We start from the raw sequence: 57200 nt of genomic DNA, 5'->3' as shown, positions 1-57200 counted from the left end.
ATTGTTATTAATGGTGTTGCTTACTTTACATCATTCACTCCTCCAGAGTTTAGTGGTGAATTAATCGATTGTAAGCCGCCAACAGGTAAAGGCTGGCTATATGCAATCGATTTGGCATTAGGCACTAAAATTTATGATTGGAAGTCGGAAGATGCCGATAATAGAGATGATAGAATTGCCTATATCAGTGAACAGTTTTTAGGTGCTCCAACCTTGATTGTTGTGCCGGAGGATGATGGTGGTGAAACTCCCGGTGATGCGGTTGGTAATATCATTGTTGGTCGTAAAATAATCCCGGTTGGCTTTCAGCTAAGAACGATGAGAACTTATCAATATGTTAAAGAGGAACAATAATGGTTCGTAGTGTTAGCGTTAAATCTTTGTCAGGCGTTACTTTAATCGAATTAATGATTGTGGTTGCCATTATTGGCATTTTAGGTGCGGTCGCGTATCCATCTTATTTAGATCATATTTTGCGTTCTAACCGTTCCGAAGGGCAAAGAGAATTAGTACGGTTTGCTAATTTACAAGAGCAGTTATTTGTTGATACTCGTGCCTACACTAATGACATGTCAAAGTTAGGTGGTTCAGGTAGCACTCATGAAACAGAGCATGGGTATTACAAAATTAAGTCAGCCTTGACAGCTAGTGGTTTTACGTTAACTGCTACTGCGCAAGGCAGCCAGTTAAAAGACACTGGGTGTTTAACTATGACGATATCAGAAACTGGCGCGAAAACACCTAGTAGCGGGTGTTGGGAGTAGTAAAATGAAAATATATGTAAAAAATTTGATTGGTACTTTTTGTTGTCTGCTTAGTTTTTACGGTATCAGTGCGGATGAAAAAAGTCGGCCAAGTAAGCATGTTGATGTTAAATGCTATGTTGAATTAGTCGGTGGTGGAGAAACCGTTGCCTTTTGGAATGTTAGGGAAAAGCAAGTAGCTAAGTTAGCACAACGGATTCATGGGCAAAAAGTACACAGTGCCGGATATGGTAAAAAACAAAACATTTATAAAGTGCACGAATGCGTGTTATTAAAAGATGAATTTTCAACTGAACAAGCCAGACGAGTTGATAATAATACCGCAAGATAAAAGAATGAATATTAACTAGTAATATAAGTTGTAGTTCATTATTACTAGCTACAACTTATTTCATTACCATCTCTGTCTTCATCCTTACCATCATTGTCAGTATCTTGCGTGGTGTATATTCGGCCTGATAATGAAATACTCACGCCGCGCGATAATTCTGCGTAGTTAGATGGGCAGAAACTAAACAAGCTATTAGCTCCGCTGACAAGTCGCCCTGTAGGGGTATAGGTAATTCGTGCTTGATTGAATTTTAATGTATCCCCTGACTCAACTTTTCCTTTAACTTTCACGATATCTTCATCGGCAGCGTCATATTTAGTATCGTCATCTTCATTAGTAAATACTGATAGTTCTGCTTTCCAGTTACCTGTGCAACTGCCTTCGGATAATGGACAAATGGTGACATTTTTTCCACTATTTATAGCTGTGTTTCTTGCGGTTAATACCAATCGGTGGAGTTCTGCAATTTGTGAATCAACTCGGGTTTGCACCATATACTCACTTAAGCTAGGAACGCCGATGGCGAGTAAAACCCCTAAGATAGAAATTGAAATTAATAACTCGATTAAGGTAAAACCCTGAGGTTTGATAATTCTACGACTACATCTACTGCTTAACATGAGTAATATCATCAAATAAAGGCCATACCTTATTTATAACACTGAAAAGCGTATTGTTCTAGCTTAACTCGGGATTGGCGGTAATTATCCGTGCTTTACCTTAAATTAAGAGCTACATGTGATATAAGTGTTACTCCGGTTAACGTCTTGCTTGTTATTACCTTTATTAAATGATTGATAAAGTCTACCTGAGATAGCAACAATAATACCGCGTGCTTTGTTGGCATGATTGTTAGGGCAATACTTAAAGGTACCATTTTGCCCCCAACCTGATAAATGGCCACTTGCTTTATAAGTAATTCCCGTTCGCCCTTTGGCGTATTGTAATTTATCATCATTTTCAATGGCAGGCTTCATCGCAATAATAGCGTCATTGTTATTTAATTGTTTATCGTTATTAGCGTCAGTAAAAACGTATAAAGCTTTTGACCAGTCTTCAACACAAGTATTATCGACTAGAGGGCATAAGGTGGTGTCTTGCCCAGAGTTTATTGCAGAGTTTCTCGCTGTGAGTAAAAGGCGATATAGTGTCGATATTTCATTATCTACGCGAAGTTTGACGATGAAATCCGTAAAGTTGGGAACGGCAATAGCCGTCAGTGAAATTAATATTGAAATTGTGACTAGTAGTTCAATTAAGGTAAATCCATGGTTATTACGCATGTTACTTCATCCTTGAAGTCTATTAACACGTAATTTTAGGTATAGCCGTTTATTTTGGAGTTTTCCAACAGAATTTTAGCTATAAAGATACGTTAGTCATAGATTGTTGGAATAGCTGCACGCTTATGCTGGGTTTTTTGATAGATGGATAAAATTGTAGTTAATACTTCTTGCTCTACCGGCTTGCCTTCAAGAAAATCATCTAATTGCTCGTAGCTGATACCAAGCGCATCTTCATCTTTTTTACCTGGAGTGATACATTCTAAATCGGCGGTAGGAGCCTTGTTAACAAGGCGTTCAGGAGCACCTAAATGTGCTGCTAGTTGTTTTACTTGTCGCTTCGACAGACCAAAAAGTGGCGCTAAATCACAGGCACCGTCACCCCATTTAGTAAAAAAGCCGGTAATATTTTCTGCACTATGATCGGTACCTATCACTAACCCCTGGGTCAACCCCGCTATTTCATATTGTACTATCATGCGGGTTCTGGCTTTAACATTGCCTTTGACAAAATCGATAGAGCTATCTGTGTGGCCGATAAGGTGTTCGTGTTGCATCGCGCCTATTACTTCTTGGTGGATACCTTCAACACCGAGTTTAACGTTAACGTCTAGGCTTTGGCTTGGTTGGATGAATTCTATTGCCTGTTGAGCATCTTCTTCATCAGCTTGTACACCATAGGGAAGTCGAACCGCAATAAACTGATAGTTGCCTTGACCCTCTAGGTTTAGTTCGTTAACCGCTTGTTGAGCGAGTTTGCCACAAGTTGATGAATCTATACCGCCACTAATGCCTAAAACTAGCGTCTTTAAACCTGAGTTAAGTAAGGTATTTTTAATAAAACTGACACGTCGATTAATTTCAAATTCTACATCTATTTCAGGTAGCACTTTCATTTCTTCGATAATAGCTTGCGGATCCATTGATTTTCCTCGCGGTTGACCTAAAAAGCGCCAGTAGTTTAGCAAACTTTATTATTTTTTGTGAGCAAATTTAAATTTATCAACAGAGCATGTGGCCTTTTGTTTCACCTATAGATTTGTGTACAATGCAGTTATAATTTACTGGAAGTAACAATGCGACAGGGCACTTTATGAAAAAGATTGAGGCGATTATTAAGCCATTCAAACTCGATGATGTACGTGAAGCACTGGGTGAAATTGGCGTCACTGGGATGACTGTTTCAGAGGTTAAAGGGTTTGGTCGACAAAAAGGTCATACTGAATTGTATCGCGGTGCGGAATACATGGTGGATTTTCTACCTAAAGTGAAGTTGGAAATTGTTATCCAAACGGAAGATGTTGAACGTTGTATTAAAACAATTATGGACACAGCACAAACTGGAAAAATAGGTGATGGGAAGATTTTTGTCACTGAGGTTGAGCGTGTTATTCGTATCCGTACTGGTGAAGAAGATGCGGAAGCTATTTAATTAGTTGCTATTCTTAGAAAAAGCGTTTTATTATCCTTTCTGTTACCGCTTTTGCTACTCGCTTTTATAACGCGCTTCGGTATAATCGAAGCGCACTTATGTTATAGGTCTTAATTTAGTGAAATTATTATATTCCTTTTTGTTGGTTGCTATGTATTTGTTGATGCAAGGGTGTGCTTCAACAAATCAAAATACTGACTCTGTTATTAACCAATTGGTTATCGCTGAACCATTAGTGGTAAATTATAAACGTGAAGTAGCGTTAGCTCGATTAACTGATGTGCTACACCGGGCAGAAGTAACCGATGAGCAGCGAGCACAATTATATTATGATCGCGGCGTGATCTACGATAGCGTTGGCCTACGTTCATTGGCTCGATTAGATTTTAATCGGGCATTGCGTTTAAAGCCTGATCTGGTAGATGCGTATAACTTTTTAGGCATTCACTATACTCAATTGCAAGAATTTGATCAGGCCTATGAAGCATTTGATTCAGCTTTAGAGTTAGCCCCTGAGCATGAATATGCTTATTTAAATAGAGGCATTGCATTGTATTATGGTGAACGTGCTCATTTAGCGCTGGAAGATTTACAATTATTTTATCAAAAGCAAAAGGATGATCCCTATCGTTTACTTTGGCTCTATTTAGTCGAACAAGAAGTTGACAGCCAAGCGGCATTAATTCATTTAAAACAACATGCTGCGGATATCAATGAAAATGTTTGGGCAAAGCAAATTATTCGTTTGTATGGTGGTGAAATAACTCAGCAGGCATTTATTCGCGATATCACTAATAATGTGAACTCCAATAAGGAGTTCAGCGAGCGATTATGCGAAGCGTATTTTTACCTAGGAAAATTAAATGCCATGCAAGGGGATAAAAGAGCGGCTGCTAACTTTTATAAGTTAGCGTTAAGTACAAATGTTTATGAGTTTGTTGAGCATAGATATGCTCGCTTAGAGTTAGACATTATGCGTCGAAATGTTGTTAATGGTATACCGTCGCAATAATCATTCGGTGCTTGATGAATAAGCGCATACTATTTACTGTTTTTATCTTAATGAGCGTAATGACCTGTTGGTGGTTACGCTCATTTTTTCTGCCTGAAAACTTATCTCAGCGTATTGTTAATGGCAATGCGAGTGAGTATGTGCTTAGTTATGCCAAGTACCTTAAGCTGCCAGCTTATTACATATACCAACGTAAAGGCCAAGCCGTTGGCTCTAATGCTTGGTTGCAGGCAACCAGAGAACTTGCTAATACAAAAGCTAACTATGCGGTAGAGTTAGCGCAATATTTTTTACAACAAGATGATAAACACCAGGGAGAGCTCTGGTTAGCTCATGCAATGACGTTAAAGAATGAGCAGGCGATTTGGATACTGGCTAACCTTCGAGTAAAAGAGGAAAATTATCAGGCGGCAGTTACTTTACTCAGTAAACTAATCGATGATCACGCTAGTGCAGCATGGAGTGAAAAGTCATTGCGTTTGCTAATCGACATTGCGCTCATTCAAGGAGATTTAACCCGTTTAGCAAAATACACTGCAAAGTTGAAGATGATTGAGCCTGAGCATCCATTGTTGAATGAATTATTTCATTATTCGGTATCAGCAGTTAAACCGGATGAACAAAAGCTGAAGGAAACTTGTGTTGCCAGTGTGCAAATGTATGCGACTGAGCTTAGTCATTTACGTCGAGTGTCGCAGTTCATTACTCAATTTAATGAAACATCACTAAATCCTTATGTCTGTTTTACTCAGCCACGTTATATTTCGCTCGCTCAGTTAGGTTGCTGGCATCAAAGGAGTGATACCATTCGATGTGACGAAGGGCACTGGCAGCAGCTAGCAGCGACGATAGACACCCGCTATATTGGTGTGATGTTGCCACAAGGTGGTGCGAACGTTAATCATGGCATCTTATATGTAGACAGCAGCGATAGCTTTACCGTATTTACTCATGAAATAGAGCACTTGCTTGGCTTTATTGATGAATATCCGCTGCCGAAAAACCACGCAAAATGTGCAGCTGTTCAAACCTCACCATTTGCTTTTAATATCGCGGTATTGCCTAAACGCTTATCAGGAAATAGACAAGCAATAAGAAAGCGTATTATCGAACAATTAGCCTGGGGGAAAATGATCAAAGCGCAAACGCCGATATTAACTGAGTCTAATGGTCAGTGGCTTTTAGGCACGCCAGAGGAATATAATAATGAAATAGGCTTATTTAACAGCGATACCTGTTTAAACAACCAATTAGCGCAAAAAAATCAACCGAATGCTATTCAGGCGTTTAAACCTTTAGCGTCGTTGACTAGTATGGCTTACCATGAACTTAGCTTTCCTGACACATACTCGCGTCTGCTAGCAGCAACACCACGGCAGTTTTTAATGCCTGATTTCCAGCGTAATATCGCTATTGCGCAATCAACGGGTCGTTGACTGGCACTATGCTAACTTTCTTTTTCTTTTAATGATGTACTTTTGATTGTTGAGTTTTTATCTTGCAGTGAATTGGTGAATTCTTGTTGTTTTACGATGGCGTTTCGTCGAACCTTGGCTGTCGGCCACATAGTATTTAGGCTGAAAGTTGCTTCTTTTACGTCGAGTTGAGAATTTTTATTTGCGATATCTTTGGCATTTTGGGTGCCAATAAACCATGAAAATAAGGCCATACTACTCACCTATTTAGTACCATCTATAAGTTATAGACGATTATTGTTGATAACACCTAATAGTAAAGACAAGATTCTTGCAATATTTTTAACTAAATTTAGGTATAATTTAGCCTTATTATTGCCGTACTAATGCCAACTTACTGATATGAAAACATTTGATGTTGAAGCGTTTCGTAAACACTTTCCTATTCTAACACAACAAATAGAGCAACATAACTTAGTCTATTTTGATAATGCGGCAACCATGCAAAAACCATTGTCGGTAATTGAAGCAGAGCGGCAGTTTTATTTAACTACAAATGCAAATGTGCATCGTGGGGCGCATACGTTAAGCAGCATGGCTACCAGCTTATTTGAACTGGCGCGCGTTAAAGTGCAAAAGTTCATTAATGCATCTTCTGCTAAGGAAATTATTTGGACTAAAGGCACGACTGAAAGTATTAATTTGATCGCTCAGGCCTGGGGGAGTGAATTCCTTTCTCCAGGAGATGAGATAGTGTTGAGTTATGCTGAACATCACGCCAATATTGTGCCCTGGCAGGCGATAGCTAAGCAAAAAGGGGCAAAAATAAAGTGGTTAGTCTTGGATGAAGCAGGGCGAATTGACAGAGCTAAGTTAACGCAAGTAATTGGCAACAAGACAAAAATCGTCTGCTGTAGCCATTTATCTAATGTCGTGGGAAAGTTTAACCCTGTTGAATACTTGATTAAATGTGCCAAAGAAGTTGGCGCTTTGACCTTAGTTGATGGCGCTCAGGCTGTTGCTCATACGCAAGTAGATGTACAGAAGTTAGGCTGTGATTTTTATGTTTTTTCTGCTCATAAATTATATGGACCGACTGGGGTTGGCGTGCTTTATGGCAGGCAGTCATTATTAGAGCAGGTATCACCTTATCAATTCGGCGGTGAAATGATTAAAACCGTTAGTGTTAATGAAACGACTTATAATGAATTACCGTTTAAATTTGAAGCTGGCACACCAAATATTGCGGGCTGTATTGCTTTTGCTCAGGCGATAGAGTTTGTTTCACAACATCAGCAAAAGTCACTTTATCAATATAAACAGCAGTTAACTCGCTATTGCTATCAGCAACTAGCTGCCATTAGTGCCGTTCGTTTTGTGGTCAAAGAAATTCCTGATATCCCGTTGATTTCGTTCTATCTTGATAATGCACATCAACAAGATGTTGCTGCAGCATTAGACGCTAAAGGCATTGCCATCCGGGCAGGGCACCATTGCGCCATGCCGTTAATGTCATATTTAGATTTATCAGGCTGTTTGCGTATTTCGTTATCAGCGTATAACACTATTGCAGAAATTGATTACTTGATTGATTGTTTAAAAATGTTAATGACTGAGCCGGCCGAGCAGTCAAATATAGCGTCTAATAGTGCACCAGAGGAACAAGTATCTGAGATACTCGCTTTATTTGCCAAGCAGCAAAGTTGGGATAATAAACACCGGCAGATCATGCTATTAGGCAAAACGCTTAAACGTATGGAAAAAGCCTTACGCACAGAAGAGCGTTTGATCACAGGTTGTGAAAGCGCGGCATGGCTTGATATTAGTCAAATAGCTGGTGGTCGCTATCTGTTGCGGGGAGATAGCGATGCTAAGATCATTCGTGGCTTAATGGTGATAGTGTTTAGCGCTTTCAATAACAAAACTGCCGAGCAAATTTTGGCATTTGATATTCATGACTATTTTCTGCAACTCGGTTTACTGAAACATTTAAGTCCATCACGCGGCAACGGTTTATTGGCCATTGTTGAAAAAATTAAAACGTCGGTTAGTTAATTCTACTCATAAGCGAAGGTGTTAGAGTGTTTTGTTTTTTAACTTATGGCGATGTAGTAATTTATTAATGGCTTTACCTACGGCAAAAAAAGCAAAACTGGCAGTAACATGGGTGGCCGCACCAAAGCCACCACTGCAATCTAATCGCATTGCGCCATCCTGTGTTTGTTTGGCATGACACACTTCGCCATCGCTGTCTGGATACATTAGTTGCTCGGTGGAAAATACTGCGTCGATACCGAATTTTCGTTTAGTATTTCGAGAAAAATTGTAATCGCGGCGCAGCTGGTTTCTGACTTTAGATAATAATGGGTCTTGATAGGTCTGGCTAAGATCAGCAAGTTGGATTTGGCTAGGGTCTGTTTGACCGCCAGCGCCACCCACGGTGATTATCGGTAATTTGTTTCGTTTGCAATGAGCGATAGTTGCGGATTTTATTTTAACTGAATCTATGGCATCGATAACATAATCGTATCCCATTGACAGTAGTTCAACTAGATTTTCTTCGGTGACAAAGTCTTCTATGATGTGGACAATACATTCTGGGTTTATTTGTTTAATACGCTCAGCCATAACATCGACTTTGCTTTCACCAACCGTTGTTGTCAGTGCGTGGATTTGCCGGTTAATATTAGTCGTACAAATATCATCTAAATCGATTAATGTAATGGTGCCAACACCTGAGCGTGCCAACGCTTCTGCCACCCAAGAACCGACGCCACCTATGCCAATAACGCAAAAGTGTGATGCTTGAATGACCTTTGCGCCTGTCTGGCCATATAAACGACTAATGCCGCCAAAACGTAACTGATATTCAGACATGAATTAAATTTTTAAACCGGAATCTAGTAAAGCGCGCATTATATACTGCGACAGGTAAAAAATGTATTGCCCGGCAATTTTATTTTCGCTAACTGGCTCGTTTTTCTATGGAGTAAAGCGCAATTGTATTGTATGAGGAGAAACGCTTGAAATTGGTTTGTATCCAATATTCAAAATGAATAAGTATTTGAGTAATTAGTTAAAACTAGTGTTTGAAAAATCAGTGAAGGCTAGTAACTTTTTGCGAAATTTTTATGTTTACAGCTATAAAAAAGGCAGCTTAATCGCTGCCTTTTTTCGATAAAATTAAATGAACTTATCTGTCTTTTAATGGCACAAATTCGCGGTTGATTTCACCAACATAGTTCTGACGAGGACGGCCAATTTTTTGACCTGGCTGACCTAACATTTCATCCCAGTGAGATATCCAACCTACGGTACGTGACATCGCAAAAATCACCGTGAACATATTGGTTGGAATACCAATAGCTTTCAAGATGATACCTGAGTAGAAGTCTACGTTCGGGTATAATTTTTTCTCAATGAAATATGGGTCTTCAAGTGCTACTTTTTCCAGTGCCATAGCAACATCTAATAGTGGATCTTTAATGCCAAGCTCTTTTAATACTTCATGGCAAGTTTCACGCATGACAGTAGCGCGAGGATCGAAGTTTTTGTAAACACGATGTCCGAAGCCCATTAAGCGGAATGGATCATTTTTATCTTTCGCTTTGGCAACAAATTCATCAACACGTTCTAATGAACCAATTTCTTCTAACATAGTTAAACATGCTTCGTTAGCACCACCATGTGCAGGTCCCCATAATGATGCGACACCTGCTGCGATACAAGCATATGGGTTAGCGCCAGAAGAACCAGCTAAACGTACTGTGGACGTTGAAGCATTTTGTTCGTGGTCCGCATGTAATGTAAAGATACGGTCCATTGCGCGCGCTAATGTTGGACTAACTTTGTATTCTTCAGCCGGTACTGAAAACATCATATGCAAGAAGTTTTCTGCATAGCTTAATTCATTGCGCGGATAAATAAACGGTTGTCCAATGCTGTATTTATATGCCATTGCTGCAATGGTAGGCATTTTCGCGATTAAACGATGAGCACTGCGCATTCGTTGTTCTGGGTCATTAATATCTAAATCACTGTGATAAAAAGATGATAATGCACCTACAACACCACAAACCATCGCCATTGGATGAGCATCTGGCAAGAAGCCCTGAAAGAAATGCACTAGCTTCTCATGCACCATAGTGTGGTTAGTAATGATGTCTTTAAATTCATCATATTGTGATTTTGTCGGCGCTTCTCCATTTAAAAGGATATAACAAACTTCTAAATAATCGGCTTCTTTTGCCAAACTGTCGATTGGATAACCACGGTGCTGAAGTACACCTTTAGCTCCGTCGATATATGTAATAGCTGATTCACATGAAGCGGTGGCTAAAAAGCCTGGATCATATGTGAAGTAGCCTGCACCACCTAATGTACGAATATCAATTACGTCATTGCCAGCTGTACCAGAAAGAACTGGTAACTCGGCAATTACCTTGCCATCAATACTAAGAGAGGCTTTTGAATCAGCCATATGTTTTACCCCTATCTAATTCGTTTTTCTGAGTAACCTTGATTTATATAATTATAGCAAATTGCAAAGTTAATCAGTTTTTATGAATATAAAACTGCGCGCTATTCTACTGCAAAACACCCCCTATAAGTCAATTCAAATGTTATATGTTTAGACTAAAGTCATATGAATAATTGTTATAGGTCAAAAAATAGACGCAAGCCTTTAAAATTGCGATGAATTTGTCGGTTAAGAAATTGTAATTAAAAACTTAGGGCTATATAATCACGGTGATCTAAGTTTTGTTTGCTGATCACTTTAAGTTTTGCAAATATCTACTAAGATCCTTGGGGGGTTGCTCATACAAATTATTCTTGGGTAACAATAAAAAAAAGTTGAAGGCTCTTTGAGCTCTTAGGCACAATCGTGAAAAAACAACGTCCTGTAAACCTAGACCTAACTACAATAAAAATGCATCCAGCAGCAAATGTCTCTATTTTGCACCGTATTTCTGGTGTCATTATGGTGTTTGCTATTGGTATTTTATTGTGGACACTTTCATTATCATTATCTTCTGCTGAAGGATTCGCACAAATAAAATCATTACTTGATGGCGTATTCTTTAAATTGATTATTATCGGTATTACTTCTGCTCTTATTTACCACGTACTTGGTGGTATTCGTCATTTGTTGATGGATATGGGGCATTTTGAAGAGTTAAGTTCTGGCAATGCTACTGCTAAATTAGTGCTTGCTCTTTGGCTGATCCTAACTGTCGTTGTAGGAGTTAATTTATGGTAAATAATGCAGCAACTGTAGGCCGTAGTGGCGTACATGATTTTATTCTTATTAGAACGAGTGCAGTGGTACTGGCGCTTTATACTTTTTATATCTTAGGTTTCTTTGTTACCACACCTGAAGTGACGTTTGAGTTATGGCAAGGTTTCTTTGCCAATATGTGCACTAAAGTGTTCACTCTTGTGGCATTGTTCGCCTTATTGATTCATGCTTGGATCGGTATTTGGCAGGTATTATCAGACTATATCAAACCAGCGTTTTTACGTGGTGTGTTACAATTTTTCTTTGCTGTTACTTTACTTGCGTATTTAGTAACTGGCTTTTTGACAGTGTGGGGTGTGTAAATGAGCGTACCTGTTCGTGAATTTGACGCCATAGTAATTGGCGCCGGTGGCGCCGGTATGCGCGCCGCATTAGCTATTTCTGAATCAGGCCAATCTTGTGCTTTGATTTCAAAAGTGTTTCCAACCCGTTCTCATACCGTATCTGCACAAGGTGGTATTACCGTCGCATTAGGTAATGCCCATGAAGATCACTGGGAACAACATATGTACGATACAGTGAAAGGTTCTGATTATATCGGTGACCAAGATGCGATCGAATACATGTGTAAAACGGGTCCGGAATCAATTATCGAATTAGAAAAAATGGGCTTACCATTTTCTCGCTTTGATAACGGTAAAGTATATCAACGCCCATTTGGTGGTCAGTCTAAAAATTTCGGTGGTGAGCAAGCGGCTCGTACCGCTGCTGCAGCTGACCGTACTGGTCATGCATTACTTCACTGTTTATACCAACAAAACGTTAAAAACAAAACTAATGTTTTTTCTGAGTGGTACGCACTAGATTTAGTCAAAAATGATGATGGTCATGTGGTTGGTACTACCGCTATTTGTATTGAAACCGGTGAAGTGTGTTACTTTAAAGCGCGTGCTACCGTATTAGCAACGGGCGGCGCTGGACGTATTTTTGCTTCGACGACTAATGCTCACATCAACACAGGTGATGGTGTCGGTATGTCGCTTCGTGCTGGCGTGCAAATGCAAGACATGGAAATGTGGCAGTTCCACCCAACAGGTATCGCTGGTGCAGGTGTATTGGTGACTGAAGGTTGTCGTGGTGAAGGTGGTTACCTGTTAAATAAAGACGGTGAGCGCTTTATGGAACGTTATGCGCCAAATGCTAAAGATTTAGCGGGTCGCGATGTTGTTGCGCGTTCAATGATGACGGAAATCCGTGAAGGTCGTGGTTGTGACGGTCCTTGGGGTCCTCATATTAAATTGAAACTAGATCACTTAGGTCGTGAAACCTTGAATCAACGTCTACCAGGCGTATGTGATTTATCTAAGACCTTTGCCCATGTCGATCCAGCTGAAGAGCCAATTCCAGTCATTCCTACTTGTCACTACCAAATGGGTGGTGTGCCTTGTAATGTAAATGGTCAAGCGATTAGCTTTAATCCTGAAACAGGAGAAGACACCATTATTGAAGGTTTATTTGCCGTCGGTGAAATTGCTAACGTATCGGTACATGGTGCTAACCGTTTAGGTGGTAACTCATTACTTGATTTAGTGGTCTTTGGTCGCGCTGCGGGTAATTTCTTAGGAACTTACCTTAATGATACGCAAAGTGGACGTGATGCTTCTGAGTCAGACGTTGACGCGGCATTAGCACGTTTCAATCGTTGGGAGTCATCTACAACGGGTGAAGATCCGGTGCAAATTCGTAAAGATTTACAACAGTGCATGCAAATGAACTTCTCGGTATTCCGTGAAGGTGATGCGATGGCTCAAGGCATGAAAGAATTGACGGAAATTCGTGAGCGTTTACAACATGCTAAATTAGACGATAAGTCTTCAGAATTTAACACGCAACGTATCGAGTGTTTAGAGTTAGATAACTTAATGGAAACTGCATTTTGTTCTGCTAAGGCAGCTAATTTTAGAACTGAATCTCGTGGTGCGCATGCACGTCAAGATTTTACTGAGCGTGATGATGAGAACTGGTTATGCCACTCAATTTACTCGCCAGATACTGAAGAGATGTCTAAGCGCTCAGTAAATATGAGCCCTGTTCACCGCGAAGCTTTCCCACCGAAAGCACGTACATACTAAGGAGCATTAACGATGAAACAAGTTTTTTCGATTTACCGTTACAACCCTGATGTTGATAATGCGCCTTATATGAAGGATTACGAATTAGAGATCCCTGAAGGCTCTGACATGATGGTACTTGATGCGTTAATCTTGTTAAAAGAGCAAGATCCAACGTTATCATTCCGCCGTTCTTGTCGTGAAGGTGTTTGTGGTTCAGATGGTTTAAACATGAATGGTAAAAATGGCTTAGCCTGTATTACGCCATTATCTGAGCTTAAGGCAAGTAAAATCGTTTTACGTCCATTACCAGGTTTGCCCGTTGTGCGTGATTTAATTATTGATATGACTCAGTTCTACAATCAATATGAAAAAATCAAGCCTTACTTGATTAACGATGGTAAAGAACAGCCAGCACGAGAGTTCTTACAATCGCCTGAAGAGCGTGAACATCTAGACGGTCTTTATGAGTGTATCTTATGTGCTTGTTGTTCAACATCTTGCCCGTCTTTCTGGTGGAATCCGGATAAATTTATCGGTCCGGCAGGTTTATTACATGCTTATCGTTTCTTAATCGATAGCCGTGATACTGCAACAGAAGAGCGTTTAGATGATTTACAAGATGCCTATAGTGTATTCCGCTGTCACGGTATCATGAACTGTGTGGATGTTTGTCCGAAAGGATTGAACCCGACGAAAGCCATTGGCCATATTAAGTCAATGTTACTTTCTCGCGCAGTGTAATATTTAACAGCAGAGTGCATTTATGTGCATTCTGCTGTTTTATTAGCCGGTGTAGTCGTCGTTTGTTTTGTCTGTATTAGCCGTTAGTCTAATTGACCAGCAAATGATAATTATTTAATTTTTTATTGCTTTTATCCCATAAAGGAACAGGCAATGCCAGAAGGTGTAATGAAGGCTTGGTTAGAGTCTTCCCATTTAAGCGGTGGTAATACTGCTTATATTGAAGAATTGTACGAATCTTACCTAGATAACTCGCAATCTGTTTCAGCAGAATGGCGTGAAGTATTTCAACAGCTGCCAAAAATTGAAGGTGCCGATGTTGAATATCATCACTCAGCAGTCCGCGAAGAGTTTAGAGAGCTGGCCAAGCAAGGTCACAAAACTGTCGTGGTTTCATCAGGCGGTGATGCTAAGCAGGTTAAAGTACTTCAATTAATTAACGCATTCCGTTTTCGTGGTCATCAAAACGCTAATTTAGATCCATTAGGTATTTGGCAACGAGAAAAAGTGCGTGATTTGCAGTTATCCCATCACGACTTATCTGAAAACGATTTTGATAAAGAGTTTAACGTTGGTTCTTTTGCCGTAGGCCAAGACACCATGAAGTTAGGCGATTTATACAAAGCGTTGCAAAAAACCTACGTTGGTTCGATTGGTGCAGAGTATATGCACATTACATCGACCGGAGAAAAACGTTGGCTTCAGAGTCGCTTAGAGTCAGTACAATCACAGGCAAAATTAACTGTTGATGAGAAAGAAGAAGTACTGAAAGGGCTGATCGCGGCAGACGGCTTGGAAAAATACTTAGGGGCTAAGTTCCCCGGCGCTAAACGCTTCTCTCTTGAAGGTGGTGATGCGTTAATTCCTATGCTTAAAGAGATTATTACCCGTGCTGGCAGCCATGGAACGAAAGAAGTCGTTGTCGGTATGGCACACCGTGGCCGTTTAAATGTTCTTGTTAATGTTATGGGCAAAAACCCGAATAAATTATTCGATGAGTTTGCCGGTAAAACTGACGAAGCATTAGGTTCAGGTGATGTTAAATATCACCAAGGTTATTCGTCAGATTTTGTTACACCAGGCGGTAATGTGCATTTAGCATTAGCGTTTAACCCGTCGCATCTTGAAATTGTTAACCCTGTCGTGATGGGCTCGGTAAGAGCAAGACAAGATCGCCGAGGTTGTGATCAGGGTGATTTAGTGTTACCTGTGACCATTCATGGTGATTCAGCGATAGCTGGTCAAGGGGTAGTGCAAGAAACTTTTAATATGTCACAGGCAAGGGCATTTAAAGTTGGCGGTACTATTCGTATTGTTGTTAATAATCAGGTTGGTTTTACGACGTCAAAACAAGAAGATACTCGTAGTGGTGAGTACTGTACTGATATTGCGAAAATGGTACAGGCACCAATTCTTCATGTGAATGGTGATGATCCTGAAGCGGTGATTTTAGCAACCCAAGTGGCGCTTGATTATCGTAACACCTTTAAACGCGATGTTGTTATTGATCTTGTTTGTTATCGTCGCCATGGTCATAACGAGGCAGATGAGCCAAATGCGACTCAGCCGATAATGTATCAAAAGGTGAAGAAGCACCCTACACCTCGTCAGTTATACGCCGATAAGCTTAATGCTGAAGGCTCTATTTCTGCGGCAAAATCTAAAGAGTTAACCGAATATTACCGTAAATTGCTTGATGAAGGTCAATGCACGGTTGAACAGTGGCGCCCGATGACAGAGCATTCTGTGGATTGGACGCCATATTTAGGTCATGACTGGGATGATGCTTATGAAGCATCTTTGTCAATGGAAAAGATTAAAGCGTTAGCTGAAAGCATTTCCAGCTATCCTGAATCACATCCGGTGCAATCTCGGGTCAAGAAAATTTATGATGACCGCGTGAAAATGGCCAAAGGTGAGAAGTTACTCGATTGGGGCTTTGCTGAAAATCTCGCCTATGCCTCAATAGTTGATGACGGGCAGCGTGTTCGTATTACTGGCCAAGATTCAGGTCGTGGTACTTTCTTCCACCGTCATGCGGTGTTGCATAATCAAGAAGATGCATCACAATATGTGCCATTACAAAATATCCGCGAAGGTCAGGGGCCATTTGATGTTCATGACTCAGTGTTATCTGAAGTGTCGGTATTGGCATTTGAATATGGCTATACTACCGCTGAACCTGCCGGCTTAACTATTTGGGAAGCACAATTTGGTGACTTTGCTAACTGTGCGCAAGTGGTATTTGATCAGTTTATTTCATCGGGTGAGCAAAAGTGGGGCCGTTTATGTGGTTTAACCATGTTATTGCCACACGGCTATGAAGGACAAGGACCTGAGCACTCATCCGCACGTTTAGAACGTTATTTACAACTTTGTGCCGATCACAATATGCAGGTTTGTATTCCATCAACACCTGCGCAAGTATTTAATATGTTGCGTCGTCAGGTAGTACGTCCTATGCGTCGTCCACTTGTGGTAATGTCACCTAAATCATTATTGCGTCACCCGTTAGCGGTTTCTTCATTGGAAGAGTTAGCGTCTGGTGTATTCCATAATGTCATCGGTGAAGTTGACAAAGATATTAAAGCGGAAAAAGTTGAACGCGTTGTTTTCTGTAGCGGTAAGGTCTACTACGAGCTGTTAGAACAACGTCGTAAAAACGAACAGAAAAACGTGGCGATTATCCGCGTTGAGCAGTTATACCCATTCCCGGAAGCCGAGTTTGCGAAAGAGTTGGAACAGTATCAACATGTAAAACAGTTTGTCTGGTGTCAGGAAGAACCGCAAAACCAAGGTGCATGGTATTGTTCTCAGCATCATTTTAGAGCGATGCTTCCTGAAGGTACGTATTTGACATATGCTGGCCGTAAGCCGTCTGCAGCGCCTGCTGTTGGTTATATGTCTGTTCATGTTAAAGAGCAACAAGCGTTGGTTAACGAAGCGCTAACTGTTGAATAGCACATTTTGTGTGGCGAAAAGATTGTAAGGAATAAATGAATGACAACCGAAATTAAGGTTCCTGTTTTACCAGAATCAGTTGCAGACGCAACGGTAGCTACTTGGCATGTACAGGTAGGCGATAGCGTAACCCGTGATCAAGTGTTAGTAGATATTGAAACGGATAAAGTGGTATTAGAAGTACCTGCAACTGTTGATGGTGTGATCACCGAAATTTCTCAACAAGAAGGTGCAACGGTATTAGGCGAGCAAGTGATTGCTATCTTAACTGAAGGAGCAGCTGAAGCAACTGCTGCTCCTGCGGCGAGTGAAGCGCCTGCTGCTACAACTGGTGGCGAAGCGTTAGATATTTTAGTACCTGTATTACCTGAGTCTGTAGCAGATGCAACGGTAGCAACCTGGCATGTTGCTGAAGGTGATGCGGTATCACGTGATCAAGTGTTAGTTGATATTGAAACAGATAAAGTTGTGTTAGAAGTGCCTGCGACTGCTGATGGTGTGATGGGTAAGATTTTACACGCAGAAGGTGATACTGTTTTAGGTCAGCAAAAAATAGCTGAAATGAGCGCTGGCGCTACGGCATCAGCAGCACCTGCCGCTTCTGCAGAAGATGCAATTAGTTCAGATGAATTGGCCAGTCCGTCAGTTCGCCGATTAATGACAGAGAAAGGTTTAACAGCAGCTGATGTTACCGGTTCTGGCAAAGGTGGTCGTATCACTAAAGAAGATGTTGAAGCAGCAGCGAATAAGCCAAAAACAGCGCCACAAGCTTCAGCTCCTGCACCAGCTGCACAAGCGTCTGCGGCATTAGGTGAGCGTACACAAAAACGTGTTCCTATGACGCGTTTACGTAAAACCATTGCCAACCGCTTATTAGAAGCGAAAAACTCTACGGCAATGTTAACGACATTTAACGAAGTGAACATGAAGCCAATCATGGATCTTCGTAAGCAATACAAAGATGTATTTGAGAAAACACATGATACACGTTTAGGTTTTATGTCGTTTTATGTGAAAGCAGTAACAGAAGCATTAAAACGTTTCCCAGCAGTTAATGCCTCAATTGACGGTGATGATATCGTTTATCACAACTTCTTTGATATTTCGATTGCGGTTTCTACACCACGTGGTTTGGTTACTCCTGTATTACGTGATGCAGATCAATTAAGCATGGCAGGTATTGAGAAAGGCATTAAAGACCTAGCGATCAAAGGTCGTGATGGTAAGTTAAGCATGGATGACATGCAAGGTGGTAATTTTACTATCACTAATGGTGGGGTATTTGGTTCGTTATTATCAACGCCAATCATCAATTTACCGCAAACTGCGATTTTAGGCATGCATAAAATCCAAGATCGTCCAATGGCGGTTGATGGTAAAGTAGAAATCTTACCTATGATGTATTTAGCGCTATCTTATGATCACCGCTTAATTGATGGTAAAGAATCTGTTGGCTTCTTAGTGACAATTAAAGAATTGCTAGAAGACCCAACACGCTTACTATTAGACGTTTAATCAAACCTTGATTGTGTTAAAAAGCCGCTTAATAGCGGCTTTTTTTGTGTCCGTAATTCTGAGTATTAGCCTTTTACTATACCTTCTGTACAACATTCATCTTGCAGAAAACTGATCACTTGCTTGAGTCTGTCATATTCTACCACACAGTATAAAGTACGGCTTTCTCGTCGTTGTTTAATGAGTTTGGCGGACACTAAACTTGAGATATGGTGTGATAATGTTGAACCAGGGATGCTCAATTCTTCTTGGATCACCCCCACAGGTAAGCCGTTTAAGCCTGATTTTACCAATCGTTGAAAGATAGCTAATCGTGTTGGATGGCCTAGTTCTTTCAATGCTTTAGCGGTGCTATCAATGTCCATAATTTATTTCACAATAGTTATTTATATTTCGATATTACTAGAAATAACTTGCAATTAGCAAATATAAAATTATAATTCGAAAAAACTAGAAATATGAAAATATAGAGGTAAGGGCATTATGAATGAATCGATTGAAAGTACATTAAATATGTTTGTCTTTCTCGCGCTAGAGTTAACTACGCTGTTCTTGGTGATAAGTTATTTGGTTGGCGTTATACAGTATTATATTCCGCCAAGTAAAATTGAAGCCTTACTGAGTAGTAAAAAAGGCAAAGGACATATTATTGCTGCTTTTCTTGGCGCAATAACACCATTTTGTTCTTGTTCGACGATTCCTTTTTTAAAGGGATTATTGCGAGCAAGAGCGGGGTTTGGACCCATGTTAGTGTTCTTATTTGCCAGTCCTTTGCTTAATCCTATTGTCTTAGGTTTATTTACTGTGACTTTTGGTTGGCAAGTGGCGTTGTTTTATTTTTCGGTGGCGATTATTGTTTCGGTATCTGCGGGCGTTATTTTAGAAAAGCTTGGTTTTGAGCAATACGTAAAAGAGGAGGACTACATTGAAACTCCGTCTTCAGGTTGTGCGAGTAAATGTTCTACTAAAGAAAGGCCGGTCTCTAAATGGTTAAAAATCTGGCAAAGCACCTGGAAAGACTTTAAAGCGGTACTGCCATATTTAGCAATCAGTATTACCGTTGGTGCAGTGATTCATGGTTTTGTGCCGGCAGAGTTTATTGCCAGCGTCGCCAATAAAGATAACTTACTTGCTATTCCAATTGCCGCCGTCATTGGTATTCCTCTGTATATTAGGGCCGCAGCTATGATCCCGCTCAGTTCTGTTTTGGTTTCCATGGGCATGGGCTTAGGCGCAGTTATGGCATTAATTATCGGTAGTGCAGGTGCAAGTTTAACGGAAGTTATTTTGCTTAAATCTTTGTTTAAAAATCAGATGATTATCGCTTTTTTAGTGGTGGTGCTTTCTATGGCTGTCGGAGCAGGAACCTTGTATTCACTCTTATTCTAAATACAGGTTACTTAATGGATAAGCCTTATTGCTTAAATTGACCAGGGGTTGTGCCGGTATGTTTTTTAAAGGATTTATAAAAGGAAGATTTCGCGTTAAAGCCTGACGCCATTGCAATGTCTAGGATTGATAACTTGCCTTCTATCAGCAGCTCCTTTGCGTATTCAGCGCGCCAGCGATTAATATAATCAAAAAACGATTCGCCTAAGTGTTCGTTTAAGGTTTGAGATAAATAGTTTGCTGGCACAACCAATTGCTGAGCTAACTCAGGCAATGAAAGGTTTGCGTGTAAGTAGTATTGATGTTCTTTCATGGCATGATCTAATTTATCAGCAATACTTTTTGACTGCTCAATGCCAAGCGCTGAACGTTGATACTTGTTTTTTCCTGACGACACCACCTGCTCAAGGTTATCGTCCGCTTTATTGGCCTTTTGTTCGCTTAGATACCTTTGGTGATAACCAGGTTTTTGCCTTAAACCCCAGACACAAAGCGTCCAAATCATTACAAAATAACATCCAGCAATAACCTCTGTGCTGACTATAGCGAAATGGCTGAAGATAGTTGAAATTAAGTGTAACAACACGGATAGCCAAGTGAGCACAAAAATGAATACCAACCAAATAACCCAACGTAATTCCCGTTGCTCATTTGATGAAAATAGCATGTGTAATTGCTTGTGATAACGGGTCAGCTTATTGGCAATTGATATCAAGTAGCTGCTTGTCTGGATCAAAAATATGATAAATAGCAAAAAAAATGAAATGACTATCGACATGCCTTGAACATCATCCGGTTGTTTACCGATGATAAATATTTCAGAGACGAGATCAAAAGGCTGTGTTGCCATGTAAAGTGACAGTAAAACACCTAAAATGGCCGGAATAAAATGCGGCCAATAACGCTGACTTAACTGCCAAGGTGTTGGTGAAGTTAAGCCACTAATATACAACCATAACGACAAGGGCTGAACGGCAATAATCGGTGGAATGATAAATAAGGAATAATAGCTCAGTTCAGGCCATATGGTATTTAATGCGGGCAGGGTAAATGTTAAACCACTAGAAATAAAAAATAGCGTTAAAGGAAAATAAATAGGCGCATTTGGTAATCGAGGTAATATCATGGATACGGCGAGAATGATCTGTCCAAACGCTGCAATCAATAAAATGATAGAAATAATATTTTCTTGTATCAAATGCTGACCTCTTTACCCTGAAATAATCATTTTATAATGATTGGTGAATACTTTAACCCCGTTATTAATATACACAAAGCTATGAATAAAAAGCAGAAAATTTAGTCTTAGACTATAGGCGTGGACGACAATATCTCTGGTGATCATACAGTATTCCTTTAACTGCGTTAAAGCGTAGGAACATTTAAACATTACAGTGAGAAAGGGAACTTATGAACATACTATCTCCACTTCGCCCTTGGCGAAACTGCATTTTATTACTGTTGCTGGGCATGATTTCAATTGCCTTAGGTGTAGTGCAACTAAACTCCATTAGCCGTGGTGAAGCAGGCAATACCTATTTAAATACACCGTTACCTGTCGTTATTCATATTGTATTTGGCATCGTCTTTAATCTTGTCGCGCCTTTTCAGTTTGTCAAAGCTATTCGTCAAAAATGGCCCAAGGTTCACCGTTTAATCGGACGTATATTAACACTAGTTGCAATTCCTGTTGTTTATACTGCTTTATGGATGAATGAGTTTTTCCCGAGCTATGGCGGTACATTAAAATACACCGGGATTATTGCTTACAATATCGTGTTGATAGGAGCTCTTGCTCTAGCAATATATTATGTTCGCCGTAAAAAAATTGCCCAGCATAAGCTATGGATGATGAGAGCGTTGGCCGCAGCGTTAGGACCGGCAACACAACGATTGATCATTATTCCCGTTTTTTTGATGTTTGGTCAAGAGGTGTTAACTGATCAGCTGATAGGAATATTGATTTGGGCTGGTTTGATCATTAATTTAGTTTTTGTTGAAATAATACATTTACGTAACAAGCACGAAATCAGAGCCAAACAACTGAAAAATATCGCATTAACGACGGTTAAATCATCATGAAACGCAATGCTTATTCCATTGTTTATTAGGCTAAATCGAAAAAGTCATAAACTAGACTATAGTATAAGCGCTAAAGGGTTTGTTCTTTAGAGCTTTTGTACTATAATCGGTCAACTTTTTTCGATGACGGTGATTTGTTAAAAATTAGTGTCATTTTCATCTACAGATAAATGGATAAAACACCATGAATTTGCATGAGTATCAAGCGAAACAATTATTCGCTGAATATGGTTTACCAGTTTCTGAAGGTTTCGCTTGCGATACCCCTCAAGAAGCTGCCGAAGCTGCTGATAAAATTGGCGGCGATATGTGGGTTGTTAAGGCACAGGTTCACGCCGGTGGCCGTGGTAAAGCTGGCGGTGTTAAGCTAGTTAAAACCAAAGACGAAATCAAAGAATTCGCACAAAACTGGTTAGGTAAGAACTTAGTTACTTACCAAACAGATGCAAATGGTCAGCCGGTAGCTAAAATTTTAGTAGAAAGCTGTACTGACATTGCAAACGAACTATATTTAGGTGCGGTTGTTGACCGTGGTACTCGTCGTGTTGTTTTCATGGCATCAACTGAAGGCGGTGTTGACATCGAAACAGTTGCTGAAGAAACGCCTCACTTAATTCACAAAGCGGCGATTGATCCATTAGTAGGTCCTCAAGCGTACCAAGCGCGTGAATTAGGTTTCAAATTGGGCTTAAACCCAACGCAAATGAAGCAGTTCGTTAAGATCTTTATGGGTCTTGGTAACATGTTTATCGATCACGATTTCGCGTTATTAGAAATCAACCCATTAGTTATCACAGAAGCAGGTAACTTACACTGTTTGGACGGTAAAATCGGTGTTGACTCAAACGCTTTATACCGTCAAGCAAAAATCCGTGAAATGCACGATCCGTCACAAGAAGACGAGCGTGAAGCACATGCAGCGCAGTGGGAACTTAACTATGTTGCTTTAGACGGAAACGTAGGTTGTATGGTTAACGGTGCTGGCCTTGCAATGGGTACTATGGATATCGTTAACTTACACGGCGGTAAGCCAGCTAACTTCCTTGATGTAGGTGGTGGCGCAACGAAAGAACGTGTATCAGAAGCATTCAAAATCATCCTTTCTGATGACAATGTAAAAGCAGTATTGGTTAACATTTTCGGTGGTATCGTACGTTGTGACATGATCGCTGAAGGTATTATCGGTGCGGTTAAAGAAGTAGGTGTTGAAGTACCAGTTGTTGTTCGTTTAGAAGGTACCAACGCTGAAGCAGGTCGTGAAGTATTAGCTAACTCAGGTTTAGCAATCATCGCGGCTGAATCATTAACTGATGCAGCACAAAAAGTTGTTGCTGCTGCGGAGGGCAAATAATGTCTGTATTAATTAACAAAGATACTAAAGTTATCTGTCAAGGTTTCACTGGTGGTCAAGGTACTTTCCACTCAGAACAAGCGATCGAATACGGTACGCAAATGGTTGGTGGTGTATCACCAGGTAAAGGCGGCCAAACTCACTTAGGTCTTCCAGTATTTAACACAGTACGTGAAGCGGTAGAAGCTACTGGCGCAACGGCAACAGTTATCTACGTACCTGCACCATTTTGTAAAGATGCTATCTTAGAAGCTATCGATGCAGGTATCGAATTGATCGTAACGATCACTGAAGGTATCCCAACGTTAGACATGCTTGACGTTAAAGTGAAGCTTGAAGAAACTGGCGTTCGCATGATCGGTCCTAACTGTCCAGGTGTTATCACGCCAGGCGAATGTAAAATTGGTATCATGCCAGGTCACATCCACTTACCAGGTAAAGTAGGTATCGTATCTCGTTCAGGTACCTTAACTTATGAAGCCGTTAAGCAAACAACTGACGCAGGTTTTGGTCAATCGTCTTGTGTTGGTATCGGTGGTGATCCAATCCCAGGTACTAACTTTATCGACGTATTGGAAATGTTCCAAAACGATCCACAGACTGAAGCGATTGTAATGATCGGTGAAATCGGTGGTACAGCAGAAGAAGAAGCAGCTGAGTACATTAAAAACAATGTAACTAAACCAGTAGTTTCTTACATCGCTGGTGTTACTGCTCCTCCAGGTAAGCGTATGGGCCATGCTGGTGCTATTATCGCTGGTGGTAAAGGTACAGCTGACGAGAAATTTGCTGCATTAGAAGCGGCTGGTGTTAAGACTGTTCGTTCTTTAGCGGATATCGGTGTAGCACTTAAAGAGAAAGCGGGTTGGTAAGCAACTAGCTTCTTTTTGAAGATTTGAAAAACCCGCCATCAGGCGGGTTTTTTATTTATTGAAGTAGCTTTCTTTTATTTCCTCACATGCGCCATCTATTCCTGGAAACATAGAACCAGCGGTAATTCCCATGTATTTTAAATCTGTCATAGCCTTTTCTCTTTCATTGGCTGGTATGTCAATTGCGTCAATAAATTCAATGCCAAACTCATCTCCTTTTCTCAATAGGTAGTGTTCTATATCACTAATATTCGTTACTGTTGTTATCGCTTGCTGCGGTACTAACCGTGGGTTATTGATAGAGATAAAATCCATTACTGACAAATGAGGGAAGGGAGGATTAAGTACTTGAGATTGAGTTAACCTATCTTGCCATTCTTTACTATTAAAAATATAGATGCGTATTTTTTCACCTTCGCTGTATCCAATAGGCCAATCCCTAAAAGCAAAAAATGCAGAAACGTAGGGAGAGTAAGACCAATCAAGTAAAGGCGTTGGGTAGCCATGATGTTGTAATAAATTTAAAAATGCACCATTTTGTTCTGGCCTGTTTAAATCAAAAAAATGACTTGTAAGTGCGCTTAATCTTTTATGTAATTTTTGTACATCTTTATTTAGAAAGCTATCAAGGCAATACCTGTTTCTCCTGTGAAAAGAGCTTTGGAGCTTCCATGGTTTCATTTGTCCTCTAAAAAGGTATGTATCTTTATTCAAGCTTGAAACATGATCTTTAAAGTCATTCCAAGACATTTCAGACCCCGTGATTCTTGATGTTTCCGTGTGATTAGGTTGTAAAAGCTCCGTGTCTAATTCAATACCTTCTTTTGTGGAAGCTGTAATCTTTAATATATTATTTTTATAAATAAAGTTGGCGTCTATTTGCTCTGAAAAGAACGTGCCTTCAGGGTAAATTTTTTCTAATTCGTTCCAGCTAGTTTCTATTGACGTAAACGGGTTTATTGGTTTTGCTTTTATTATTACTGATTGATTAAAGCTTTTGTCAGCTGTTTCAAAATAGCCAATGGCTATAGGTAAGTTTTTAATGTCATGAGGGATAATGTTTACTATTCCTCTATATTTAGAATCTAGCTCGTCAATATTTAGTGTGATTTGTCCATTAGAATGAATTGATGGATTCTTGCTTTCATAATTACCCAGCCATTGTCCTTTCATTAATATATTTCCTTAGTAAGGTTAAATTTATATAAGATACTAATTTATCAAGTAAATATAATTAAACCTAGATTTTATTAGGGTAACTATACATAAATGAAATAAATGGGGGCAGGTACAAATTAAAATACTTTCCAGTTGGTGTGTTAGTTGTTGTCATATTGTCGCGGTGGCGACAGCACCCAGAGGGAGACTGCCTCCGGCCTCCCTTTGGAAACCCTCGGAGCTGCTGAAAAATGTAGTACTTCATAAATTAAAGCTGCGACAAGCTAACGCTTAGATGGCACATCAATGATAGCGATAGCAGTGCAGCTTCAATTTATTCAGCACTTTTCAAAGCAGAATTTATGCTTCTTTCAAATTCAATGATTTTCTTAACTTAGGTTATTATTTTTAGATTGAGTGGGGCTGTATTGTTATTTCATCTTTAATTAAAAGGTGAAATGAACCATGTTTTTGAATAATGAATCAATGGGGTCAGATCGTTTGAAAATCCTTAGTTAAATACTTTCTGATTTTGTATGCTTATGCTGTCGTATTGTCGCGGCGGCGACTACGCCCAAAGGGAGACTGCCTCCGGCCTCCCTTTGGACAAAAATATAGGGAATATTTTTGAACAGCTTTAGCTGACCTGCGAAGCAGGTGAGTATCAAGGATGATACGAATAATCCCTCGGAGCTGCTAACAAACGTAGTTCTGAAATTTAATAAAAGTGTGTTTCGACGTAACAGCGCTGATGGCGCGTCCTTGCGCCGACAGCGCTTTGTTCATCATCCCTGATGAACATACGTGAACACTTTCATTTATTTCAGCGTTTGTTAAAGCAGAGTTTATGCTTCGTTCTAATTCATTTAATTTTTCTTGTTTGGTTCTTCGCATTTGGTTTGATAGAAAGAGAGTGGGGCGGGTGACACCATTTCCTATCTCAGTGATGAATCGAGATTTTGTAAAGTGGGCAGTCAAGCTTCGCCATGGATGGCGAAGACTGCCGCTTTTCATAGACGACTTTTTGTTACGGGCATAGCGGCAGGCATTGGCTGCTCACACAAAATGTTGATTTATGCTTTCACTGAGTTGGGCACCACGGGGAGTCCAGAGGGGCATTTGGCGTGTAACGCCCCTCTGGGGGCTGCGGCCACCGCCGCAATGGTGTTAATAAGTTAACTAAATTAGAAAGCATTTATTATGCATCACCATTATCGGTTAGATGTACTAAAAATTATGGCTCTCAAAAGGAGCCATAATTTAAGACAGCGATGATAAACAATAATTAATAAAAATATCGCTATAACATCAGTTCTTATTCGCCCGTCGTAATGCTTTCACTTGCTAAAAGCTTAGCAACTCTTTTTTTGTTTTTTTCAAAAATTACTTTATTCGTGTTATTTTGGGCTGCCATCTTCAATGCTTTTGAATAATTTCTATAAGCCTCATTTAGCTGACCAACTCTCTCTTGCGCATCGGCTAAACTGTCATATACGTTTGCTGAATTCGGGTACATTTTTACGTTATAAGTAAATATTTCTAGCGCATCCTCTAATTTTTCATTGCCTAAAGCGTTGTATCCCAAATTGTTAATCATTGCTTCAGGTATTTTTACATCAAAGCCAAATTTAGAAGAAATCCCGTTGTAGTGAGCTTGAACAGCACTTAAACCTTGGGTGAAAGTTTCACGTGGCATCAGCCAGCCATCCCATACTTGTTTAAGTCCATAATACTGGCTACGCAATACTGTTGAACCATGATCCTCATCGTCAAATTCTTTATTGGCAAATATTAAGCCGTCAACGTTGTTTTCTTTGGCTACTTTAACGAAATTGTTGTAAGGGGTGATCATTCTGTCACCCTCTGCAGCCATGGTGACAAAAAGAGTGCGTTCAAGTGATTTTGTATGATTAAAAAATGTCTTAGCATCACCTATTAAACGTTGTTCGTCCCACCATAAACTTGGGCTGACCGAAATATAAGCATTAAACAATTGTGGTTTTGTTAAGAATGCGTTTATAGCAAATAACCCGCCGAATGAGTGACCACTGAAAACACGATAAGGCTGAGTACGATAGTTTTCTTCGATATAGGGGATTAATTCCTGTTCAAAAAATTTTAAAAAATTATCGGCACCACCGCCATTTTGAAATCGCTCATCTTTTGATACTAATATTTTTGGGGTTAAATCACGCGTTCTGTCTGTATTGGCAATAGCCACAATGATCATTTTTGGAATACGACCATTATCGGCGAGAAAGTTCATCGTACCTACGGTATGGCTGAAATGACCCGGTCCGTCGGTAAGATAGAGTACAGGAAATCGATTTTTGCTGGTGTGGTAAGCATCAGGCAAGTGGATTTGAATACTGCGTTGTTCATTGAGAATTTCAGATTTGATTTTTATGGTGTTACCGATTGAAATATTGTTATCTACAGCCACTGCTAGATTTGGTATAGACAATAAAATCAGTAGGAATAATCGTTTCATAGTTTGGCGTCCTTTTATCGTTATATTTTTGGATTTATTGATAATTTTCTATCTTCTATTTTCTACGATATTTATCGTAGTCTATTTTATTTCGTATGCCAAGTGTGAGGACGAAATAGTAGATAAGAGAGAAGTGTGGCACAGATTACTTTTTAGTAATTATGCGGTTAACAATATTTAGCACTGAAGCGAGTATCATGGGTATAGTGGTCACCGCCGTAATATAACGGTGGAAAAGCACTAATCTAGAAAGTATTTTACGGCTAAAAAACACAATTGCTGATGGATTTTTTACTGTCATACATCGTGACTTACAGCTTTTCTACTACGCTAATTATGATCTTTATTATAAATATTACTTTGTGACAGTAAGGCTTGAAAATTCATCCGAGTATGACAAAACAGGATAATGATTATTTCGTTCTTTTTCTTGTCAATTTTATAGATAGTGCGGTAATCATTTTTAATAATTTCTCGGTATTTACCTACAAAATCAAATTGGCATTTTTTGCCGGAATCTGAGTGAACAATAAGCTGGTTCTTTACATCTTGAATGGTAGAAATAACGATTGCTTTCGCTTTTTCATTAGGTACTTTTTTAGCAAGCCAATCTATTGCTAACCTAATATCAATTTTGGCATTGTTTTCGATTAAAAATTTCATCTAACTCACATGCTAAATTGAAGTTAAGAACTCATCTAAATCACTGACTTTACCTTTAGAAATGTTTATTTCTCGCTTAATAATTAACTCCATAAAAGCCATTTTTTCTTGTTGCATTTGGTAAGCTTCTGCTGTTTGTACGACTAAATATTCATGTCCGTTCTGTGTGACATGCATTGGCTCAAATTCAAGTTCATCATGTAATTTGGCTGCATTGGCTTTCATGTAGCTGATGGGTTTTATGTTCATTGTGGTAGTTCCTGTTTTGTTATTACTAGTACATGCTTTGTCGAACTAAATACGTACTAGTGATCTTAATTTAGACTGGCATAAGAAAGGTGTCAATTATTTAATGATAAATGTACTGCTGATGAGAGATTTGCTGAATTTTAGAAGCTGAGGGTGTTATCTTTCGCGGATATCGGTGTAGCGCTTAAAGAGAAGGCTGGCTGGTAAGCAACTAGCTTCTTTTTGAAGTTTTGAAAAACCCGCCATCAGGCGGGTTTTCGTGCTAAATAAAATACAGGTTAAAGTTTGGCCTTTAAATCCTCTATTTTCCTGTTTAATCTTTGATAGTTTTCGCTGTCCTTGTTTTCAAGAGCAATAGCTTTATTTAATAAATCAATTGCAGGTTCAACTTCATTAAATTCTTCATACATGCTTGCCATTGTTGATAATGCCCTAATATTTGTTGGATGTAATTGGACATTGTACTTATGTATGTCATAAGCTTGCTTTTTATCATTAAACATTCTGTCGTTAATTAATCCAGAAACAAATACCCAACCTTCATGTGGTGTAACTTCATAACCTAGTTGTGATGATAACTTTTGATAGCGTTTTTTAATTGCAGCTACACCTTCTTTTGATACTTCCATAGGTACAAACCAATTCTTGTATAAATCCATTAATGCTCGGTGAAAACCTATTAAATAAGTCGTAAAATGGTGTTCGTCTTCAAGTAATTCTGTTTTAAATCTTAATGCGTTTACCTGACTATTAGATAGTACATTAGAAAGGTCAATGAAGTTCTTCCTCATTGCAAATAACCCCTCATCTCCAGCAATTAATCCCTCTCTACCTAAGTTTACATAAAGATAATTATGGTGTTGTTTATTCTTATTTAAAAAATTTATGACTTTTTCTTTAGTTATATCGTTATCTGAGCCTAATGATGGACTGAAAGCGAAATGAGCTTGAAATAGCTCTGGCTTATGTTGAAATGTATAGAGCGTGAGTAATCCAGCTAGAGAATGACCTGCTAATATTTTATAGTTTTTGGTTCTGTATTTATTATCGATAAAGGGAATGAGTTCTTTCTCCATAAAACTAATAAATTTATGTGGACCGTTATTATTTTCATCTGTGCTAGGTACAAAATCTCTTCTACGGTTAGTGTTATCTATGGCGACGATAATTAAGTTAGGAATCATGTTTAAAGTTGATAGCCTTTTGACAACTTCCGCTGGAAAATCTAACTTCTGATCTCCATCTAAAAGGTAAATAACAGGGTAAGTGGTTTCTTTATCTTCGTTATAGGGTTCAGGCAAAATGACTGTAATGGTTCTGTCTTCATTCAGAGTATTTGAGTGGATAACTTCCTTTATATCTTTATTTTCATTAGCGTAGGAGAAGAGGCTAACAAATGTGATGAGTAAACTGACAATATTCAGATTTATTTTTTGCATGATACGTCCTTTTAAGTTTTTGTTTTTTCTTTTTATTTTAATGTACCAGTAATTTCGTATATTGGTCAATTTTTAATAAATGAAATCAATGGGGTCAGATCGTTTTAAAATCCTTAGTTAAATACTTTCTGGTTTTGTATGCTTATGCTGTCGTATTGTCGCGGTGGCGACGGCACCCAAAGGGAGACTGCCTCCAGCCTCCCTTTGGAAACCCTCGGAGCTGCTGAAAAATGTAGTACTTCATAAATTAAAGCTGCGACAAGCTAACGCTTAGATGGCACATCCATGTGCCATTTCACTTCGCTATCATCCATGATAGCGATAGCAGCGCAGCTCTAATTTATTCAGCATTTTTCAAAGCAGAATAATGCTCTGTTCTCGTTTAGTGATTAATTTCGTTGTACAGAAGCTTAAGTTTGCTATTGCAGTGAGCAGGGCGACTAATGCCATTTCCTATCTCAGTGATAAATCGAGATTTTGTAAAGTGGGCAGTCAAGCTTCGCCATGGATGGTGAAGACTGCCGCTTTTCATAGACGACTTTTTTTACAGGCTTTGCGGCAGGCATTGGATGCTCACACAAAATGTTGAGCAATGTTTTCACTGAGTCGGGCGCCACGGGGAGTCCAGAGGGGCATTAGGTGTGTAACGTCCCTCTGGGGGCTGCGGCCACCGCCGCAATATAACTTGAATAAGGCGGCAATAATCGAAAGTATTTCACTTTATAGAGCACCGTTTTTCATGGATGACTTTTTATTACCTACATAGCGACAGGAGTCTTGGACTACTTCATTACTTTGAATCGTTATAAAGCAAGCCAAAACGATAGTTATGACGACGAGAACGTTGGTATAGTACGGTTAATGTGAGTGTTAGCGCCAGAATTTCTGCCGTTGGTCCTGCATACCAGACCCCTTGCTCGCCAATAACTGCTGGTAGAATAAACACGAGAGGCAGGGCAAACAAATATGTTTTAGATAGTCCTAAAATACTGGCTCGTACCGCATCACCAATGCTTTGGAAAAACATGGTGATCATCATCAGTGGCCCGAGTAAAAACAGGGCGAGTGTCGTTATCGGTAAAATCCGGCTCACTTCATTAATTACTGCAATATCGTTAACAAAGAATCCACCTAAGCGATCATTTAACAGTTGTAATAATACTTCTATCACCACGCAGTAAACTAAGGCTGAAACCAAGGCTATTTTTATGCAGTGGTTGGTGCGTTGATACTGTTTGGCACCTATGTTATTACCGGTAATACTTTGAAACGCCATACTTAAACCAAGTAACGGCAGAAATACAAAGGTCATTAACCGGGTAATAATACCGTAAGCACTCACGGTGGTGGCATAATCCGCGTTCATCCAGTGTTGTAGGTTATATAGCACAGCGGCAGAAGTTAGGGCTACACCTAAATAATTTAAGCTTGATGGCGCGCCAAGCGCTAAAAACTCACGCCAATGGCTGCGATTCATTGATAGCTGTATAGTAGGTAAAGCGTTGCGGTTGCGGCTTGAATAACGAAAACCCGCAACAAGCGCTAATGCCAATAGCTGCGCGAGCACTGTGCCGTAGGCTGAGCCAATAACGCCATAGTCCAGTATCGCAATAAACAGGTAGTTAAGGGTGCCGTTAAGCAGTACTGTTAGTAGCGAAACCAAGGCGATAAAACCAGCGAAACCTTCACAGCGTAGTGAGTCGCTATTAATGGTAAGAATGAACATTAGCGGAGAACAATAAATGAGCATTGCCATGTAATTAATACTCATGGTTGCCAGCTCGTTATTGCCATTATTGGCTGCCAGGGTTAGCTGTTGACCAAATAACAGAAAAAAGCTCATCAACAGCCCGCAGACTATCAGTGACAAGCTAATTGCCTGAGCAAAGGCTTGTTTCGCTTCACTCAGCTTGCCTGCGCCAAGTAGACGGGACATCACACTGGAAAAACCATTTGAAACCAGAGTAGATAGTGCCACCATCAACATAAATAACGGAAACATTGAGGTGACCGCTGTCAGCGCTTCTGCGCCGACAAATATCCCTAGAAAATAGGCGTCAACTAAATTAAATGAGCCGTTAACCAGCATCATAATAATAATTGGCATTGCGGTTTTAGCAAAAGCCGCACCGAGCGCGCCGTCTAAGTATACATTGGTGTTGGTTTTATCTGTCATCATGCTTTCCTTGCTGTAAATGAACAATTTCGTTAAATTTCTCTATTAGTAGTTCGGCGATATCTTTTGACCAGCTTTGAATAGCTGTTTCAAAAGCACTGAGTTCGTTTCGATAAAGCGCGCGACTGGCGTTTTCAAAGCCAGGTTCGTCGGCCATTACAGACAGTAGATTATAAAGCTGATTTTGTTTTAACTTTATCTGTTGTTCAATCGGGGGATTTTTCATCGCCTCGTCAACTAAGCGTCTTAAGGTGACAGAGGCTCCGCCTCGCTGCATCGCCAACCACTGCCAATGTCTGGGCAGTAGAGTGACTTCTTTCGATTTTACCCCCAGCTTTGGACGGCCACGTTTACCCGTCGTTGTTGGTTGTTCTTCTTGCAGGCTAGCGAGTACGGCCTTTTCGTCACCATGCCAGTTTAAATCAATGCGCTTGCAAGACTCGAACTCAAAAACATAGGGTTCAATATCCTTGTCGATCGCTTTAGTCGCTTTCACTATTGATGCCAGATCACCTCGGGCAATCAATGCGTTGTTATAAAGTGCAATATAATCGTTGTTCATTTTTTTGATTCTTATCTCGCCCAAGTTTGTGTCTTGGTTTTGTGTTTAGATTTTGTACATTTTTTATTTAGCTTAAACGTGGTTTTGCTAAATTGATGTTGTGTATTATTACCCGGGTAATAATGCGTTGTCAAATTTACCCGGGTAAAAATAAAATTGGCTGATTGAATTGGCAATTTCTTTGTAATCAATGGGGTCAGTAATCAATAGGGTCAGAACGTCTAAATGCTATTTGATGTTTTCGCTAAGTTGGGCACCGAGGGAGTTGTTAGAGGGAAACTGGTGTCTTTATTTAAGGTAAAAGCCCTCTAACGTGCTGCCGGCACCCCGGCAATATGATTCAAATTAAACACCAAATCAGAAAGTATTTCACCTGCTAATTTAAAAAGCGAAACACTGCTATTTAATATCTGGCATAAATTGGTTCAACCCTTGTTCATAATGAAAACCAATTTCTGCGAGTCTATTTTCCAGTTGCCGTTCGTTAACATCCATCATCGCAGCTAGACTATGTAAACTTGAGCATTCATGACGCAGTCTATCATTGGCAATACCCAGTAATATGTTGGCATCCATGTGAATGCATTTTGTCATTTCCATAACCCACCTCATCGATCAATTAACTATCCATTAAGTTTAGCTATCAGAATCAAATGTGCCAAAACAGGCGTTGCATAATAAGAAAAATCAATGGGCTTAGAGCGTTTGATTTCAAATTTAATGCTTTATTCTTGCTTGGCGATTGAGAACGCTTTCGGCTAAGTTTTAAATAATCTACGAAATCATTAGTATTTCTACTTGTTTGAATAATAAACGAATGTTATAAAAATAACTGGAGAAAAAAACAACAGGCGGGAATATGGATTATCGGGAATCGACATTGTGTTTGGGAACAACAGATAAACTACGCTGCGCGTGTTGTGGTGGTCAAACACATAGTGTTAATTCGATCATTATTTACGGCTATTACTTTCTTGAATACTTACCTATATTTCCTGTTAAGCGTCTTACCCAAGTCCATTGTTTACAATGTCAAAATGTTGCTGAAGTCCCAGATAATTCCTCCGATCTAAAGTTAATTTTTTCAAGCTTTGCCTTAGCATTTTTTAACAAGTTACGCTTGATCAGTACGTTTACCGGTAGCTTTCTGATTGTGTTATTTTTGAGCTTTTATTTTTCAGAAGAACAAAAACAACAGCGCCAAAGCCAAACTCATATTGATGCGCCTAAAGTGAATGACTTTTATTATCTCGATTACCAAAAAGCCGTAGGTGATTTTCGCCCTCATCATAAATACCGTGTGGCTAAAATTGTTGATATTACCGCAGGGACGGTTTCCCTTGTTTACGGTAATTATTTTTACCCGCTAAAGGCTACGTTAAGAAATGGAGTTGGTATAGGGCATACGAGACGTAATGATTATTTTGAGCAAAAACAACATCATTTTTCTTATGCGGAATTAGATAAACTGTTTCAGCAAGGGTTCATTTATCGTGTTGTTAGACCCGAACTTAACTACATTGGCCGGAATATGTCTGCCTATATGATTGATGGTAATGTCGTCAGTAAGCTTGAAATAGTTGAGCAAGCATGGCGCTATGTGCCTGGTAAGCGGCAGAATACCCAAGCAATGGCATTGCTCAAGGCTACTTATATTGAAGATAGATTTGAACAGGCTTTTACTTTATTAACACGTTCGGCAGAATTAGGTTACGCAGCAGGACAAACAAACCTAGCAGAACTTTATTTAACAGGCATTGAAGGTAAAAGAGATGTCGATTCTGCTGTTTATTGGCTGTTTAAAGCCGCATTGCAGGGCTATCAACCCGCTATCGAAAAATATCGTGTGATATGCCAATTAGAAGAAGCCTGTCAGATAGCAGACTTCTATCAAGCATTAAATGAAGCAGGTACTGCGTATACTATTTATTAATGTCATCTTGATAATAGCAACGCTAACTTATTAGAAAGGAAATCAAGCACTGTAATCTATTCTGCTTTTGTTACTTAAGTAATTTCAGTAAAATAACTGATCTTAGCAACTCTTAAAAGGTTTCCGATGAAACGCGTTGTTTTATATATTACCGATAAATGCCCTCATTGCCGTGAAGCGCAAAAGTACTTAGATGAGCATGGCATCAAATACCGATTAACCAATGCGAAAATGCAACGCGGTCGGAAAGAGTTGGACGCCATTGGTGCTCGCTCTGTACCTGTGCTTAAAATCGGTAATGAAGTGATGATCGGTTGGAATCTAAAAAACTTTAAAAAGCTCTATGGTGTACATTAGTTCACTTGTTATCAAACAATTCTTGAACTCAATACCCGATGCCATCGACGCAGTTTATATAGCATTGCTAATGATAACTGACGTGATTTTGGGATATATCATCGTCAGTTATAGTAAATCGCCTAAATGCTATTTGATGTTTTCGCTAAAGTAGAAAGCATTTATCTATAGTTGAACATAAAGTAAGTGGCTAATTTTGTTCTTATTTTGGCGAATTTTCCCATGGATTTTTCGGCGGGGTATTTTCTTGTTGTACGCTTTTTCTTTGTTTGTATGGTTTTTTATCTTCTCTATACTTTTCATTCACAATAGGTTCAGGGGCGTTGCCAGCAATTAATACTTTTGGTTCGCGTGGCTTGTGATGCGCAGGAATGATTCTTTCTCGTGGCGGGATCTCAAATTGATCATCTGGTGCTTTCGGTAGATTCTTAAAGTCGTAGAGATAAAATCGTTCGATTTTTTCTCTCGCCCAAGCGGTCTTTTTGAAAAACTTAATACTCGATTCCATACTTGGATTGTTTTTAAAGCAGTTAATTCGAGTGTACTCAGCCAAAATTTCCCAACCATAATGAGATATTAATTCTGCTAATAAGGTTTCTAGTTTTAAACCGTGTAATGGATTATTTTCGTAAATTGTCGGTTCACTCATAAGAATGACTCATTGATAAAGTATATGGCTATTATAACGATTAAATATTGAATTGATGAACTTTTAAATGGAATCAATGACAGTGTTATACTCTGTTCTGATTAATTGTGTCGCTGTTGCGAGTTACTAATAATTGCTACTGCTGTTCTGTTAAATCAGAATCGCCTTAATAGGGGGTTGTGACACTGAAACCAATTTAGATAAATATTTGCTGATATCGAGCTATATTTATTGTTCTAACTGACTTATCTTTTGCTCTATTTTTTCTAACGTATCTTGCTCTTTATCTATGCTTTTTTGATATTTGCTTCGAACTTCTGTGACCTCTTTGCTAAGTAATTTTAAGTAACCGGCACCGGCTCTATTTACCCCTGCGGAAAGTCCTTTAGTTTTTATTTTTTCAATTTCACTGTTAAGTTTTTGTTTTAGTCTTTTAATTTTGGCTAAAGAGCGTTCTTTCTTTTTTGACAATAAATAAGTGTTTGGGGGCGTATTATTTTGACTGGCATTGGATTGCGTCGGCTCAGATGTTATGACGTTTTTGATATTAGAGTAATCCAGTTGTTCATTTTTGGTATTATCCGTTTGGCATGGCATTTGAGAGAAAGTAACTTGATCACCATTTTGACATTTATATACGGTGTTAGCATGACTATAAGTAGCGATTAAAGCTGCCGTTAGTATTATTGTACGTAACATTCCATTGCTCTCTTTATTTTGTATATTTAATCATAGTTAAAGAAGTGATGATGTCAATTGGTGGGTATAAACTTCGTCGCTCGAGTTAGTAATCAATAGGGTCAGAACGTTTGATATTGAATTCATTGCTATTTTTAATGCAGGAGCCGTTGTGAAAGTTGTAAGAGGGAAACGTTATTTCCCTCTTTCGTATGCTGCTATTTCGGCAATATAGTAAAATAGTGCATAAATAGTAGCACTAGAACATATTTAGCTTAACGCTTTAAACAAGTATTATTCACTTAGTTGTTCTTCATCAGAGTCTGTAGTTTTTGCTGTTCTGTGACCTGTTTTAGCTAAAATTTCCAGATAAAAACTGGTTAATTCGCGACTTGCCGCATCATCAATTGATTTGTTTAGTTGCGAAACATGAATGACATCGGCAGTCTCTTTCGTTGCTCCGTATCTGCAATCAAAATCCCAGAAATCAGCGTCAGCAGGGAGCTGCTTGTTTCTTTCTCTTTTTAAGTACTTTTTTACTTCATGTTTGATTGCATCAACCAGTCTTGGTGTTTTAATTTTTTCGTGGGTTAAAGAAAATGTCTTTCTCATGGGAGCCTTAAAATTCAGGGAGGGAGTTTATAAACTCAAGATACTGCGTATTTTAGCACACTAAATGAATACTAAGTGATAGAAATATTACGCTAGTAATGCATTTTTATCGTTGTTTATGGGGGAATAGAAGCAGAATGCTAGATGTATTTCTATGATCATCTTGTGTTTTTATTCGCCGTCACGATACTATCAATATCGGCTTAAGCGGGTAGCAGCTTAAATGATTGAATCGATAAAGGAATGATAAAACTTATGATAAAGAGTATTAAAGCAATCGTTATTTTATCTTTGCTATTAGTTAGTGAGCTTATATACGGCAATGAACTGCAGGATGACAAGGCTGCTATTACCGCACAAGCTAAGGCGTTTTCTCAGGCATTTGTTGCTGGAGATATAAACACTATCATGGCGATTTATAGCCCGAATGCCAAAATTGTTGATGTTAACCAACACATTGAAAGTGATATTAACGCCATTCGGCGATTCTGGGCGCCTAACCCTGATAAGAAGTGGCAACTACAATGGCATAAAACAGAATCAACAGAGCTTATTGTTGACGGTAATATCGCTAGTGATATCGGTTATTATTCTGGGTTATCAAAACATCCGGATGGCCGGCAAGTAGAGTTTGGCGGTGCTTATGTGATTGTTTGGCGCAAAATAGATGGTGTGTGGCGAATGCATCTTGATATGTGGAATGATATTGAGAAGTAGGCTAACAGCTCGTTTATCTCGTTATGCAATGCTAATTTGTCCATTTATCAACAATTTTTTGTAATGTACCATCTTTTTTTATTTGGGCCAGTGCCTTTTTAAAATCATTAACAAGGTGATCAGGTGTCTGTTTATTAAAGGCTATATTTAATGACTCGTCGTAACTGTGCGGCAATGATTTGGTAAACAGGTCTTTACTAATGTTTAAGTGACGCAGAAATAAACCAGCTAAAAAATCACTGCCGAGAAAAAAGTCAGCCCTGCCATTTAATACCATTTGAATGCCTTGACCATAATTGGTGATCAGATAGAGGTTTTTGAGTTCTTCAAATCCCTGACTGGCTAATTTTATTGATTGTGCGCCATTTCGTTGGGCAACTGCGTGATATTTTTGTGCCTCTTGCCAGTTTGTTATTTTGACGTCAGTGCGTGTTTTTAATGTCCAGATATAATTAAAGCCAATCGGGGCGATTGAACCAACCCATTTAAAGTGTGGTTCGCGCTCTTCAGTCCGTATGATGGTAAAGATTAACGTATTTGGACGAGTTAATGCGAGTTCATATGCTCTAGCCCAAGGCAATACTTCTATTTTACCTTTAGTCTTGGTAATGGAAAGCAACTTCTCCATGACATCAACTGCCATGCCCCGCAAGCTTTGTGGCTCTTTATCTAAAATTTGCAGTGGTGGAAAGTGTTCGGTAACTATACGTAAATTATTGCTAGAAGCGGCAAATAGCGAAGGAATGCAGCAATAATAGATAAAAAAGAAGTAAAAAAGGTACCTAAACAAATTATTTTACCTGCTACATACAGCCATTTGATTATAGTCTAATTCGAGTGGCGGGTTATTTGCAAAAATTAAGCAACATTCTCATTAATTTAATACGAAAATATAGTTAAGCTGATTTTTGGTTTATAGTTAGCCTATTAAGGTTGAGAGTTATGTGGCTTTCTATGAACTATGGCATTTGCTTCATTAGCCTTTTTATCTTTAGTACTGTGGTAAGGGCAGTGCCGGTAAATAAAGAATCTTTTGAACAATATTTACCGGTTCAGATTTATTCTGAAATTTGGCCGCCGTTTCAAGTAAAGGATAAGCAAGGCAAGCTAACTGGCTTAGCAACAGACCATGTGAAATCTGCGTTTGAACAGGCTGATGTGCCTTATCATATCTTACCGATGCGCTGGGCAAGGGCGCTTAATTTCATCAAACTAAAACCGAATGCGTTGATTTATTCTATTTCACGGACCCCGGAGCGGGAAAGTCGTTTTCATTGGATCGCTAAATTAGGTCGAGTGAATGTTAAATTACTTAGTTTAAAAGAAAGTAATGAAGTTATTAGCCATCCCAGTCAGTTAACAAATTATGTTATTGCACTTAAACGTGCAGAAGCGAGTTTGGATTATTTCTTAGGATTAGGACTTGAGCCTGGCAAGCATATAATATTTGTCAATAACTCTGAGCAGGCGCTGAAATTATTAGATATTGGTCGTGTAGACTTTTATCCTATCTCAGCTGAGACTTTACAGTCGTCATTAGATATTATCGGTTACTCTTCATCTAAATTTAAGTATGTCTATTATTTTAAAGCATTATCTTTTGATATTTACATTGCCGCCAATAAAGACAGTGATTTGGCATTTATTAGCTATATTAATGATTTATTTGATAAATGCGCCTTATGTAATGCGGCTGACGCTTCCGACATTTTAAGAAACTTAAATTGATATCGCCTGACTTGCTAAACGGTATTGAGCTGTAGTAGGTGAGCGCAAGTTTTTTGGTTAAAGTGACCGATAAGAACCCAGCTCTTTGTCTTATCGGTCGCTTTGCTAAGTTTGGCCAACAATAGCACTATCGGTGGCTATTTTGCGCTAGTGGTAAACCTCGCGACTGAAACGGGCATGTCGGGCTAATTCCATCATACGGAAAAAATCAGCCTTTGATAGCTTGATCAATGATTCATGATCACCCGCTTCAATATATACGTGGTCTAATTCTTCCAGTTTATCATCGTAAACCACACTCATATTATAGGCTTGGCCCACAGGCGGAATAGCACCAAAATCACAATCGTCAAACATCTCGGCGATATATTCTTCTTTCACTAAATGGTAGCTTGCCATCAATTCATCATTGAGTTTGGAAAGCGATATTCTGTTACTGGCTGGTAATACCGCCATCAATTTTCTGTCTTCGTGATCCAATAAAATAACAGCTTTAGCGATTTGATTGAGTGGCACCTGAGCATTGATGGCAGTGCCAATGGAGCTATTGCTGTGAGGATGGGGGACCACATTAAACGGAATGTTTTGTTGGTGTAGATAATCGTCGAGTCGAGTTGAAATAGTCATTATCAACCTCCATACATAGTCAATCATTCTCTCTTAGTGTAGGCATTACTCAGCAAATTGCTTAGTGATAGCGACTGTTTCTATGGTTTTAATTGTAAAATTATAGGGACATATTTATGTGGAACTAAGCGACAGTGACTAAAATAACAGCCGCAAACTGTATTATCTTGAAATTTGTCATTGAACAGCCTTTAGCTTAACTCCTATCTGCTGACAAACTTGTGGTAGTAGAGCTTCTGTTAATCCTGTAGGAGGTTGTTCTGTCGTTAATAGTGAACTTCAGCTGTTTAAGTTATTAAAAATTGCACGTATTGATACTTTTATTAGTCATCTATTACGGGCCGGTTATTATATTGCTACGCAAGAATATTCGGGGAGACAAGGCTGCATATAAACATGGCCCAGAAGGTGTGTCCTATATTGCTCTTGCTAAAAAAATTCAGCTTGTAAAGCCGACTAGACTCTGTTGAGCAAAGCATTCGAAACGGTGTCAATAGTATCGCTTTCGGACTATCTCAGAAGAATTTATTAAGCAAAGCCACAGTAACCAATAATGCTACTGCGGCAATCCTTGTTGCTCTGAGGTTGTTACTACTCAAATGTTTGCGACAAAATTGATTTTGCTGTTTTCCTAGGTAAACAATTTGCTAAGGGTTTCTCGTTGAAATTTTTATGGCTCACCTGAGTCGGTTCGGTTAACACATACTTATCTGCCCAGGAAACTTCAACTTTACAGGCGATGTTATCATTGTTTTCACTATAGATAATCTTAACTGACTCAGTACGTGTCAGTAACAGTTGATAGGGATAGCCCATTGCAGAGTATATCTTTTCTTCTGTTGCTTGGCTAAGGTTTGAATAAAGTAATGTTAAAGCTAGTATGATGGCTGTATTTAAGATCTTCATCGTTTTCTCGTTTGCTGTGGTTAAGTGACTTAAGTAAATTAAAGCTTGTAAACAAAGTTAACAAACGATATAAATTTAATATCGATTAAGTTTTTCTTAAGTCTATGCGTTTACCACCTCTTAAATCATTACAAGTCTTTCTTGCGGCTGCGCAGCAGCAAAGCTTTAAGTGTGCTGCCGAGCAACTCCATGTCACTCAGGCGGCGGTTAGTCAACAGATACGATTATTGGAGCGCTTTTTTGATACGCCATTATTTGACCGAGAAAATAATCAGACTCGGCTAAACGCTAAAGGCCAGCTGTTGTTTCCGTATATTGAAAAAGCTTTTGAACAAATGACACTAGGGGTCAATGCAGTGATTAGCGAGCCGAACCCATTTTCACTGCGTATCAGTGCGTTACATTCAGTGACTTCGCTATTATTAGTGCCGAAGATCAGCGATTTTCAACAACAAAATCCCGACCTTAATGTTCAGTTTTCGCCTAACAATAAATTAGATTTGTTTCAGGGGGATGGTGTTGATATTGCAATTCGTCGAGGACTGGGACAGTATCCCGGATTAGAAAGCCATAAATTGATTGATGATGCAATCGTGTTGGTTGCCAGCCCGTTACTACTTAGCACGATTAAGCAGGAGTTAAACGCTATTTTTTCTTTACCTTTGCTTGAAGATATCAGTAGTGATATTCAAGAAGCAATAACCGCCTGCTGCTCAACATTTGGCATAAATAAAGCCCAATTGCATATCAAGTTAAGTACTACGGATGCATTACCAATAGTTCAGCAAGCATTAGCTGGTCAGGGAATTGCTTTTGTGAGTAAGGTATTGGTTAAGCAGTATATTAAGCAGGGGCAGTTAGTTAATGTACTGGATTATGCATATGATAATCCTAGAACCTTATATTTAGTCGCTCCTCCCCATCATTTTCTGTGGCCTAAAGTTAAACGGTTTGAAAAGTGGTTACGGGCTGCTTTTGCTGCTCTTTAGTCGGCTGGTTTTATAGACTACGATAAATTTGAGCAGGTAACAGCAGACATATTATTCGTACTCATTAGTAGTGGCATTGAAATTGATTGTTTTTGCTAAGTAACTGGTAAGCATTCAAAATATTCTGTTCAATTGTTTTAGATAACGCTTGGTTGCCAACTAAATATAGTTGCTGTTCCAGCGAATTTACCGTAAACGCTTTTGATAATTTTATATCATCCGTCTTTGCAATAGTGGTTGCGTACGCATCGGAAATGAGCACTAAATCAATGCGATCAAATAGCATCATCTTTCTTAACTGTTCATTATTGTTGACTTCAATTAGATTGTCTTCAAATCCTTGGGCAATCAAATACTCTTTATTTCCTTGTGCTCGTTCTACTCCTATACGGTAGTTTTTGACATCTATCAGCTTATTGATCGTGATATCGTTTCGATTCGCGTGATGATAAAACGACATAGTGATTGTGCATAAGGGGACTAGCCATTTATATTGCTTAGCTCTAGAAGGTAGTTGCAGCATTGAAAATAATAATGTGTTCGGTGAACGTCGAAATTCTCTTAGTGCTCTGGCCCAAGGATAGACTGTTATATTGGGTGTTAGTCCTGCTTGATTAAATAGTTTTTTGACTAAATTTGTTGCAACTCCTGTTACTTCCCCACGTTTGTTCATTTGTTGAAATGGCGGGTAAAGCTCAGTAACAAGGTTTACCTCTGTTTGAGCGTTGACAAAAAAAGCTACGAGAGAGCAGAGTAATAGAAGGCTTTTTTTCATTATTTATTGATACCTCTATAGCTTTATATAGTGCAGTTTGCGTGGGAAATTGAGCGAAGTCAATTGTTTGCTTTACCAGTTGCGACGATTTTGCTATTAGCTATAAAAAAGGGGAGGTTAAACGTAACTCTAATTATTTTTCTTGATTACTTAGAAGGGCTAGTTTAGTTTTTATCTATTATTCGTCAGGGTCAGTTTATTACAAAAATAACTTAAGGATAGAGCATGAAAAATTTAGTAATGGTATTGTGTTTAATTGGTTTAAGCATTAATGCTTACGCACAACAGGCACTTACCAAAGAGTTAATTGAACAATATATCAAATCAACAGATTTGATCACTCCTATTATGGCAGCAAATCCAGCGTTAGATAAACAGTTAGATGATATGATGATGCTGGATGCAGCAGAGATTATTAATAAGCTTAAATCTACAGGTGTCTATTCGAAAGTGGAATCAGTCGTAACATCGGCTGGCTTTGATGATGTTGAACAATACTTAGATACTAGTTTTCGTATCATGGGAGCTATTTTTAATTCACAATTGCAGCAATTACCTGAAGGTATGACATTGGATAGTTATCTGGAGCAAATGAAGGGGCAGATCAAGATGATGAAAGCGCAGGGAATGCCACAAAATGTGATCAGCGAAATGGAAAAGAGCATTAGCGAGCAATTAAAAAACATGGAATTTATGAAAAAAGCGGCCGCGAATGTTTCTGAGGATGATGTGAAATTTGTGAGTGAACATCTTGATTGGCTGATGCAGCTCCTGCCATCTGAGGATGAATCAATGGAGAATCATTTAGAAGGTTATTAAACTCATTAAAGAGTAAGACATTGATTATATAAAATACTAGAACCTGCGTTTAGCAGGTTTTTTATTGCTAATTTATTTTAAGCTATCATTTGCGCGCAGTAGAAGCATTTATGATGGTAAAATTATGCAAACTGAATGACTTAGCATATAGGTTATTGGTGGGGGGAAATTTAGTACGGCTTTTAACGAATCAGGCATGGGCAGCCGTTAATTGACAAGCTCTGGATATCACCTATAGTGAAAATATTCGCTGTTTTTTACACTGGCTGGTTCAAGGTGAGCCGTGTGCGAAGTATGACAACTTGGATGTTAATGATTTATCTAAATATAAATCATTTTGCTGGTGTCTAAAGTGCTATCAGGCACATTAAAGATATAGGTGTACCATGCAAAATATCAAGAGGTTATTAGGGACACTGATACTGTCACTGTCTTCACTCGCTGTTATACCCCCCTCAGTTGCTGAAAATACTAAAGCTTATGGTAAAGGGAAGCCTTTTACTTTAGATGAATTACCGCCGGGTATTTTAAAACAACAACTACAACAACTGCCATCAACATCGAAAAGTAGAGCGATGAGCTGGTTACATAGCTTTGACTTTACCGAGTTAGACGTCCCATATTTAAGGGCTGATGACGGTGGGGGAATTTTCTATCAAGATCCTCAATCAGTTGAACCATTAGACCCGGAAGGTTCAGCTGTGCCAGCATTATCAGAGTTAACTGAAGTGCAAACTTTTAGCCTACATTCAAAACCGGGGGCTGCAAACGTTGTTTTTCTTGATATGGATGGCAGAATAGTTACTGGCACTATTTGGAACTCTAATGCCGGGGTTGATCCGCTTTATATGCGTCCCTATAACTTTGATGGTAATGAAGCGAGCTTCTCACAAAGTGAACTAAATGCGATTGCCGAAACCTGGCGGCGTATTGCCGAAGACTTTGCACCGTTTGATATTGATGTCACGACGGAAGACCCTGGTAGTTTTGGTCCTCAGGTCGGGGTGATCTTAGTGACGCCGAAAGCAGATCAATATGGTAATGACATTTACTCTTGCTCATGTGGTGGTGTTGCATATGTCGGTGTTTGGGGTACCTCTTATTATACTAATTATCAACCAGCGTTAGTATTTACTGATGGTGTTGGTACCGGCCCTCATAATATTGCTGAAGCGGCTTCACATGAGCTTGGCCATAATTTAAATTTGTCTCATGATGGCACTCGTACTCAGGGCTATTACGCAGGGCACGGTTCAGGCAATGTTTCCTGGGCACCGATTATGGGGGTGGGATACTACCAAAACGTCACTCAGTGGAGTAAAGGGGAATATCAAAATGCGTCACAATCACAAGATGACTTGCAATTAATTGCAGATCGTTTGGCCTATCGCACAGATGATCATGAAAATGCCAATACCGCTTTGGCAACTCCTTTAGTGATCTCTGGTTCGACTCAGGTGGTGGCAACTAATCCAATAACCGATCCAGATAACGTTAACCCTGCAAATAAAGGGGTTATCGAGCATCGAAATGATATTGATTTATTTATGCTTGATGTCGGCAGCGGTGATATTAACCTTACTATTACTCCTGCTTGGATTGCTAATTTTTACGGACAGTCACTGCGTGGTATGAACTTAGACATCATGGCGAGTCTGTATAATGAAAGTGGTAGCCAGCTACTTGGTTCGAGTAATGTCTTAAATGATACTTACGCTGAACTTAATGTCGCTGTTAATGGCGGGCGTTATATACTTGCTATTGAAGGCACAGGTTATGGCGATCCATTAACGGACGGTTACAGTGATTATGGCTCACTCGGCCAGTATTTTATTAATGGTAATGTGCCTGCGTCAGTGGTTGTCACCGAAAAGCCGCCGGTGCCGAGTGATTTAGTGGCGAACTTAAGTGGTGAAAATGAGGTGTTATTAACCTGGACAGATCCCGCATCGAGTGCTGAAAATAATGAAAGCGGTTATCGCGTTTGGCGTTCACTAGCAGGTGCAGCGTTTAGTGAAGCTGCCACTATCGCCAGTGACAGTGATAATTATCTTGATACTATCAGTATTTCTGGTAGTTACCGTTATCAGATCGAGGCCTATAATGCTATTGGTAGTAGCAGCTCGAATATATCAAATGCATTACAGGTGGATGTGCCTCTGGTTGCAACAACAGCTGTCGCGAATAGTGAAACGAATACCTCAGGTTCTATTGCTTCAGGTAGTTACCTTGATACCCAACAGGTTTCTGGGATAGAAGAGTTACGCGAGCAACATCAAGGTGGTAAGCCATCAAACCGAGTGAGTCAATTAGAACATAGCTGGACTATTACTAACATACTGGCGGGGAATTCCGTCGTACTGGAAGTGATCGCCCAAGCGCCAGCTAATACTGAAAATGATAACTTTTTATTTGAATATGCTATTAATGGCGCTACGTTTCAAACCTTAGGTTTGCTTTATCAGGGCAGTGGCAGTAATCGTTTTAGCATGAATTTACCAAGTGATACGCAAGGTTCAGTGACAGTTCGGATCACCGATACTGACAGAACGGCAGGAGCTGGAAAAACAGATAGTGTCGAGATCAGTTACATCGCAGTAACAACAAATGGTGATCCTGCTGATATGCCGCCGCAAATAGTGATAACCTCACCGAGTGATAATGACATTTATAACCTTGGAGAAAGTATTAGCTTTATGGCTACAGCCCAAGATAATGAAGATGGCGATTTATCTGCTAATCTCGAATGGTCGTCCAGTATTGATGGCACCATTGGTCTGGGTAGTAATATTGGTGTTAATACTTTGTCTTTAGGGGAACATTTGATATCAGCGTCGGTAACTGATAGTGCCAGTAATATCGGCACGGCATCAGTTTCCTTATCCATTACTGATCCAGCAATCGGTATCAGTTTGCAAGTTAGTGCCAATAAAACCAAAGGTCAGCATACTCCTATATTAACCTGGTCAGGTACTTCTGCTACTCAGGTGGATATTTACCGTGATGGCGAATGGTTAGTTACGATAGCCAATAGCGGTAGCTATACAGATCAAACGGGAAATAAAGGTTCAGGTAGTTACCGTTATCAGGTTTGTGAGCAAGGGGGCAGTAGCTGTTCTGTATCCGTCACAGTGGTGTATTAGTTTACTAGTTACTTAATAAATTATAAAAAGCCAAGAGCGATGTGCTTGGCTTTTTTCTTTAGCTGTTAAGCAGATGTTGTGATTTGAGACTAAACTTAAAAGGTTATTTATAGCGTGATTTATTCAAATCCGCTACTTGATTTGGAGTTAGTTATGAAAAAACTATTAACTCATTGTCTGGTTGGTTTTCTGGTTTACTTTCTGTTTATTGGTGTGCTTAATGCGGCTGCTTTTATGAAAATTAAAGGAGTAGAAGGGGAATCGACAGACACTAGTCATCAAGGAGAGATAGACGTTTTAGCATGGCGTTGGGGAGCACATCGTAGTGTTGAACTAAAATCAGGACGTGGTGATTCGCCAAAAATTGGTAAAACCATCGGCAGTATGGAAATTAATTTCGCTAAGTTGGTAGACACAACTACCCCGGTGTTAATGCAAGCATGTGCAAATGGCGAGCATATTGATGAAGCTGTGCTAACGGTGAGAAAAGCAGGAGAGGAGCCTGTTGAGTATTATGTGATCACGATGAAAAAAGTTATGGTTACAAGTGTCGCAACTTCTTCAGCTGATGAAACACAGCCATTAATGGAAGAGATAGTCTTGAATTTCAGAGAAGTAGATGTGCATTATCTACCGCAAAAAGAAGATGGCAGTGTTGGTGAGCCCATCGAGTATCAATGGTCAATATCAAAGTCAGGAAAGCCTTGATTAATAGGAATGGTTTGTATGCCATTAACATAAGAAAGCCGCATTGTGCGGCTTTCTTATGTTAGGTTTCATTGTTATCTTTAGAAATAGCAATTGCTGAAATGTATATCGGTCGTGCTTAAGGCATAAATTTCATAAAACGATTGAATTTATCTTGACCATCTACCACCCAGTGTGGAGTTGCCTCACCAACTCCGGCATTTTGCAATAGAGGGTGCTTTTTCATGATATTGTTTATAGTGCGTTCCTGCTCTGGCGTAACATCAACAAAGAATACATGCTTTCCGTTACGTAGAATCTCTTGAAAACGTTTGAAGTTAACATTCGGCTGTTGAATACCGATAAAGCCGCCTTCCCAAGTGCAGAAACCGACGATAACGATAGAGAGAAAAATAAATGGCATCCAACCAGCGGCGGTTTCGGTCCAGCCCATTGCATAAGCAATTAATAAGGTGATTATGGCTAAGCTGATACCAATAACACTACCTATTTCCGTGGAGTGTACTATATCTTGTTTGAGTACCGACTGTACTTCATGGAGTTGATGGTTTTCTACTTCTGCGTCATGTTCACTGAGTACATGAATTTGTGGTTCAGTAAAACCATTTGATTCCAATTCTTGCTCAACCTGCTTAAGTTCATTGATGTCGTCTGATATATAGAAATGTCTGATCATGATCATTTACTCCTGCTTATCAGTATGAAAAGTTACCTCTATTTGTATGGAGGTAAACAATTACCCTTATAATTATAGCAGTTTGCTGAGAAAGTGTTTTTGTACTTAAATGTTCTTCATTATAATAACGGCTAAGTCAATCAATAAAGTGAAGTTATGAACCCTATTATCCAGTTACTTAAAGACGCAAATATTAGTGAACAACAAACGAAAGAAGTGTTTCAGGCATTAACTGAAAATCCATTAATGGCGATGACGACTATTAGTCAGTTGGGTATTGCGCCAGAGAAATTACAGGCGGTGATGATGCAAGTGATGACCGCACCTGAATTGATTAAGGAAGCGGTGGATGAATTAGGGCTAGATTTTTCTGCGGTTGAAAAAGCGAAACAACAAATGGCTGAGCAGGCTAAAGAATAATTAGCAATTTATTTACTGGCGGTATTTGCGACGTTTAAATATGCCGAACCAAGTGTTTTCTTGAGTGGCTTCCAATTTAGACCAAATGTCGTACTTATCGCCAAGACGAATCGAAACGGAATTATTATAAGCACCAAGTAGTAATACAAAGCTACAAAACCCCATCAATTGATCTAAAGTCACGGTGAAAAGTGTTGGCCGGTATGGATAGAAAAAACCGGAAAACCACACTAAACCGGTTAATAAAGCACAGATCAGAAAAAAGAGCTCGATACGTTTAAATTCCTGTCTGGTCGCAGAAAACCAGCCACTGCCAATATAAAGTCGTAGCCATAGTGGATAATCGTTATATTCGTTAATGATTCTGTCCATCGAATAAAGCTCCTGTTCGAGTGAATCGACATCTAAACTAAAAAACTCTGCAATCGCTCTAAGCGATGCATAACCGACACGTTGACCGCTTTCAAGCCGTTGTATCGTGCGTAAGCTTAACTGGGTTTTTTCGGCTAATTGTTCTTGAGATAATAATTGCTGTTTACGTAGTTGTTTAATAAACATAGATGGTCTCTTAGTCAATATAGTGTGACGGTACAGGTCTTTATGCTCTGGCGGTGACGAAAAAATACCGCCATTTTACCGTCAATTCAAATATAGCTTGTTGATAGCGAGATATTGCTTGGAGGAACTTTTCTAACTATGCTTTAACAAATGCCTGAATTTAGCGCCTTAATAAACGCTATATGAGCTGAGGTTGATTTGAGAAGCTGTGTACTACTCTTGTTATTCTGTATATTACATGGAAGTGCTCAGGAACTGGTAAAATTAACGGACGCACAGTATGAACAAGTAAGAAGTGAGTTATTAAGCCGTTATAGCAAAGTGCCGATTGATGCGGCTAATCGCGTTGATGAATTATTAGTGGAGTACCAGGGCAGACTAACGCTACGTCAATCTTTGCGATTGCATTATACTAAAGCGTATTTTTTAATTGCAAGTGAGCAATACCAGCTTGCTTATAATGAATTAATTCTGTGTAAAACTCTTGCTGATCGGCTTAATGACCCCAGCCTGACATATTATTATTTTGGCTATCTTGCCAGTATTCAGTCGACGTTAGAAAATTATGAACTTGCGGTAGAAGCTTATCTTAATGCGCTTGAGTTTGCAGAAAAAGCACAAGATCAGGCAATGATTGCTAGAACCCATAATAATATCGGTCATCTGCTAATAAAGATGAAAGATTATGATAAAGCTAAGCGTTATATCGATTATTTTTATCAATATGGTGTTAAAGTTGATAACCAAAGTTATATGGCGACTGGGCTTAATAATCTCGGTGAAATAGCGTTGGCTCAAGAAGCGCTGAAACAAGCCGAGGAGTACTTTTTACAGTCCTTAGCGATCAGAGAAAAACAAAATTACACCTTTAATTCTTCCTGGTCACATTATAATTTAGGGCAGCTTTACTACAAAGAAAAAGACTATCAAAAAGCTCGCTTCCATTTAACTAAAGCCATTGATATTCGAAAAACCTCTGAGCGTCATTTTATAGCGTTAATGCCAAAAATAGCTTTAGCTAAAGTTCACTTAGCACAACAAGAGCATGAAAAAGCATTTACCTTACTTAATTCTGTGATTGAAACTGCTGAGCGGTTTAATGCCTATCGATTATTAGCAGAGTGTTATTCACTGTTGCGTCAATATTATGAAGTGCAGCAACAATATCAACTTGCTATTGCAATGACTGATAAGTATATCGCTAATCAGCAAAAAGTTGTTGAACGTAAAACGAGTGCATCTTTAATGCATTTTCTTGCGGAACTGGATTTAAATGCCAAAGAAAAAGAAAACATAGCACTAAAAAAACAGTCAGAATTAGCCACTCAGCAAGCAAAGGCTAAAGAGCAGCAGCTGATGCTGATAGTAATTGCAGGAACCGTTATTTTCGTTCTAGTGTTATGGTTTTTGCGTTATTTAGCGGTAAAAAATCGTGCACTGAAAAAAGTGATCAAAGAACTGAATAAAACACAGCAGGAGTTGATTGAAGCCGACAAGATGTCGGCGTTAACGACATTAGTATCAGGTATGGCGCATCAGCTCAATACCCCGTTAGGGGTGATAGTGACCGCCAATTCAGTGATGCGAGAAAAAATTCTAAATATTGAACAGCAACTAGATGAAAAGCGTTTAAATCTTGCGACGTTTAAACAGTTTATGGCGGAAGTGACAGGTGTGCTGTCTCTGTCCGAAGCAAATAGCGATAAAGCGGCTAATTTGATCCAGCGATTTAAGATGATTTCTGCTGAGCTTGAAGGGGCAAAATTGAAAGAATTTGAGTTAAAATTGTTTATTTCAGAAAAAGTGAAATTGATAGCACAGCAATATCATCAACAGTTAATCGTGAATATTACGGGAACAGAGGTAGTCGTTCATAACTACCCGGAAGTATTGTTTAAAGTATTAGAGCAGTTAATTCAGAATACTGCTGAACACACAAAATTAGACACTACGCCCATTTATTCAACAATTGACATTCGGCCGCAAGATCATAATGTTGCTATTACTTATCAAGATAATGGAGAGGGGATCGAAGAGCAGATCAGAGAACGTATATTCGAACCGTTTTTCACCACTAAAGGCATGCAGCAAAGCTTAGGATTAGGGCTTAATATTGCCTATAATTCGGTATTGCATTTGATGCAGGGTAAACTATCTTGTCAGGCTTCGGAGCAGGGGGCTAAATTTGTGATTGAAATCCCTAAAGCAATAGAGCGTTATGCCAGTTAAGTGCGAATAACTTAGCTTGTCTTACTATCTAAGCATGGCATCTAAGCTATCGATTACTTCTGTCCAGTCAGAATCTTCCAGCAATGACTCTTTAATAAATTCAGCCTGCGCATTATTCCAAAAGTGTGCCTGTGCAAGTGATGTTTCTGCGGGGATGCCACGGTGTCTCTGAATAAATTTGTCAATGGAGCCTTGCTTATTATCGATACCAAGTTGAGAAAATAGGCAGGCAAGTGTGTGTGATGAACGATCCATAATAATATCCTCAATCTTTTATCACTAGTATAGTCGCTTCTTATTAAATCGTTATTTTTAAGTAACTAAAATGTGCGGATGTTTTGAATATTTAATGTTAAAGGATATATCAGTTGGGTTATGCTGAGCTTTTGATTTTCAAATATAAAAAAGGCCAGTAAAAACTGGCCTTTGGTTAGACATGAGGGATTATTGACAGCTTACGCCAACAGCAGCAAAAGCCGCGGTTACGTCTGAGGCATCAAAACCTAAATCACTTGCTGCTGCTTCTACACCACAAGCACCTGAGTTAAAGGTCGCGTTAGCCGTCCAGTAAAGGTCGTTAGCACGTAACATTACACCAAAGGCATCTTGTACGTTCCAACCATTGGTCGTTGCTAACAAGTAAAATGCTTTGTTGTATACACCAGAGCTGTAATGAACGTCTAAGCCTGATGTCATATCTGATGCATGATCAATAGAGTTACCGTCACGAGTTGGATCATTCATATAACGTAACGCACCGTTAGATTTGAAGATTTGCTCGCCAACCATCCAGTCATTAGTTCCGTGCATGTAGTTTTCTGCTGCTTCACCGGCCATGTCAGAGAATGCTTCGTTCATACCGCCAGACTCACCACTGTATACCAGACCAGAACGTTGTTCTGTTACCCCATGGCTGACTTCGTGTGCAGAAACATCTAAGCTAACTAATGGATAAAACCTTGTTGCACCATCACCAAATGACATCGCAGTACCGTCCCAGAAAGCATTTTCATAGTTGCGACCGTAGTGAATACGCATTTCCAGTTTTTGAGACAATGGAGTCACACCATACCAGTCATCGTACATGTCAAAAATAACATTACCGAAGTATTGACCGTCATTCATCGGCGCGTAAGCACCGTTAGTGTAATCCTGACCTGTATCACCACAAGAAACTTGTGCTAGGCTGCCACGACGCGTGCTGTTATTCATGTTAACTGTTTTAACGTTCGGGCTATCCAAGTAACACGCTGAACCATCAGTCGTTGCTAATAAGTTGCCGTAATCAGAGCCGTAGTTATACATGCCTGTTTTTTCATTACCGCCAGGGCCTGTTACTGTAGTAGCAGTTGTTGAACCACCGCCGCCACCGCCTGGCTTGCCTTTACCTGATTTACCGTGGTTAATACCATCCCAAGAAAGTAAAACATCACCGTTATTAGCATCAACAAATGCCATTGGACGGCTTGGCTCTGCACTGTCACTAACTAAATACTCAACATAGTAGGCTAGTTTTGCACGATTATCAGCACCGACATAAATCACTAAGTCAGTTTTAGAGTTTTCAATATTATTATGACCAAGCAACTGCTTTAGTTTACCGAGCGCTTTACCGTGTAACATGCCTGGCGTTACTGAGCCTAAGTCATTTTCAATATCAACGGCTAATGCGCCTTGTAAAGAAACATTACGCCCCGCACTATCTTGTTCTAATACAATGCTTTGACCAAAAACTGGTACGCCTTTGTAGAACATAGTCGCTCTTTTTTTGTTATTACCTTTAACTGTGTTGAATGCTTTCCCTGTTGCAAAGCTATAATCTGCACTTAAATTAGTAACAGCATTAATTGATTTGCCATTCATGTTACCGTGATTTGCACTAATATGATTAGCCGCCATTACTGAAGTAGATGCGCCTAAGGCTAGTAATGTCGCCATAGATAGTTTAGTTAATTTAGTCATCATGATATGAAGCCTCTGTAATTATAATTTTTTTATTATTGTTATTTAATGAATATACAACACGTTAAAAAGTGTGGTGCGTTAAAACATTTATTTACAACAAATCGCGTTTGTCAGTAAATATGTGCTGTTAATATTGGTTAATCTCTAGCATTGTCGATAGTATGTTTACGACAATTTTTCATAAAAAAACGACTTTTATTAACCGTCGTTTTTTGTAGTAATTAAAGTAATTTATTGAATGTAATGAAAAAAATTGGTTGTCTTAAGAAGTTTTTTGGACTTAGTGTTTTTTTGTCAAGTTTGTTATGTTCGTTAACAACCTCGGCAGGCGAAATCATTGACGCGCAAAAAGTGAGTGTAGGCTGTTTGTCCTCATTGTGGAATAAAGACGCGTTAGTGCGATTAAAAAAAGCTCGGTTTGTTGTCACAGAGCAGCAAGCGAAGCAACAATTAGCTATGCAATTATTACATTGTTTGGCGAGTCCAGATCCACAATTAAGAGATGAGATTGCGTATTCAGCGATCAGCCATTGGCTACGTGATAATAGTTTTTCCCCCGATGTCTACTTAACTATGTTTGAGCAACTTACTTCGGTGTTAACTGCAAAGGTGAATGATCCTTATGGTGTTTATCAAGCGTTTGCTGCGCTGGTATTATCCGAAGTGGTACGGGTCGATCGAAAGCATCCATATTTAAGTGATACGCAGCGACAAAAGGTGGTAACCACCATTACACAATATTTTACTGAAATAGAGGATTACCGAGGCTTTGATAGCGAATTTGGCTGGCGCCATAACATCGCTCATAGTGCTGATGTGATGTTGCAATTGGCATTAAACCCGGCAATGAACAAAGCGCAGTTGCTGCAAATGCTAGCGGCGTTAAAACGTCAGGTGGTGGCTGGTAATAACCATTTTTATATTTACGGTGAATCTAAACGTATCGCTATGCCAGTGATTTATCTGTTTTTGCGTCAAGAGTTAACTATTGAACAGTGGCAAACATGGCTTGAACAACTCTCTCAAGCTAAGCCATTTGATAACTGGCAAGCGGTTTATCAAAGTCAGCAAGGCTTGGCTAAGTTGCACAATACCAGACAGTTTTTATATGCGCTCTATCAATTAATCAGCGATAGTCATCACAAACGCTTGCAGGCAATGATGCCGGCACTTGAGCAGGCGCTTAAAGCTATCGGCTAACTTGGTCAGGTATTATTTGCTTTACTCTTTGCTGTAAAGCCGGTAGCACTTGTTGCTCGAACCAGGGATTTTTTTTCAACCATAAATTGTTGCGTGGACTGGGGTGAGGCAATACCAACTGATTGTGTGCCAGTAAACGCTGCCAATCTTGTGCTAAGTCGGTAATTTTTGCATTCGTTTGTAAATGCCAGTTAATCGCGTATTTACCAAGCATTAAAGTTAACTGAATGTCTGGCAACTGGGCGAGTACTTGAGCGCGCCAAGTTTTTGCGCATAAAGGCATAGGGGGTAAATCACCGGATTGACCTTTTCCCGGGTAACAAAAACCCATAGGAACAATGGCAAATAGCTTAGCATCATAGAATTGCGCGCAGCTGACGCCAAGCCAGCTTCGTAACCGCTGACCACTTTTATCATCAAATGGCCTGCCTTTTTCGTGGGTGATGCTGCCAGGGGCTTGCCCGGCAATTAATATTTTGCTTTGACTGCTGGCTTGTAAAATTGGTTTAGCTGCTAATGGTAATTCTGATGCACAAAGGGTGCAATGTCTGATTTTATCCAGCAGTGATTCTATCGGGACGGTATTAATGATCGGATAATTCTTCTTTAATAGCATTAAACTGCTCTATATTAGCAAGAAATATCTCCACTAATAAAGGTTCAAATTGTTTGCCAGACTGATCTTTAATGTAATGCAGTACTTCTTGATCCGGCCAGGGTTCTTTATAAGGGCGTTTGGTTGTCAGTGCATCATAAACATCTGCAAGGGCGGTAATTCGGCCTTCTATCGGAATCGATTGTCCTGCTAATCCGTTTGGATAGCCGCTGCCATCCCAGTTTTCATGATGGCTGACGGCGATAGATTTAGCCATTTGGATCAAGGGGGAATCGTGATTGATCATATCTTGGGCATAAATAGTGTGACGCTTTATTATTTCACGCTCATGTTCGGTTAAACTAGCAGGTTTTAATAATATGCTGTCTGGAATGCCTATTTTTCCAATGTCGTGCAGCGGTGCGGTCAGTTCTATCATATGAATCAGGTCTTTAGATAATCCATAACCTTGCGCTAAAATTCGAGCGAACTGACCCACTCTTAATACGTGTTTTCCGGTTTCATTATCTTTTAATTCACCAGCAGCAGCCAAACTTTGAAGTAAGGCTTTAATCGATTGATTTAATTCATCAGTGCGTTGCTCTATTTGATGTTCTAACACGGTATTTGTTTCTTTGTGCAGTAGATAGCTCTTTCTAATTTTCAGTAAATTACGTGCGCGTAAAATGACTTCAATCTGATCGATAGGTTTATTTAAAAAATCATTGGCACCACTGGCTAAGGCTTTATTGCGGACATCAATACCTTCATTGCCTGTGATGATTAATATTGGTAATTCATCCACTTCGGTCGATTGTCTGATGATATCCATGACCTCAAAACCGTTTAAATAGGGCATTTCAATATCAAGAAGTACTAGGTCTATCGTATGCTCTGCAAGCTCAGGTTGGACATTACGAGGATCGGTCACACAAATGACGTTGGCATCCAGCTCATTTTCGATCAATTCTTTTAAAATCAATGTGTTTGTTATTGAATCATCACAGATCAAGATATTGGCGTCTTTGCTAAAATCCATATACGCTATCTTCCTTACCCAATGAAAGTATGTAACATAAAGCGGTAGTATCAGTAGCATTATAGGCGAAATTTTTCACAAGGTAGGAATTTGCACAATATTTTCGCGGGCACTTTTTTTGATTAATTTTCTTCGTTAACTCAGTTAGACTAGCGATAATTTTTCTTTTCACTGAAGTTTGTCATGAAATTTAGTCCCCTTGTACAAGAACTGATTAATGCGTTTAAATGTTTACCGGGGGTCGGTGCTAAATCGGCTCAGCGTATGGCTTTTCATTTGTTAGAGCGTAATCGTATTGGTGGTACAAAGTTGGCGGAATCGCTTGCCAAGGCGATGGAAAACATTGGCCACTGCCGTCAATGCCGTACATTTACCGAACAAGAAGTCTGCGATATCTGTCTGAGTCCAAAGCGTCAGGCGCGTGGTCAGTTATGTATTGTTGAAACTCCAGCTGACGTCATTGCGATTGAACAAACCGGTGAATATCAAGGTTTATATTTTATTTTAATGGGGCACCTATCTCCGCTTGATGGTATCGGGCCGGATGATTTAGGGTTAGATATTTTGGAAAAACAATTAGGGCAGGGACAATTTAGCGAAGTGATCTTAGCGACTAACCCGACGGTTGAAGGAGAAGC

58 protein-coding genes (2 of these 58 running past the window's edge) are annotated in these 57200 nt (G+C 39.4%); 29 read left to right on the top strand and 29 right to left on the bottom strand.

Features of this window, described 5'->3' with window-relative positions; genetic code table 11:
* The 3 genes in view from QQK06_RS02460 to QQK06_RS02450 are tightly spaced (at most 4 nt apart) and all read left to right on the top strand, a layout consistent with a single transcriptional unit that may run on beyond the window.
* Positions 1 to 354, top strand: partial view of a pilus assembly protein gene (locus tag QQK06_RS02460; RefSeq protein ID WP_284243001.1) — the final stretch only. It extends 3321 nt beyond the left edge of the window; the window shows 354 of its 3675 coding nt (coding positions 3322-3675); the start codon falls outside the window, past its left edge; it ends in the stop codon at positions 352 to 354.
* Complete coding sequence (locus QQK06_RS02455) at positions 354 to 764, top strand: type IV pilin protein (RefSeq protein WP_284243000.1); 411 nt, start codon at positions 354 to 356, stop codon at positions 762 to 764. The genes QQK06_RS02460 and QQK06_RS02455 overlap by 1 nt, the downstream gene beginning before the upstream one ends.
* Before the next feature lie 4 nt (positions 765 to 768).
* Complete coding sequence (locus QQK06_RS02450) at positions 769 to 1095, top strand: TapY2 family type IVa secretion system protein (protein ID WP_284242999.1); 327 nt, start codon at positions 769 to 771, stop codon at positions 1093 to 1095.
* A 44-nt stretch (positions 1096 to 1139) separates the two neighbouring features.
* On the opposite strand, the gene QQK06_RS02445 is transcribed toward QQK06_RS02450, so the two are convergent.
* From QQK06_RS02445 to nadE, 3 genes are all read right to left on the bottom strand, one after another.
* The gene (locus tag QQK06_RS02445) at positions 1140 to 1715 is read right to left on the bottom strand and encodes a GspH/FimT family pseudopilin (RefSeq protein WP_284242998.1); all 576 of its coding nucleotides are present in this window, start codon (positions 1713 to 1715) and stop codon (positions 1140 to 1142) included.
* A gap of 105 nt (positions 1716 to 1820) precedes the next feature.
* Positions 1821 to 2378, bottom strand: coding sequence for a GspH/FimT family pseudopilin (locus QQK06_RS02440; RefSeq protein WP_284242997.1), 558 nt, complete (start codon positions 2376 to 2378; stop codon positions 1821 to 1823).
* Between the two features lie 92 nt (positions 2379 to 2470).
* Positions 2471 to 3301 carry an NAD(+) synthase gene (gene nadE / locus QQK06_RS02435; RefSeq protein ID WP_284242995.1) on the bottom strand — a complete coding sequence of 277 codons (831 nt, stop codon included), beginning with the start codon at positions 3299 to 3301 and terminating at the stop codon, positions 2471 to 2473.
* A 170-nt stretch (positions 3302 to 3471) separates the two neighbouring features.
* On the opposite strand from nadE, the gene glnB reads away from it, so the two are divergent.
* The 3 genes from glnB (at position 3472) to QQK06_RS02420 (ending at position 6258) form a co-directional block, all read left to right on the top strand.
* A complete protein-coding gene (glnB, locus tag QQK06_RS02430; protein ID WP_284242994.1) occupies positions 3472 to 3810 on the top strand; it encodes a nitrogen regulatory protein P-II in 339 nt (112 codons plus the stop codon).
* A 118-nt stretch (positions 3811 to 3928) separates the two neighbouring features.
* On the top strand, positions 3929 to 4822 hold the full coding sequence (nlpI, locus tag QQK06_RS02425; RefSeq protein WP_284242993.1) for a lipoprotein NlpI: 894 nt from the start codon (positions 3929 to 3931) through the stop codon (positions 4820 to 4822).
* Positions 4823 to 4836: 14 nt separating this feature from the next.
* On the top strand, positions 4837 to 6258 hold the full coding sequence (locus QQK06_RS02420; protein WP_284242992.1) for a tetratricopeptide repeat protein: 1422 nt from the start codon (positions 4837 to 4839) through the stop codon (positions 6256 to 6258).
* A gap of 11 nt (positions 6259 to 6269) precedes the next feature.
* On the opposite strand, the gene QQK06_RS02415 is transcribed toward QQK06_RS02420, so the two are convergent.
* Entirely contained in the window at positions 6270 to 6491 is a 222-nt protein-coding gene (locus tag QQK06_RS02415) for a hypothetical protein (RefSeq protein ID WP_284242991.1), read from the bottom strand.
* 148 nt (positions 6492 to 6639) lie between these two features.
* Between QQK06_RS02415 and QQK06_RS02410 the strand changes: the two genes are divergently transcribed.
* Entirely contained in the window at positions 6640 to 8292 is a 1653-nt protein-coding gene (locus QQK06_RS02410; protein ID WP_284242990.1) for a SufS family cysteine desulfurase, read from the top strand.
* A 21-nt stretch (positions 8293 to 8313) separates the two neighbouring features.
* Here QQK06_RS02410 and tcdA read toward each other — a convergent pair whose 3' ends face one another.
* Together tcdA and QQK06_RS02400 are read right to left on the bottom strand one after the other, a co-directional pair.
* On the bottom strand, positions 8314 to 9114 hold the full coding sequence (gene tcdA, locus QQK06_RS02405) for a tRNA cyclic N6-threonylcarbamoyladenosine(37) synthase TcdA (protein ID WP_284242989.1): 801 nt from the start codon (positions 9112 to 9114) through the stop codon (positions 8314 to 8316).
* 316 nt (positions 9115 to 9430) lie between these two features.
* Entirely contained in the window at positions 9431 to 10717 is a 1287-nt protein-coding gene (locus QQK06_RS02400; protein WP_284242987.1) for a citrate synthase, read from the bottom strand.
* A gap of 405 nt (positions 10718 to 11122) precedes the next feature.
* Here QQK06_RS02400 and sdhC point away from each other — a divergent pair, with 405 nt between their 5' ends.
* The 6 genes from sdhC to odhB all read left to right on the top strand — a co-directional run bounded on the left by sdhC (position 11123) and on the right by odhB (position 18807).
* Entirely contained in the window at positions 11123 to 11497 is a 375-nt protein-coding gene (gene sdhC, locus QQK06_RS02395; RefSeq protein WP_284242986.1) for a succinate dehydrogenase, cytochrome b556 subunit, read from the top strand.
* Complete coding sequence (sdhD, locus tag QQK06_RS02390; protein WP_284242984.1) at positions 11491 to 11838, top strand: succinate dehydrogenase, hydrophobic membrane anchor protein; 348 nt, start codon at positions 11491 to 11493, stop codon at positions 11836 to 11838. The genes sdhC and sdhD overlap by 7 nt, the downstream gene beginning before the upstream one ends.
* Positions 11839 to 13608, top strand: a complete 1770-nt coding sequence (sdhA, locus tag QQK06_RS02385) for a succinate dehydrogenase flavoprotein subunit (RefSeq protein WP_284242983.1) — start codon at positions 11839 to 11841, stop codon at positions 13606 to 13608.
* 12 nt (positions 13609 to 13620) lie between these two features.
* Positions 13621 to 14331 carry a succinate dehydrogenase iron-sulfur subunit gene (locus tag QQK06_RS02380; RefSeq protein ID WP_284242982.1) on the top strand — a complete coding sequence of 237 codons (711 nt, stop codon included), beginning with the start codon at positions 13621 to 13623 and terminating at the stop codon, positions 14329 to 14331.
* Between the two features lie 153 nt (positions 14332 to 14484).
* Positions 14485 to 17292, top strand: coding sequence for a 2-oxoglutarate dehydrogenase E1 component (locus tag QQK06_RS02375; RefSeq protein ID WP_284242980.1), 2808 nt, complete (start codon positions 14485 to 14487; stop codon positions 17290 to 17292).
* A 39-nt stretch (positions 17293 to 17331) separates the two neighbouring features.
* A complete protein-coding gene (gene odhB / locus QQK06_RS02370; protein WP_284242979.1) occupies positions 17332 to 18807 on the top strand; it encodes a 2-oxoglutarate dehydrogenase complex dihydrolipoyllysine-residue succinyltransferase in 1476 nt (491 codons plus the stop codon).
* 65 nt (positions 18808 to 18872) lie between these two features.
* On the opposite strand, the gene QQK06_RS02365 is transcribed toward odhB, so the two are convergent.
* Complete coding sequence (locus tag QQK06_RS02365) at positions 18873 to 19172, bottom strand: ArsR/SmtB family transcription factor (RefSeq protein ID WP_284242978.1); 300 nt, start codon at positions 19170 to 19172, stop codon at positions 18873 to 18875.
* A gap of 118 nt (positions 19173 to 19290) precedes the next feature.
* Between QQK06_RS02365 and QQK06_RS02360 the strand changes: the two genes are divergently transcribed.
* Positions 19291 to 20196, top strand: coding sequence for a permease (locus tag QQK06_RS02360; protein ID WP_284242977.1), 906 nt, complete (start codon positions 19291 to 19293; stop codon positions 20194 to 20196).
* A 25-nt stretch (positions 20197 to 20221) separates the two neighbouring features.
* Here QQK06_RS02360 and QQK06_RS02355 read toward each other — a convergent pair whose 3' ends face one another.
* Positions 20222 to 21394, bottom strand: a complete 1173-nt coding sequence (locus QQK06_RS02355; protein WP_284242976.1) for a helix-turn-helix transcriptional regulator — start codon at positions 21392 to 21394, stop codon at positions 20222 to 20224.
* 212 nt (positions 21395 to 21606) lie between these two features.
* Here QQK06_RS02355 and QQK06_RS02350 point away from each other — a divergent pair, with 212 nt between their 5' ends.
* From QQK06_RS02350 to sucD, 3 genes are all read left to right on the top strand, one after another.
* Complete coding sequence (locus QQK06_RS02350) at positions 21607 to 22278, top strand: DUF2306 domain-containing protein (protein ID WP_284242975.1); 672 nt, start codon at positions 21607 to 21609, stop codon at positions 22276 to 22278.
* 184 nt (positions 22279 to 22462) lie between these two features.
* A complete protein-coding gene (sucC, locus tag QQK06_RS02345; protein WP_284242972.1) occupies positions 22463 to 23629 on the top strand; it encodes an ADP-forming succinate--CoA ligase subunit beta in 1167 nt (388 codons plus the stop codon).
* A complete protein-coding gene (gene sucD, locus QQK06_RS02340; RefSeq protein WP_284242971.1) occupies positions 23629 to 24501 on the top strand; it encodes a succinate--CoA ligase subunit alpha in 873 nt (290 codons plus the stop codon). Before sucC ends, sucD begins: the two co-directional genes overlap by 1 nt.
* A gap of 51 nt (positions 24502 to 24552) precedes the next feature.
* On the opposite strand, the gene QQK06_RS02335 is transcribed toward sucD, so the two are convergent.
* The 8 genes from QQK06_RS02335 to QQK06_RS02300 form a co-directional block, all read right to left on the bottom strand.
* Positions 24553 to 25674 carry an FRG domain-containing protein gene (locus QQK06_RS02335; protein ID WP_284242970.1) on the bottom strand — a complete coding sequence of 374 codons (1122 nt, stop codon included), beginning with the start codon at positions 25672 to 25674 and terminating at the stop codon, positions 24553 to 24555.
* A gap of 1300 nt (positions 25675 to 26974) precedes the next feature.
* Complete coding sequence (locus tag QQK06_RS02330) at positions 26975 to 28150, bottom strand: alpha/beta hydrolase-fold protein (RefSeq protein ID WP_284242968.1); 1176 nt, start codon at positions 28148 to 28150, stop codon at positions 26975 to 26977.
* Positions 28151 to 28480: 330 nt separating this feature from the next.
* Positions 28481 to 28813, bottom strand: a complete 333-nt coding sequence (locus QQK06_RS02325) for a type II toxin-antitoxin system RelE/ParE family toxin (RefSeq protein WP_284242967.1) — start codon at positions 28811 to 28813, stop codon at positions 28481 to 28483.
* Between the two features lie 12 nt (positions 28814 to 28825).
* Positions 28826 to 29062 (bottom strand): type II toxin-antitoxin system Phd/YefM family antitoxin, encoded by a 237-nt coding sequence (locus QQK06_RS02320; protein ID WP_284242966.1) that lies wholly within the window; start codon positions 29060 to 29062, stop codon positions 28826 to 28828.
* A 278-nt stretch (positions 29063 to 29340) separates the two neighbouring features.
* A complete protein-coding gene (locus tag QQK06_RS02315; RefSeq protein WP_284242964.1) occupies positions 29341 to 30501 on the bottom strand; it encodes an alpha/beta hydrolase in 1161 nt (386 codons plus the stop codon).
* A 790-nt stretch (positions 30502 to 31291) separates the two neighbouring features.
* Positions 31292 to 32680: an MATE family efflux transporter gene (locus QQK06_RS02310; protein WP_284242963.1), complete on the bottom strand. Its 1389-nt coding sequence runs from the start codon at positions 32678 to 32680 to the stop codon at positions 31292 to 31294.
* Entirely contained in the window at positions 32667 to 33239 is a 573-nt protein-coding gene (locus QQK06_RS02305) for a DUF2239 family protein (protein ID WP_284242962.1), read from the bottom strand. Before QQK06_RS02305 ends, QQK06_RS02310 begins: the two co-directional genes overlap by 14 nt.
* A 399-nt stretch (positions 33240 to 33638) precedes the next feature.
* A complete protein-coding gene (locus tag QQK06_RS02300) occupies positions 33639 to 33833 on the bottom strand; it encodes a DUF4250 domain-containing protein (RefSeq protein WP_284242961.1) in 195 nt (64 codons plus the stop codon).
* A 265-nt stretch (positions 33834 to 34098) separates the two neighbouring features.
* On the opposite strand from QQK06_RS02300, the gene QQK06_RS02295 reads away from it, so the two are divergent.
* Together QQK06_RS02295 and QQK06_RS02290 are read left to right on the top strand one after the other, a co-directional pair.
* A complete protein-coding gene (locus QQK06_RS02295) occupies positions 34099 to 35172 on the top strand; it encodes a tetratricopeptide repeat protein (RefSeq protein WP_284242960.1) in 1074 nt (357 codons plus the stop codon).
* A gap of 126 nt (positions 35173 to 35298) precedes the next feature.
* Positions 35299 to 35529, top strand: a complete 231-nt coding sequence (locus QQK06_RS02290) for a glutaredoxin family protein (RefSeq protein WP_284242959.1) — start codon at positions 35299 to 35301, stop codon at positions 35527 to 35529.
* 202 nt (positions 35530 to 35731) lie between these two features.
* Here the strand turns inward: QQK06_RS02290 and QQK06_RS02285 are convergent, their stop codons facing one another.
* The 3 genes from QQK06_RS02285 to QQK06_RS02275 form a co-directional block, all read right to left on the bottom strand.
* Positions 35732 to 36178 (bottom strand): VF530 family protein, encoded by a 447-nt coding sequence (locus tag QQK06_RS02285; protein WP_284242958.1) that lies wholly within the window; start codon positions 36176 to 36178, stop codon positions 35732 to 35734.
* A gap of 228 nt (positions 36179 to 36406) precedes the next feature.
* Positions 36407 to 36877, bottom strand: coding sequence for a hypothetical protein (locus QQK06_RS02280; RefSeq protein ID WP_284242957.1), 471 nt, complete (start codon positions 36875 to 36877; stop codon positions 36407 to 36409).
* A 273-nt stretch (positions 36878 to 37150) separates the two neighbouring features.
* Complete coding sequence (locus QQK06_RS02275) at positions 37151 to 37468, bottom strand: DUF6172 family protein (protein ID WP_284242956.1); 318 nt, start codon at positions 37466 to 37468, stop codon at positions 37151 to 37153.
* Between the two features lie 255 nt (positions 37469 to 37723).
* On the opposite strand from QQK06_RS02275, the gene QQK06_RS02270 reads away from it, so the two are divergent.
* Positions 37724 to 38185 carry a YybH family protein gene (locus QQK06_RS02270; RefSeq protein ID WP_284242955.1) on the top strand — a complete coding sequence of 154 codons (462 nt, stop codon included), beginning with the start codon at positions 37724 to 37726 and terminating at the stop codon, positions 38183 to 38185.
* Positions 38186 to 38216: 31 nt separating this feature from the next.
* Here QQK06_RS02270 and QQK06_RS02265 read toward each other — a convergent pair whose 3' ends face one another.
* Entirely contained in the window at positions 38217 to 38975 is a 759-nt protein-coding gene (locus QQK06_RS02265) for a substrate-binding periplasmic protein (protein WP_284242954.1), read from the bottom strand.
* Positions 38976 to 39127: 152 nt separating this feature from the next.
* Between QQK06_RS02265 and QQK06_RS02260 the strand changes: the two genes are divergently transcribed.
* Positions 39128 to 39913 (top strand): substrate-binding periplasmic protein, encoded by a 786-nt coding sequence (locus QQK06_RS02260; RefSeq protein WP_284242953.1) that lies wholly within the window; start codon positions 39128 to 39130, stop codon positions 39911 to 39913.
* A 147-nt stretch (positions 39914 to 40060) separates the two neighbouring features.
* On the opposite strand, the gene QQK06_RS02255 is transcribed toward QQK06_RS02260, so the two are convergent.
* Both QQK06_RS02255 and QQK06_RS02250 read right to left on the bottom strand, forming a co-directional pair.
* Entirely contained in the window at positions 40061 to 40540 is a 480-nt protein-coding gene (locus tag QQK06_RS02255; protein WP_284242952.1) for an aminoacyl-tRNA deacylase, read from the bottom strand.
* Between the two features lie 591 nt (positions 40541 to 41131).
* On the bottom strand, positions 41132 to 41446 hold the full coding sequence (locus QQK06_RS02250; RefSeq protein ID WP_284242951.1) for a hypothetical protein: 315 nt from the start codon (positions 41444 to 41446) through the stop codon (positions 41132 to 41134).
* Between the two features lie 104 nt (positions 41447 to 41550).
* Between QQK06_RS02250 and QQK06_RS02245 the strand changes: the two genes are divergently transcribed.
* Positions 41551 to 42435 (top strand): LysR substrate-binding domain-containing protein, encoded by an 885-nt coding sequence (locus tag QQK06_RS02245; protein ID WP_284242950.1) that lies wholly within the window; start codon positions 41551 to 41553, stop codon positions 42433 to 42435.
* Between the two features lie 64 nt (positions 42436 to 42499).
* Here QQK06_RS02245 and QQK06_RS02240 read toward each other — a convergent pair whose 3' ends face one another.
* Positions 42500 to 43210 carry a substrate-binding periplasmic protein gene (locus QQK06_RS02240; RefSeq protein ID WP_284242949.1) on the bottom strand — a complete coding sequence of 237 codons (711 nt, stop codon included), beginning with the start codon at positions 43208 to 43210 and terminating at the stop codon, positions 42500 to 42502.
* Between the two features lie 225 nt (positions 43211 to 43435).
* Here QQK06_RS02240 and QQK06_RS02235 point away from each other — a divergent pair, with 225 nt between their 5' ends.
* From QQK06_RS02235 to QQK06_RS02225, 3 genes are all read left to right on the top strand, one after another.
* A complete protein-coding gene (locus tag QQK06_RS02235) occupies positions 43436 to 44029 on the top strand; it encodes a hypothetical protein (RefSeq protein ID WP_284242948.1) in 594 nt (197 codons plus the stop codon).
* Between the two features lie 386 nt (positions 44030 to 44415).
* A complete protein-coding gene (locus QQK06_RS02230; RefSeq protein WP_284242947.1) occupies positions 44416 to 47172 on the top strand; it encodes a zinc metalloprotease in 2757 nt (918 codons plus the stop codon).
* A 153-nt stretch (positions 47173 to 47325) separates the two neighbouring features.
* Complete coding sequence (locus tag QQK06_RS02225) at positions 47326 to 47880, top strand: Hcp family type VI secretion system effector (protein WP_284242946.1); 555 nt, start codon at positions 47326 to 47328, stop codon at positions 47878 to 47880.
* Positions 47881 to 47998: 118 nt separating this feature from the next.
* Here QQK06_RS02225 and QQK06_RS02220 read toward each other — a convergent pair whose 3' ends face one another.
* Positions 47999 to 48556, bottom strand: a complete 558-nt coding sequence (locus tag QQK06_RS02220; protein ID WP_284242945.1) for an NAD/FAD-utilizing enzyme — start codon at positions 48554 to 48556, stop codon at positions 47999 to 48001.
* Between the two features lie 156 nt (positions 48557 to 48712).
* Here QQK06_RS02220 and QQK06_RS02215 point away from each other — a divergent pair, with 156 nt between their 5' ends.
* Positions 48713 to 48976, top strand: a complete 264-nt coding sequence (locus QQK06_RS02215) for a DUF2999 family protein (RefSeq protein WP_284242944.1) — start codon at positions 48713 to 48715, stop codon at positions 48974 to 48976.
* 12 nt (positions 48977 to 48988) lie between these two features.
* Here QQK06_RS02215 and QQK06_RS02210 read toward each other — a convergent pair whose 3' ends face one another.
* The gene (locus QQK06_RS02210; protein WP_284242943.1) at positions 48989 to 49534 is read right to left on the bottom strand and encodes a helix-turn-helix domain-containing protein; all 546 of its coding nucleotides are present in this window, start codon (positions 49532 to 49534) and stop codon (positions 48989 to 48991) included.
* A gap of 219 nt (positions 49535 to 49753) precedes the next feature.
* Between QQK06_RS02210 and QQK06_RS02205 the strand changes: the two genes are divergently transcribed.
* Positions 49754 to 51763, top strand: a complete 2010-nt coding sequence (locus tag QQK06_RS02205; protein ID WP_284242942.1) for a tetratricopeptide repeat protein — start codon at positions 49754 to 49756, stop codon at positions 51761 to 51763.
* 24 nt (positions 51764 to 51787) lie between these two features.
* On the opposite strand, the gene QQK06_RS02200 is transcribed toward QQK06_RS02205, so the two are convergent.
* Positions 51788 to 52018 carry a DUF2789 family protein gene (locus QQK06_RS02200; RefSeq protein ID WP_284242941.1) on the bottom strand — a complete coding sequence of 77 codons (231 nt, stop codon included), beginning with the start codon at positions 52016 to 52018 and terminating at the stop codon, positions 51788 to 51790.
* A 189-nt stretch (positions 52019 to 52207) separates the two neighbouring features.
* Positions 52208 to 53728, bottom strand: a complete 1521-nt coding sequence (locus QQK06_RS02195) for a M4 family metallopeptidase (protein ID WP_284242940.1) — start codon at positions 53726 to 53728, stop codon at positions 52208 to 52210.
* A gap of 291 nt (positions 53729 to 54019) precedes the next feature.
* Here QQK06_RS02195 and QQK06_RS02190 point away from each other — a divergent pair, with 291 nt between their 5' ends.
* Complete coding sequence (locus tag QQK06_RS02190; RefSeq protein ID WP_284242939.1) at positions 54020 to 54928, top strand: DUF2785 domain-containing protein; 909 nt, start codon at positions 54020 to 54022, stop codon at positions 54926 to 54928.
* Here the strand turns inward: QQK06_RS02190 and QQK06_RS02185 are convergent.
* Positions 54918 to 55544, bottom strand: a complete 627-nt coding sequence (locus tag QQK06_RS02185; RefSeq protein ID WP_284242938.1) for a uracil-DNA glycosylase family protein — start codon at positions 55542 to 55544, stop codon at positions 54918 to 54920. The two genes, QQK06_RS02190 and QQK06_RS02185, sit on opposite strands and share 11 nt — an antisense overlap.
* Positions 55513 to 56562 carry an HD domain-containing phosphohydrolase gene (locus tag QQK06_RS02180; protein ID WP_284242936.1) on the bottom strand — a complete coding sequence of 350 codons (1050 nt, stop codon included), beginning with the start codon at positions 56560 to 56562 and terminating at the stop codon, positions 55513 to 55515. The genes QQK06_RS02185 and QQK06_RS02180 overlap by 32 nt, the downstream gene beginning before the upstream one ends.
* A 183-nt stretch (positions 56563 to 56745) precedes the next feature.
* Here QQK06_RS02180 and recR point away from each other — a divergent pair, with 183 nt between their 5' ends.
* A protein-coding gene (gene recR, locus QQK06_RS02175) for a recombination mediator RecR (RefSeq protein ID WP_284242935.1) crosses the window boundary here: on the top strand, positions 56746 to 57200 show its 5' portion. The gene runs 151 nt beyond the window's last position; only the first 455 of its 606 coding nucleotides appear in the window; its start codon is at positions 56746 to 56748; its stop codon lies beyond the right edge, outside the window.

Origin of the sequence: Thalassotalea insulae, from assembly GCF_030161395.1 — a bacterium.
GTDB classification, from domain to species: Bacteria; Pseudomonadota; Gammaproteobacteria; order Enterobacterales; family Alteromonadaceae; genus Thalassotalea_E; species Thalassotalea_E insulae.
This window is presented reverse-complemented; position numbering and strand designations above follow the sequence as displayed.

What these genes read in the sequence shown, in the direction of transcription:
- QQK06_RS02415 (WP_284242991.1), bottom strand. Translation starts at nt 6,491, where the DNA reads ATGGCCTTATTTTCATGGTTTATTGGCACCCAAAATGCCAAAGATATC.
- QQK06_RS02230 (WP_284242947.1), top strand. Translation starts at nt 44,416, where the DNA reads ATGCAAAATATCAAGAGGTTATTAGGGACACTGATACTGTCACTGTCT.
- QQK06_RS02285 (WP_284242958.1), bottom strand. Translation starts at nt 36,178, where the DNA reads ATGAGTGAACCGACAATTTACGAAAATAATCCATTACACGGTTTAAAA.
- QQK06_RS02200 (WP_284242941.1), bottom strand. Translation starts at nt 52,018, where the DNA reads ATGGATCGTTCATCACACACACTTGCCTGCCTATTTTCTCAACTTGGT.
- QQK06_RS02380 (WP_284242982.1), top strand. Translation starts at nt 13,621, where the DNA reads ATGAAACAAGTTTTTTCGATTTACCGTTACAACCCTGATGTTGATAAT.
- QQK06_RS02335 (WP_284242970.1), bottom strand. Translation starts at nt 25,674, where the DNA reads ATGAAAGGACAATGGCTGGGTAATTATGAAAGCAAGAATCCATCAATT.
- odhB (WP_284242979.1), top strand. Translation starts at nt 17,332, where the DNA reads ATGACAACCGAAATTAAGGTTCCTGTTTTACCAGAATCAGTTGCAGAC.
- QQK06_RS02225 (WP_284242946.1), top strand. Translation starts at nt 47,326, where the DNA reads ATGAAAAAACTATTAACTCATTGTCTGGTTGGTTTTCTGGTTTACTTT.
- QQK06_RS02350 (WP_284242975.1), top strand. Translation starts at nt 21,607, where the DNA reads ATGAACATACTATCTCCACTTCGCCCTTGGCGAAACTGCATTTTATTA.
- nadE (WP_284242995.1), bottom strand. Translation starts at nt 3,301, where the DNA reads ATGGATCCGCAAGCTATTATCGAAGAAATGAAAGTGCTACCTGAAATA.
- QQK06_RS02250 (WP_284242951.1), bottom strand. Translation starts at nt 41,446, where the DNA reads ATGAAGATCTTAAATACAGCCATCATACTAGCTTTAACATTACTTTAT.
- sdhD (WP_284242984.1), top strand. Translation starts at nt 11,491, where the DNA reads ATGGTAAATAATGCAGCAACTGTAGGCCGTAGTGGCGTACATGATTTT.
- QQK06_RS02365 (WP_284242978.1), bottom strand. Translation starts at nt 19,172, where the DNA reads ATGGACATTGATAGCACCGCTAAAGCATTGAAAGAACTAGGCCATCCA.
- QQK06_RS02245 (WP_284242950.1), top strand. Translation starts at nt 41,551, where the DNA reads ATGCGTTTACCACCTCTTAAATCATTACAAGTCTTTCTTGCGGCTGCG.
- QQK06_RS02320 (WP_284242966.1), bottom strand. Translation starts at nt 29,062, where the DNA reads ATGAACATAAAACCCATCAGCTACATGAAAGCCAATGCAGCCAAATTA.
- QQK06_RS02400 (WP_284242987.1), bottom strand. Translation starts at nt 10,717, where the DNA reads ATGGCTGATTCAAAAGCCTCTCTTAGTATTGATGGCAAGGTAATTGCC.
- QQK06_RS02260 (WP_284242953.1), top strand. Translation starts at nt 39,128, where the DNA reads ATGTGGCTTTCTATGAACTATGGCATTTGCTTCATTAGCCTTTTTATC.
- QQK06_RS02330 (WP_284242968.1), bottom strand. Translation starts at nt 28,150, where the DNA reads ATGAAACGATTATTCCTACTGATTTTATTGTCTATACCAAATCTAGCA.
- QQK06_RS02270 (WP_284242955.1), top strand. Translation starts at nt 37,724, where the DNA reads ATGATAAAGAGTATTAAAGCAATCGTTATTTTATCTTTGCTATTAGTT.
- sdhA (WP_284242983.1), top strand. Translation starts at nt 11,839, where the DNA reads ATGAGCGTACCTGTTCGTGAATTTGACGCCATAGTAATTGGCGCCGGT.
- QQK06_RS02440 (WP_284242997.1), bottom strand. Translation starts at nt 2,378, where the DNA reads ATGCGTAATAACCATGGATTTACCTTAATTGAACTACTAGTCACAATT.
- QQK06_RS02420 (WP_284242992.1), top strand. Translation starts at nt 4,837, where the DNA reads ATGAATAAGCGCATACTATTTACTGTTTTTATCTTAATGAGCGTAATG.
- sucD (WP_284242971.1), top strand. Translation starts at nt 23,629, where the DNA reads ATGTCTGTATTAATTAACAAAGATACTAAAGTTATCTGTCAAGGTTTC.
- QQK06_RS02325 (WP_284242967.1), bottom strand. Translation starts at nt 28,813, where the DNA reads ATGAAATTTTTAATCGAAAACAATGCCAAAATTGATATTAGGTTAGCA.
- QQK06_RS02290 (WP_284242959.1), top strand. Translation starts at nt 35,299, where the DNA reads ATGAAACGCGTTGTTTTATATATTACCGATAAATGCCCTCATTGCCGT.
- QQK06_RS02185 (WP_284242938.1), bottom strand. Translation starts at nt 55,544, where the DNA reads ATGCTATTAAAGAAGAATTATCCGATCATTAATACCGTCCCGATAGAA.
- QQK06_RS02360 (WP_284242977.1), top strand. Translation starts at nt 19,291, where the DNA reads ATGAATGAATCGATTGAAAGTACATTAAATATGTTTGTCTTTCTCGCG.
- QQK06_RS02240 (WP_284242949.1), bottom strand. Translation starts at nt 43,210, where the DNA reads ATGAAAAAAAGCCTTCTATTACTCTGCTCTCTCGTAGCTTTTTTTGTC.
- QQK06_RS02255 (WP_284242952.1), bottom strand. Translation starts at nt 40,540, where the DNA reads ATGACTATTTCAACTCGACTCGACGATTATCTACACCAACAAAACATT.
- QQK06_RS02215 (WP_284242944.1), top strand. Translation starts at nt 48,713, where the DNA reads ATGAACCCTATTATCCAGTTACTTAAAGACGCAAATATTAGTGAACAA.
- QQK06_RS02275 (WP_284242956.1), bottom strand. Translation starts at nt 37,468, where the DNA reads ATGAGAAAGACATTTTCTTTAACCCACGAAAAAATTAAAACACCAAGA.
- QQK06_RS02300 (WP_284242961.1), bottom strand. Translation starts at nt 33,833, where the DNA reads ATGACAAAATGCATTCACATGGATGCCAACATATTACTGGGTATTGCC.
- QQK06_RS02455 (WP_284243000.1), top strand. Translation starts at nt 354, where the DNA reads ATGGTTCGTAGTGTTAGCGTTAAATCTTTGTCAGGCGTTACTTTAATC.
- QQK06_RS02180 (WP_284242936.1), bottom strand. Translation starts at nt 56,562, where the DNA reads ATGGATTTTAGCAAAGACGCCAATATCTTGATCTGTGATGATTCAATA.
- QQK06_RS02445 (WP_284242998.1), bottom strand. Translation starts at nt 1,715, where the DNA reads ATGTTAAGCAGTAGATGTAGTCGTAGAATTATCAAACCTCAGGGTTTT.
- QQK06_RS02305 (WP_284242962.1), bottom strand. Translation starts at nt 33,239, where the DNA reads ATGAACAACGATTATATTGCACTTTATAACAACGCATTGATTGCCCGA.
- QQK06_RS02220 (WP_284242945.1), bottom strand. Translation starts at nt 48,556, where the DNA reads ATGATCAGACATTTCTATATATCAGACGACATCAATGAACTTAAGCAG.
- QQK06_RS02195 (WP_284242940.1), bottom strand. Translation starts at nt 53,728, where the DNA reads ATGATGACTAAATTAACTAAACTATCTATGGCGACATTACTAGCCTTA.
- glnB (WP_284242994.1), top strand. Translation starts at nt 3,472, where the DNA reads ATGAAAAAGATTGAGGCGATTATTAAGCCATTCAAACTCGATGATGTA.
- QQK06_RS02310 (WP_284242963.1), bottom strand. Translation starts at nt 32,680, where the DNA reads ATGATGACAGATAAAACCAACACCAATGTATACTTAGACGGCGCGCTC.
- QQK06_RS02235 (WP_284242948.1), top strand. Translation starts at nt 43,436, where the DNA reads ATGAAAAATTTAGTAATGGTATTGTGTTTAATTGGTTTAAGCATTAAT.
- tcdA (WP_284242989.1), bottom strand. Translation starts at nt 9,114, where the DNA reads ATGTCTGAATATCAGTTACGTTTTGGCGGCATTAGTCGTTTATATGGC.
- QQK06_RS02295 (WP_284242960.1), top strand. Translation starts at nt 34,099, where the DNA reads ATGGATTATCGGGAATCGACATTGTGTTTGGGAACAACAGATAAACTA.
- QQK06_RS02315 (WP_284242964.1), bottom strand. Translation starts at nt 30,501, where the DNA reads ATGCAAAAAATAAATCTGAATATTGTCAGTTTACTCATCACATTTGTT.
- QQK06_RS02375 (WP_284242980.1), top strand. Translation starts at nt 14,485, where the DNA reads ATGCCAGAAGGTGTAATGAAGGCTTGGTTAGAGTCTTCCCATTTAAGC.
- sucC (WP_284242972.1), top strand. Translation starts at nt 22,463, where the DNA reads ATGAATTTGCATGAGTATCAAGCGAAACAATTATTCGCTGAATATGGT.
- QQK06_RS02210 (WP_284242943.1), bottom strand. Translation starts at nt 49,534, where the DNA reads ATGTTTATTAAACAACTACGTAAACAGCAATTATTATCTCAAGAACAA.
- QQK06_RS02410 (WP_284242990.1), top strand. Translation starts at nt 6,640, where the DNA reads ATGAAAACATTTGATGTTGAAGCGTTTCGTAAACACTTTCCTATTCTA.
- QQK06_RS02450 (WP_284242999.1), top strand. Translation starts at nt 769, where the DNA reads ATGAAAATATATGTAAAAAATTTGATTGGTACTTTTTGTTGTCTGCTT.
- QQK06_RS02280 (WP_284242957.1), bottom strand. Translation starts at nt 36,877, where the DNA reads ATGTTACGTACAATAATACTAACGGCAGCTTTAATCGCTACTTATAGT.